Origin of the sequence: Prevotella sp. HCN-7019, from assembly GCF_037890215.1 — a bacterium.
Classification (GTDB): domain Bacteria; phylum Bacteroidota; class Bacteroidia; order Bacteroidales; family Bacteroidaceae; genus Prevotella.
Window position 1 is genome coordinate 1 of sequence record NZ_JBBKBO010000007.1, and the last position, 57,671, is coordinate 57,671.

The window sequence follows — 57,671 nt, forward strand, 5'->3', positions numbered from 1 at the left end:
TATATTTCCTTGTGATATGTTACCAACATGCTCATATAAAAACTTCCATAGTACCAATATGTCTGTTTATATTAAAAACAAAATATGCGACCCATGATGAGATGGGTCGCATATTTTTATTCCGTTGCTTAATAAGACAAATACTATATTGAATATATAGTTTAAATCGCCTTTAGCATTTATTACGCTTCAGCCGGAGTCTCTTCGGTTGAAGCTGTTGCAGCAGCTTCTGCCTCAGCCTTTGCAGCAGCCTCAGTAGCCTTCTTCTCTGCTACCTTCTTTGCAATTGCCTCATTGACTTTCTTTTCAGCTTCAAGCTCTTTTGCTGCAGCATCTTTCTTGTTCTGCTCGTCCTTCTGACGTATTGCATCATTACTCTTCTGCTTGTCAGCCTTCCATGCATCAAACTTAGCCTGTGCTGCAGCTTCATCAAAAGCACCTTTCTTAACACCACCACGAAGATGCTTCATCAAATACACACCTTCTGATTTCAAAATGTTACGTACGGTGTCTGTCGGCTGTGCTCCTACTTCTACCCAATAAAGCGCGCGATCAAAGTCAAGATCAATCGTAGCAGGATTGGTGTTAGGGTTATAAGTACCAATTTTCTCAGTAAATCTACCATCACGTGGTGCTCTTGAGTCAGCGATAACAATACGATAGAATGCATAACTCTTACGTCCGCCACGCTGCAATCTGATTTTTGTTGCCATTTTTATTATTTTTTTGGTTTGTACTAATGCTATCAACTCGTAATAGCAGCTGCAAAGTTACACCTTTTATATATAATATTTTAGGGCATCTAAAATATTTAAACATTATTAACCTTTACAATATAACAATATTATAATAAAAAAGAAAACAGCGCCTCTATAAGCCGGGTTCTGTTCCATCTTTAGAAGACGGCATCTGTCATTTATCTAGCCCATAAGTCACCTCATGAATCAAGCGTTCTACCCTCCATCGTCAATACAAAATTGTCAAGCGGGCAACCTTCAAACGACGGTATACGCGAACTTGCAGCTTCCAGGTGGCACAGCCCGATGATCACCCATCGACTGGTAGTCTCTTACACTACCTTCTCACCCTTACCTATGACAAAATAAAATCATCATATGGCGGTTTTTTTCTTCTGCCATACCCTGTTGTCACCAACAGCTTCTATTTTCAGAAGTGGAATGCCCTATGCTGCCCGGACTTTCCTCCCGCATCAAATTGATGCCGGCGACAGAACCGAAGCACTGTTTTCTGAGTACAAAATTACGAAATAAACTTTGTATTTCGTATGATTTGTCTGAATAATGTTACATCTGTTGATTCATTTCTGCCAAATTGGCATTCATACAATTGTACAAACATGTCATATGTGCAATATTGTCAGTCAGGTTTAAACATTTGTAAATTTTACTTTTCCTGCATTTAATAGCCGTTAATATGTTAAATTGTAGTGTTAAAATGGAATAAAGATGTGGTCAAAATTTCCTTTGTCACAATTTTTGCTCATATATTTGCACACAATTAAAAGAGAAATTTATAAGTTACAAATAAATTAAAGAGTAAAAAGATGAAAAAGTATTCCAAGTATTTAATGGTCGCTATGTGCGTCATTGCTGTGGCATTTTCGGCAGGCTCTTTTATAAGAGTCAATGCTGCCAGTTCATCAACTACTGCACCCGGACAGCCGGTAGATCTTACATATGCAGCTGAAAAATCTTTACCATCTGTCGTGCATATACTAAGTACGCGTAACAGCAAAGTTCAAACAGTGGAAGTAGAAAGCGATCCATTCAATGACTTCTTCTCAGATCCATTTGGTTTCTTTGGTAGTCCACAGGGACGTGGTGGCACTCAGAAGCGCCAGATTCGTACTCCCAAAAGCCAAGGAAGTGGTTCTGGTGTCATTATCTCATCTGACGGATATATAGTCACAAACAATCACGTTGTTGAAGGAGCAGATGAACTTACTGTGACTCTTAACGACAACAAAGAATATTCTGCCCGTATTATCGGAACAGATAAAAGTACCGATTTGGCTCTTATCAAAATAGAAGGAAACGGTTTCCCTGCAATAACAATAGCTAACAGCGACGACATAAAAGTCGGAGAATGGGTACTTGCAGTTGGAAATCCATTCAATCTTACAAATACAGTAACCGCCGGTATTGTAAGTGCCAAAAGTCGTTCTTTATATGTAAACACCAAAGGTGTTGAGTCGTTCATACAGACAGATGCCGCAATAAACCGTGGAAACTCAGGAGGCGCTCTTGTAAATACAAAAGGTGAACTGATAGGTATAAACGCTATGCTGTATTCAGAAACAGGTTCATATAGTGGTTATGGATTTGCCATCCCGACATCTATTATGAACAAAGTGGTAGATGACCTGAAAAAATATGGAACAGTACAACGTGCCGTTATTGGAATCAGCGGAACTGACGTAAAAAATCAAATAGACCTCCAGAAAGAAGAAGGTAAAGAGTTGGATTTGGGTACAACCGAAGGTATATACGTTGACTCAGTCGTGGACGAGAGTGCTGCTGCGGAAATTGGCCTTAAAGAAGGTGATGTCATTACTGCAATCGACGGCAAGCAAGTTAAAAAGATGGCTGAACTTCAGGAAGCACTTGCCACAAAACGTCCTGGTGATAAAGTATCCATAACCTATCTGCGTGACAAGAAGAAAAATACCAAAAATGCTACATTAAAGAATGAACAAGGCAATACGGGCGTTGTAAAGAAAATAGACCTTGATATTCTTGGTGGTAATTTCAGAGAAATTTCAACTACACAAAAACAGCAATATAACATAAGTAATGGTCTTGAAGTGATCAAAGTAAATGACGGAAAGCTGAAAGAAGAAGGAATTAGCAAAGGCTTTATTATCCAGAAAGTAAATGATGTTGCAGTTAAAACAATTGAAGATCTACAGTTGATTGTAAAAGAAGCATCAACAAGTAAAGATCCTGTATTATATATCCAAGGTATATACCCAACCGGTAAGAAAGCTTATTTTGCAGTTCCTCTGCAGGAAAATTAAAGCTATATACGGGATTTCAAGACAAAGTATGTGGTAATTTCCGAATATTACCACATACTTTTTTATTTCTTAATTAAATAAGAAATATTTGTCGGTCTAAAATATATTTGTTAAATTTGCACCATATACACATTAAAAAATCATCCTTGATGAGACAACTAAAAATCACAAAATCGATTACAAATCGGGAAAGTGCTTCACTTGATAAATATCTACAAGAAATAGGACATGAAGAACTTATCTCGGTTGAGGAAGAAGCAGAACTGTCTCGCCGAATAAAAAACGGCGACAAAAAGGCTTTAGAGAAACTTACAAAAGCTAATTTAAGATTTGTTGTTTCTGTTGCAAAACAATATCAGAATCAGGGACTAAGTTTGTCGGATCTGATAAATGAGGGCAATTTAGGATTGATTAAAGCAGCTGAAAAATTTGATGAAACCAGAGGTTTTAAATTTATATCATATGCAGTATGGTGGATACGACAGAGTATATTGCAGGCAATAGCCGAACAAAGCCGTATTGTAAGATTACCCTTGAATCAAATTGGTTCAGTAAATAAGATAAATCGTGTATTAAACAAATTCGAACAAGAAAACGAACGTCACCCCAGTATTGACGAAATTGCGGATAAGGTGGATATACCCGAAGAAAAAATTATTGACGCCATGCAAATGAGTAAACGTCAAATATCGGTAGACGCTCCACTTACGGATGGTGACAGCACAAGTTTTATAGACATATTACCGAACAACTTATCAACGAATACAGATAATAATCTGGTTCTACAATCTCTACGCGATGAAATATCATGCGCATTGAATGCATTAAACGAAAGGGAACGTAATGTTATAGAAGCTTATTTCGGCATAAACCAACCAGAGTGTACATTGGAAGAAATTGGCCATAAATATGGATTGACACGTGAACGCGTCAGACAGATCAGAGAGAAAGCCATTAGAAAGTTACGCCAAAATACAAAAAATAAAATATTAAAAACATATCTTGGACAGTAATAAAGAGAACAATATGAAAAATAAATGTATATATTTAGGAGTTTTGGTAATATTGTTTTTTGCAACAATTGCAAACGCTGCAAACAAACAAACAAAACTTTATATATATGGAGTCGTTACATCATTCAACGATTCGACAATATATTTTACGGATATTATGGAGTTGGACTCCGCTTGGGTTGACAGTAAAACCGGATTCTTATATAGCAGAGACAATTATTCATATCAATTGCGTAATTATATGAGAAAAAATGGAGTAGTATATCCAACATGTATTACTTCTTATGCGAAAAAGAGAAAAGACATTGAAAAAAAATATGCCAAAGTAAAGAAGAAATATATAGAAAAGAAAGAATTTAATATAAAATATATACCAGCCAATGAATTCAAATATATTCCAATTGTTCCGGATGATGTAGTCACAGAAGAAAAGAAAAAATAATTTTATCAAAAATAACATGGAAGGAAGTGTTCATTATTATAGTATAGCAGAATATTACATAAAAATATTGTTCAATAAATCAAACATAAATAATGAACATCTTCTTCCCTCCTTCACACCATTCCAAACTTCTTATACAGGAGAAGAACCCTTTTTCCAACTTATTATAGATGACTCTATTGCTCCATTAAATAAAGAATCATTGGAAAAAATTGGAGATTTTGATACTGGTAATGGCATCATTTCTGTGTGTAAAAGTAAAGATACAGAAGGTACATACCAATATATTATAAATAATATACATGGGCACAATTGCTGTCTACTTCAAACTTATAATAATTTCTCACATTGTAAATGTGCACTAAACGGCAATTTTAATATGAGACTTTTTGGTTTGAACAACGCTTTAATGATAATCTTTGCTTTTAAGGGAAGTTTTAACAATACCCTTTTAATACATGCTTCAGCAATATGCCATAAAAATCAAGCATATGCATTTATAGCTAAAAGCGGAACAGGTAAAAGTACCCATTCTTCATTATGGCTCAAATATATTCCTGAATGTGAACTTATAAATGATGATAATCCAATTATAAGAATCATTAATAATATACCATATTTATATGGAAGCCCTTGGAGTGGCAAAACTCCATGTTATCGGAATATAAAAATTAAACTTGGAGGAATAACAAGAATAGACAGAGCTGATGTGAACAGTATAAGTAAACTATCACCAACCGATGCTTTTGCATCACTATTACCATCTTGTTCAACAATGAAATGGGATACGATTATATTTAATAATATATGTTCAACAATCTCTACTCTCATAGAAAATACAAACATATACACGCTTCATTGTTTACCAAATAAAGATGCTGCAATAACATGCCACAAGATGATTTCGAAATAAAAGAAAAGCATTATGCGAATAATGTTTTTATTCCAGATGTTGTAAAAATACTTGAAGAAGGCCATACTGTGACCTTAAAGTTACGAGGAATCAGTATGAGGCCCTTTTTAGAAGACAATAGAGACAAAGCACTTATCACAAAAGCCCGTAATTTGAAACGTGGTGATGTTGTTCTTGCAGAAATAGCTCCTAAGGTATACGTACTTCATCGTATTATTAAGATCTATTCTAATAATGTCATTTTACGCGGTGATGGTAATCTGAATTGTGAATACTGCAAGCTTAATGACATAAAAGGCTTTGCAATAGGTTTTTATAGAAAAGGGCGTTTAAAACTTGACAAGACAAATGGTTGGAAATGGAATATCTATTCTTTTTTTTGGACAAGACTTTTCCCTATCAGACGATACCTACTAGCAATATACAGAAGATTATAAATTATGACTATAAAGTAAATTAGGCTCAGCAGAAATTAAATAGGAATTGACAGCAATAAAACAGCGGCATCAATTCCGCATAGGCGCTGTTGCCTTCAAGAGGATGTGAAACCTAAATGGTGTATGTTACAGATTTTCAGGATCCTGCGCTTTTCTCGTCTGAGTCCCCTAAATAAGAGAATATTGTAAGCTGACTTTCCGTCTGACGCAAATTCGTGAAAAATGAGAATTTTGTGCAAACGACTGTATACCAAGCAATTACATACAAGAGCGAATTTTTCATCGTATGAAATGCACCGTTTCAGCATGTGATATAGCCCGTTTCATGTACTGATATGCGCGATATCACACCTTCATACAGGCATAAACGGAGGCTGAAACAGGCAAAATCTGAACGCAAAAGCAACCGATCTGCAGTGTTGTCATAGCAACAATAAAAATGAACTGCAAATAAAAACAGGAATTATACTGAAGGCATAATTCCTGTCTATAAAAGATATATAATTTTCAACTATCTCTCTACTATCCCCGCATCAAACCATTGTTGCATTAAAGTCGTAGCATCTCTTAATGCCGTTACCTTGTCAACATCGTATTGATTTACAAGTAGTTCAGCTAAATCTTCAGCTTCAAAATCCTGATTTTGTATTTCTTTCCATAAATATGCAGAACTTTCATTCATACTAATAATATTACAAAAGTCAATATTTTCCTTGCCCTCTGCAACAATTATGTATTCTCCGCAAACTTCTCTCAAATTAAAGTCTTTCTTTATTCTCATATTTATTATATTTATTCTTTATTAAATCTAAAATGGCACGACATCCAAACTGTCAGATGGTAACGGATCCATTGAATCCATTCCACCATTTACCCTGCTTCCAATAATCTCAGCGTCCATCGGCGGATTTTCAGACTTGTTATATGATTTTTCAGGATCCTGAAATCTTGTAAACTCTCCACGGAATTTCAAAAGAACATCTCCTGTTGCACCTTTTCTGTGCTTGGCTATTATAATCTGAGCCATACCTCTTAAGTCATTTCCTTTATCATCTTCCACAATATGATAATATTCCGGCCTATGAACGAACAACACCATATCTGCATCTTGTTCTATAGCTCCAGATTCTCGTAAGTCACTAAGCTGTGGTCTTTTCCCATCTAATCCTTCACGATTCTCTACCGTTCGATTTAATTGTGAAAGAGCCAAAATTGGTATATCCAACTCTTTTGCCAACCCTTTTAAAGATTGAGATATTTTTGAAACCTCTTCCTGTCTGCTTCCAAATCTCATACCACTTGCATTCATTAACTGCAAATAGTCGATCATTATTATTTTAACACCTTTTTCTCTGACCAGTCTTCTTGCTTTTGTTCTTAATTCGAATATGGACAAGCCTGCCGTATCATCAATATATAATGGAGCTCCTTGTAACCGACGGATATTCTTATCCAATCTTTCCCATTCATCTGGAGACAATTGTCCATTAAGCATCTTGTTTCCCGGAATCTCACATACATTTGAAATCAATCTGTTTACCAATTGTACGTTATTCATTTCCAACGAGAAGAAAGCAATCGGTGTCTGATAATCTACAGCTATATTTTTTGCCAACGAAAGGGCAAAAGAAGTTTTACCCATAGCAGGACGGCCTGCAATAATTACCAGATCAGAACTTTGCCATCCGCTTGTTTTCTCATCCAATTTTGCAAATCCGGTAGGAACTCCTGTCAATCCACCACTATTTGCAGACGCCTTTTGTAGAATTTCGACAGCTTTTGTAATTACAGGATCAATTTGAACATAATCCTTTTTCATATTTCTTTGGGACAGTTCAAACAAACTACCTTCGGCCTCCTGCATCAATTCATTTACATCTACTGTTTCATCAAATGCTTTTGTTTCAATATTGCTTGCAAATGATATCAACTGGCGTGCTAAAAATTTTTGTGCTAATATACGTGCGTGGTATTCAATATGAGCAGAAGATGCAACATGTGAACTCAGCTCAATAATATAAGCAGGCCCTCCCACGTCTTCCAGGGTACCCTCTTTCTTTAATTCCTCCGTAACACTCATGATATCTACAGGATATTCATTCATGTTCAATGAACGAATTGCAGTAAATATCTTTTTGTTACGAGGCTCATAAAATGTATCAGGATTGAGAATTTCTGATATGATTGAAAAAGCATCTTTATCAATCATCAGTGCTCCCAATACAACTTTCTCAACATCTAATGCCTGTGGTTGCAAATGTCCGTATGTACTATCGAATGAAGACTTGGACTTGCTCTTACTTGTCTTGTCGTTATTTAAGTTTTTCTCGGGCATATTATAAAGCATTAACTAATGTATACGAAATACACTATTACCTTATTTTAATATGAGCAACCTATCTCATTTGATCATACTCTATTATTCTCCGGGAAAACAATTGTTGGCGAAAATGCTTTAGCTTCATTGAATTCCATTAATGCATACGAAATAATAATTATGGTATCTCCCACAATAACCTTTCTTGCTGCAGCACCATTAAGACATATACATCCAGAACCTCTTTCCCCTTTAATAATATATGTCTCAAAACGTTCGCCATTATTATTGTCGACAATCTGCACTTTCTCACCTTCTATCATATTTGCAGCATCCATAAGATCTTCGTCAATGGTTATACTGCCCATATAATTCAAATTGGCTTCCGTTACCTTAACACAATGTAATTTGGATTTCAATACTTCTATTAACATATTATTATTTCTTATATGTTATATGATCAATAAGCCTTATTGGCGTTTTTCCACAAAATACAGTTATACATCCAGAAACGGCAGAACACTCATCCCATTCATTTATCTCCTGAAGAGTTTCACTATTTACAATTGAGAAATATTCAACATTTAATTCTGAATATGCATTTATCTCATTCACGACATGCTCATGTGTTTCTTGAACACTATGTTTTGAGGCGTAAGTAACACTTTCTTCCAGTATTCGATATATATTAGACGCAACATTGCGCTCATCTGCTGTCAGAAGTGCATTTCTTGAGCTCATTGCAAGTCCACTTTTTTCTCTTATCAAATCGCATTCAACAATTCTTATTTTAAGATCGAGACTTTTTACAAGCTGCTTTATAACAGCAACCTGTTGCCAATCCTTTTCTCCAAAATAAGCTGCGTCTGGTCTCGTTATATAAAACAATCTGGATACAACCTGACATACGCCATTAAAATGCCCCGGACGATGTGCACCTTCCATAACAGTTGTTATAGGTGGGAACTCAAAATGGCGAGTATCTGGAACCGGATACATTTCGTCTACGGCAGGCGCAAAAACATAATCAGCACCACAAATCTCCAGCAGTTTACAATCAGCGTCCAAATTTTGTGGATAACGTTCAAGATCCTTTTTATCGTTAAACTGTGTCGGATTTAAAAACACAGATACTACTGTAATATCGTTTTCTGCGATACAACGTTTAACAAGTGAAAGATGTCCCTCGTGAAGTGCTCCCATCGTAGGAACCAAACCAATTGATTTTCCCTGTTTGCGAACTTCAAACAATTCATTCTGGAGTTCAACAATCTTTTTACATAACTTCATGATAATTTATGTTTTACACCCTAATGACAATATTAGTCATGCAAAATAACAACATTTTTCTTAAACAAGAAAGAATAAATCTGAAAATATAACAATTAATTGTTTAATAACAGCGTATTTTCTTAAATTGACGTTATATATGAAGTTTTTTTAGTAACTTTGCAAAGTTATGCATGAGAGCAAACTCTGATGTTTTGTATAAACTCATGTTGTATAATATTAAATTCAAGGCATGGCAAATAAAATTTTATTTATCAACCAGGAAATATATCCTTATGTTCCAAAGTCAGAGATGTCCAACATGGGACGTGACCTTTCCAATAAAATGCAAGAGGAAGGTTATGAGATACGTACATTTATGCCAAAATGGGGCAACATAAATGAGCGTAGAGGGCAATTACATGAAGTGATACGTCTTTCTGGAATGAATCTCATTATTGATGACACAGATCACCCTCTTATAATAAAAGTTGCATCAATACCTCAGACAAGACTACAGGTATATTTCATTGACAACGACGACTTTTTCATGAAACGCCAGATGGCATGTGACGAATCTGGAAAAGAATATGAAGATAATGGAGAAAGAGCCATTTTCTTTGCAAGAGGTGTATTGGAAACAGTAAAAAAATTAAGATGGGCACCAGACATAATACATTGTCAAGGATGGATGGCTGCGATTGTGCCAATATACATAAAATTGGCTTACAATAATGAGCCAACTTTTTCAAACACTAAAATTGTTACATCTGTATTCAAAGATGAGTTAAAAGATTTTCTTGGACATAACTTCAAGAAAAGTATAGAATTGCGCAATATTTCTGCAGAGACAATGAAGGAATATAAGGATGATTTTGATTTCACTGAACTCGGAAAACTCGCAATAGACTACAGTGATGCCGTTATTGAAGCCGAAGAAAACGCAAACGCAGCATTACTTCAATATGCAATAGAAAAAAATAAAGAAATATTAAGATATAGTCCAGATAATTACATAGAGAATTATAAATTATTGTATGACAAAGTTCTGCAAAATAAATAAGCAGGCATATGTCTTATCTTAATTGTCAATTATAAAATAGGTTAATTAGATCATGAAATTTGTTTATATATCCGCAATAATCATCTCTGCTTTTATGTTTGGATCATGTGATGACAATACTGACGGTATTGGTTCTTCCCTGATTGGAAACATGGACGATCTGGAGATAATTCCAGCAACATACCAGATATCTACGCGTTCAATTATAGCAGACTCAGTATATTCAAGAAATACAATCGGATATCTTGGAAAAATACGCGATCCTGAAACTGGAGCATATATTACGAGTGATTTTACAACACAATTCCATACACTTGAAAACTATGATTTCCCAGATAAGGATAGTATACGCAGCCTGATAAATGGAGAAATCGTTGCAGATTCATGTGAGTTGAGATTATATTATAATAATTATTATGGTGATTCTCTAGCGACCATGAAACTTACTGCATATGAAATGCAAACACCGATGTCTGAGGACGAAAGATATTATTCTAATTACGATCCGATGAAAGATGGACTCATTAGAAATAATGGAATTAAAGTCAATAAGTTGTATACATTGGCAGATCTTAATGTTGATGAAGACACAAGAGGAGATGAGGATTATACAGCAAATATCCGTGTAAAACTTGATCAGGAATATACAGATAAGGATGGAAAAAAATATAATAATTTCGGTACATTCCTTATGCGTAAGTATTATGAGGATCCGTCAAACTATAAAGACTCATATACATTCATACACAATCTTGTTCCTGGCTTTTATTTTAAAATGCAAAGTGGGCTTGGTTCTATGGCATATATAAATGTAAGTCAGTTGAATGTCTATTTCAGATATTTCACCAAAGACTCTATTTATGTCGGAACATCATCCTTTGCAGGCACAGAAGAAGTGTTACAATCGACAAGGATTGCCAATGATAACAACACATTACAGCGACTTGTCTCTGATAAACGTTGCACATACATTAAATCTCCTGCTGGAATCTTCACAGAAATGACAATTCCCGTGGACGATATAATGAATGGTCATCGCAATGATACGATCAACACAGCAAAGATAGTACTGCCTCGTATAAACAATGACACACAAAGTGAATACGCACTGGACATACCCCAAACCTTATTAATGATACCTGCAGAAGAGATATATTCGTTCTTCGAGGAAGGCAAAGTCATTGACTATAAAACATCATTTATAGCATCGTATGACAGTAAGAAAAACAGTTATACATTTAATAATATCAGTGCCTTAGTGAAGGCTATGGATCAAAAAGACCGCACTAATGAAAAATGGAATAAAGTGGTAATTATTCCAGTAACTGTAACTTATAATACAGAAAGTGAAATAATAAAAGTCGCGCACGATATGTCTCTGACAAGTACAAAACTTGTAGGAGGAAGTGAAAATCCATATGAACCATTAACAATAGATGTCATCTATAGTAAATTCAAATAATATAATGGCAGATAATTTTCTAGAGAAACAAAGAGCTAATTACGAGAGACGTAAGCAAGAATGGTTAAAGAAGAAAAAAAACATAGCCTTTTCCCGTAAAAAGATAATGATTTCTCGTGATCAAACCGATTGATATTTACTAGAAATAAAACATAAATAAGGGGCCGGATAAATAACATCCGGCCCCTTATTTATGTTTTATTAGAACTTATCTATATTATTAAGCTCTATTTGTTTCAACTTCTTTTTCAATATTTCAGCCTGAGATTTTCTGATAGAGAAAACCATATCACATATATTATCATTATAATCATTCGATAATATACGTGGAGATAATTCCTTGACAACTTTCATAACACTATTTGTCAATTCATAAGGGAACTTAAACTTAACACTTTCTTCTATCTGCCTTGTTACAACAGTCACTCTAGAAATAGCGTCTGCTGCTGCCGTACGGTATGCAACAATAAGACCGCTTGTACCAAGATTAACTCCTCCATAATAACGAATAACAATGACTAAGATATCCGTCAGGTCATTTTTTATAATTTGGCCAAGTATAGGCTTCCCTGCAGTACTACTCGGCTCACCATCATCATTTGCTCTGAAACGAGTCTTGTCAGAACCTAATACATATGCATAACATATGTGTCGTGCATCATAATGTGACTTATGATATCCCGCAATAATAGCTTTTATCTCATCTTCTGATGTCACATGATGAACAAAAGCATAAAACTTACTACGTTTCTCACTATAAAATCCTTCTGCTATTTCCGATGTTACTGTTTTGTACTCGTCTGAAATAATATCCATATGATAAGATTACTTAAGGGGCGAACATGTCGCCCCTTCACAAATATACAAAATATGAATTTTAAATGCTATTCTTTTAAAGTCAAAACTAAGACAGTTTGTGTATAACGAGTCCTGAACGAAGTTTGGGTTCGAACCATGTAGCCTTAGGAGGCATTATAGCTCCACTGTCAGCAATATCCATAATTTGCTTCATTGATACAGGATACAACGCAAGTGCAGCTCTCATTTCTCCACTGTCGACTCTCCTTCTAAGTTCCTCCAAACCACGCAGTCCTCCGACAAAATCAATGCGTTTATCTGATCTGAGATCCTGAATATTAAGAATTTTATTCAAAATAAGACGTGTTGAGATATCAACATCCAGTACACCTATGGGATCTGAATCATTGTATGTTCCCTCCTTGGCTGTAAGGGAATACCAACAGCCGTCTAAATAAAGTGAGAAATTATGAATATGAGACGGTTTGTATATTTTTCCCCCCTTATCTTCAATAATAAAATCTTGTTTCAAAGCTTCGATAAATTGCTCTGACGTAAGACCATTAAGATCCTTTACCACTCTATTGTAATCTAAGATTGTAAGTTGCGAAGCCTGGAAACATACAGCCATAAAGTAATTATACTCTTCACGTCCTGTATGATTCTGGTCCTTTCTTGCTAATTCTGCTCCGACCAATGCCGCAGCCGCACTACGATGATGTCCATCAGCGATATAAAGAGATGGTATTTTCGCGAATTCCTCTGTAATTGCCTTTATATCATTATCGTCACCGATAATCCAAAACTGATGTCTAAAGCCATCAATAGGTGCAATAAAATCATACTCCGGCACGGTATCAGCATACCGCGTTATTATCTCATCAAGTCTCTGATTATCCGGATATGCAAAAAATACGGGTTCCATATTAGCATTGCATACACGTACATGCTTCATACGATCCTCCTCTTTATCACATCTAGTAAGCTCATGTTTTTTAATCACACCAGACAGATAATCTTCTACAGCAGTACCGACAACAAGTCCATACTGAGTTTTACCATTCATCGTCTGAGCATACAGATAGTAGTTTTCTTTTTCATCTTGAACTAACCATCCTTTATCCATAAACTTTTTGAAATTGTCTGCGGCTTTTTGATATACCCTCGGATCATATTCGCTCACATCTTCTCCGAAATCAATTTCCGGTTTGATGATATGATAAAGACTCATCTCATTGTCACCCGCTTCTTCGCGTGCCTCTTTGCTATCCAATACATCATATGGACGCGATTCAATACGTTCCACCAAATCTTTCGGTGGTCGTATCCCTTTAAATGGTTTTATTATTGCCATTATTATTTATTTACTTGGAACTTGGTACATCCGTTCTTGAAATATGCATTTATCTGCACAGCCGCAGCAATACCAGCATTTATGTTGGCTTCTGCTGTCTGTGCGCCCATTTTTTTAGGAGTGCTGAAATAACGTCCTTCAAAAGTCTGAAATTCAGCATCAGCATCAGGTTTAATGTCTGTTATGTATTTCAAGTCAGTACGTGTCTTCATTACTTCCAACAGTCCCATCTCATCTATAACTTCTTTTCTTGCCGTATTTATTATTATGGCATTCTTTTTCATCTTACCAATCAGTTCCTGATTTATCGACCTCACAGTCTGAGGAGTAGCAGGAATATGCAGTGAAACAATATCACAACCAGCAAACAAATCGTCCTGAGAATCAACAGCAGTCACACCGTCTGCCTCAATAGCCTCTTTCGGGCAGAAAGCGTCATAAGCGTATATCTCCATACCAAAACCTTTGGCTATACGTGCTACATTACGTCCAACATTACCGTATGCAAGAATTCCGAGTTTTTTACCTTTCAGTTCGCTTCCTGTTTTTCCGTTGTAAAAACTTCTACAAGCATATACCAACAAACCAAAAACCAATTCTGCTACAGCATTAGAATTCTGACCTGGTGTATTTTCCACAATAATGTTCTTCTTTTTGGCATAATCTGTATCTATGTTGTCATATCCAGCCCCCGCACGCACTACAATACGCAAATTCTCTGCTGCGTCAAGTACAGTCGCATTGACTTTATCAGAGCGTACGATAAGTGCATCTGCGTCTTTCACTGCACTCAGGAGATCCTGAAGATCTGTATATTTTTCAAGAAGCACCAACTCATTACCTGCGCTCTCTATTTCTTTTCTTATTCCATCTACAGCAGCTGTTGCAAATGGCTTTTCTGTTGCAACTAAAACTTTCATAATGATTTAATTTTATGCGTTATTTATAAATTTATAAGAGCGGATAATACATATCCGCCCTTTTAAATTCTTGTTTATAGCCCAATCAATGTTGTGCTTCAAAATCTTTCATGCATTTTACAAGGGCTTCTACACCCTCCATTGTCTGAGCATTATAGCAACTAGCTCTGAATCCTCCTACAGACCGATGCCCTTTCACTCCTACCATTCCACAAGAAAGAGCATAATCGAGGAACGGCTTTTCCAATTCTTTGTACTCATCACTCATAACAAAACATATATTCATGAGCGAACGATCTTCTTCTTTAGCTGTCCCACGGAACAATTTGTTTCTGTCAATTTCGGCATACAATATTTCCGCACGGTCATGAGCAAGTTTATCCATTGCCTTTAAACCACCCTGAGCCTTTATCCATCTCAAAGTTTCCAAGGCTGAATATATCGGAACTACTGGAGGTGTGTTAAACATAGATCCTTTCTCTACATGCGTCCGATAATCGAGCATTGTTGGTATTGCACGGTCAACTTTACCAAGAGCATCATCCTTCACTATCACAAGAGTAACACCAGCCATTGCAAGATTTTTTTGCGCACCAGCATAGATGCAGTCATATTTTGCAACATCAACAGGACGGCTAAATATATCAGAAGACATGTCGGCTACCATTCTTACAGGCACTTGAAGTTCATGTCTTATCTCTGTTCCGTATATGGTATTGTTAGTTGTTATATGAAGATAGTCTACATCTGCAGGACATTCCCAGTTTTTTGGTATGAATGTGTAATTTGCGTCAGCAGAAGAAGCAACTTCAACAACTTCTCCGAACAATTTTGCCTCCTTCATGGCCTTTTTAGCCCATACGCCAGTATTAAGATATGCAGCCTTGTTCTTCAGGAAATTATATGGAACCATACAGAATTCAAGAGAGGCACCTCCACCTAAGAAAAGAACCGAATATCCTTCGGGTATTTCTAACAATTCCTTAATTAAAGCTACAGCTTCATCAACGACCGGTTGGAAATCTTTGGCTCTATGACTTATTTCTGCAAGAGAAAGACCAGAGCCATTGAAGTCTAAGATCTGTTTTGCCGTATTCTCAATAACTTCTCTTGGAAGCATTGACGGACCGGCATTAAAATTGTACTTCTTCATCTGTATGCGTATTTTTAGTTAGTAAATTTAATAAGCCAAATAAAACTTTGGTTTGCGAATATACATTAATATTTCGACATAAACAAATAAATCTACAAGAATTTTGCCATATCAAAATATTATAAGCCAGAGCTAGATATGGTGATATAATTTCAGCATGAATACATGAATATTTTTTCATAATAGCAAATAAAATTAACAATAATAGAATTAAACCTATTACTCACCACAACAATATAAATATAAACTTTTTATCTTGATTTATAATTAATACAATTCATTTCCTCATATATGAAAAGCGATATACAAATATCCACCTATTTTGTAATGTAAAATGTCAGCATATCATAACTCTATTAATTACAAATAAAATTTGTATTTACATAAAAACTATTTCTCTATAAAAAGTTTCAAAACACGACATGATACATATGACATAACAAAAAGTCTTTTTATATCATGAAGTATATATAATCATGTGTACAAATATTACATATTGCGTCTATTTACAATATATTAGGGAACATTAGTGTCCACTAATGAACCAAACTGAAAAACAATATGAAAGGATCATTGATGCCACTTTCAGACAAATTACTCCTCAGGAAACGAGCCATTATCGAAACCGTCAATGACGAGCTCAAAAATATTGCACAAGTGGAACATTCAAGGCATAGAGCCTTTGATAACTTTATCGTCAACCTTCTTTCCGGCATTGCTGCATATTGTTGCTTTCCAAAGAAGCCGTGTATCAATGTTTCACGAACGGTTGACACACAGCTTGCATTGTTCTGAATTCGTCGAACTCACGTTATTCTACAACAAGAAAATAATAAATAAAAACTTTCAGAATTATAAAGCAAATTATTATATATAAAAGGCTTATATACACAAACAGCATTTCATATAAGCCTAATTTTCATATTCATAAACCTAATTATAGAACGATTTGTAATCACTGAAAAAAATACTTGTAATAAGAAATTTCAACAATGTAACCTAAATGCTTCCATATTTGTAGCTCAAACTCTCAAACATCTTTAATACCCTACAAACAGAAAATTTATCGATACAATATATACGCATATACTATATCATTTTTAAAATATGATAGCTTACACAATACATCACAGAGATACGCTTATGCAAAAAATATTATTTCTAAAATAAAATATTATCATGTACTAATGATTGTTTCGTGACAATATAAAATTTGGGCATAAAGATATATGCCATATCTTTATACCCAAATTTACGACATTCTGTATGTTACTTATTTTGAATATACAGAATTTATTCGATCACTACAAGAGGAGTATCCTCCATTACGTTCTCGCCCTGTTTCACACAAATAGCAGTAACCTTGCCACTCTTTTCTGCCTGAAGATTATTTGCCATCTTCATTGCTTCAAGAACAACAACAGTATCACCTTCTTTCACTTCATCGCCAACAGCCACACAGATTTCTGTAATAACTCCTGGCAGTGGAGCCTTAAGGGCATTTGCTGTATTTACATTTCCAACAGAAGCAGACGGTTCCTGGCAACCTGCTTCAACGTTTGCAACATGCTTGAGCACAACCTTCTTTTCAGGCTTCGGCTCTTCTTCCATTTCAACGCTATAATCAACTCCGTTGACATTAACGGTAACAACATTTTCCACTACGTCACCAATCTCGACTTCGTAGTTCTTTCCGTCTATTGTATACTTATATTTTTTCATATCAAGAATATCTCTTTAAGGATGTTGTGTCATCTGAAGAATATGGGCATTCCATAAGGTTCCAGACAGATTTCTTTTTATTGTTATTATACCAGGCTCCTCATCGTGCACATTGTTTCCACGGAAATCATGCAACGCAAGAGCTATAGCTGCGAATACTGCACTATCTGATTTTGTCATAATCAATAACGTTTTAATTACATTGGCATACATCCATGTTTCTTTGCAGGCAGACTCTGACGCTTTGTTGCCAATTGAGCCAAGCCACGACAGATGCGGAAACGTGTATTACGCGGCTCTATCACATCGTCAATATATCCATACTGTGCTGCCTGATAAGGATTAGCAAACATCTCTGTATATTCATCTTCTTTTTCTGCAAGGAAAGCTTTAGGATCGTCTTTTGTCTTCGCTTCCTTTGCACAAAGTACAGCAACAGCACCGCTTGCACCCATTACTGCAATTTCTGAAGTAGGCCATGCGAAATTCAGGTCAGCGCGCAACTGCTTACATCCCATAACAATATGACTTCCTCCATAACTCTTACGAAGTGTAACTGTAATCTTTGGAACAGTAGCCTCTCCATAAGCATAAAGCAACTGAGCACCATGCAAAATAACGGCATTATATTCTTGGCCGGTACCAGGCAAGAATCCAGGTACGTCAACAAGTGATACAATCGGAATATTGAAAGCATCACAGAAACGAACAAAACGAGCGCCCTTACGACTTGCGTTCACATCAAGCACACCTGCATAACATGACGGTTGGTTTGCAACAATACCAACACTCTGACCATTGAAGCGTGCAAATCCTACAATAATATTTTTTGCAAAGTTTGCCTGAACCTCAAAGAACTCCCCATTATCAGTAATAGCATTTATAACCTTATACATGTCATATGCCATATTAGGATTATCCGGAAGAAGTTCGTTGAGCAAATCAGCCTTACGATCAATTGGATCGGTACATTCCACACGAGGAGCCTCCTCTGTATTATTTGATGGGATGTAGCTGAGAAGTTTTCTTATAAGAGCCATTGCGTCTTCTTCTGTCTTTGCAGTAAAATGAGTAACGCCACTCTTTGTCGCATGGACAGAAGCACCGCCCAAGTGCTCGGAATCAATATCTTCACCTGTTACAGTCTTTACCACTTTAGGACCAGTAAGGAACATATATGATGTGTTCTCCATCATGAGAATAAAATCAGTCAAAGCAGGTGAATAAACGGCACCTCCGGCACAAGGACCAAATATACCGGAGATCTGAGGTATGACACCACTTGCAAGAATATTGCGCTCAAATATCTCACCATAACCGGCAAGTGCACATATACCTTCCTGTATGCGCGCACCTCCTGAGTCATTCATACAAATGACAGGCGCACCCATAGTCATGGCCATATCCATAATCTTACATATTTTCTGGGACATGGTTTCAGACAAAGAACCACCGTTAACAGTAAAATCCTGAGCATAAAGATATACCAGGCGGCCGTCAATTGTTGCAGAACCAGCAACAACACCGTCACCAAGAAACTGTTTCTTCTCCATACCGAAGTTGTGACAACGGTGTAGTTTAAACATGTCATATTCCTCGAAAGATCCTTTATCAACAAGCATCTCTATACGCTCACGGGCCGTATATTTTCCACGTGCATGCTGTTTCTCAATGGCAGCTTCGCCACCTCCAAGACGGGCTTTTTCGCGTTTGGCGACCAGCTCCTTGATTTTCTCTATTTGTTTACTCATAATATAAATTTATTTCTCACTTCTTAGTGGATTGCAAATGTACTAAAAAAAATATAACCAGAGAAGCCTAAAACTAAAAAACACATATTATTACGTGTTTTTTGAAGTGTTATAAGAGTATCAGCTCATACTTGAGTCAACAAAAGACAAGGGCATGAGATCTTTAGCGCTTTCTATCACATATATCTTCTTTAATCCATATAGCAGAATGCGTATTTTCTTTCCATAACGATCTTCTATACCTAAGATAACTTGTCTGCACGCGCCACATGGTGTTATCGGATCCATAAGAAAACCGTTTTCATTTTGGGCTGCTATAGCAATTTTTATTATCGGACTATCAGGAAATTGTGATTGGGCCGCAAATATGGCAGAACGCTCAGCACATGTTCCTGAAGGAAATGCCGCATTCTCCTGATTTGCTCCAATAACAATTGCTCCGTTTTCCAACTGCAATGCAGCTCCGACAGAAAAATGACTGTATGGAGAATATGCATGTAAAGTCGCATTCTTTGCTTTTTCTATCAGCACCTGCTCATCCTCGGGCAACTCAGAGACGTCACAACTTCTGATTGCTATTTTTATCTCTATTTCTTTCATAGTAATATTTTTTATGACTACTCTTCCTTTAAAAACTCATATGCTCCCACATCCGGTTTGTCATCCCGCCTTTGACCATATCTGTCATAAAGCATTGCAGAAGCCGGATCTGCAGCGTTTACAGCCGGCGATATGCTATCAAGACGAAAATCGTATCTGAGATTTTGTGAATCAATCTTTCTAAAATGCTTCTTTCCCGTTTTAACGGTATCCTTATATTCTTCGAATACCACACTGACGAAATGTACACTGTCCTCAGTTATTATCTTCGGCGTACGGATTATACAATGATCAAACAAATAATTTGCCTTGTTTTCTCCCTCATCTGTGTTTGTCTCTATCATCATCTCATCATCCGCATAACCGGTAATGAGCGAATTAATACAAGTAAAGGAACTCTGCGGATATTTATTCATAGAAAAAAACAACGCACTACCTCTATTGGAATCAAATGGATAAAATTGTGCAAAGGTACAATTATTGATATCCGTTACGCCTCCATGAACAGCTATACAATTGTGTAAAGCATTGGTGAACTCACAATTATTTATAATTATTCTAGCATTTTCCGCAGTTAATGCATATCCCTGACAATTGTGTATTGTACTGTTTTCAATATTGAGTTTCAATTTTGACACATCAGCAGAATCAACTTTCAAACCATCAAAAGTACCATGTATATCTGTATGTCTGATTTCATTATCATATGATGTCTCACGAAGTCTTATTCCCTGCCATTGTCCGCTGACATAATCATATGGCAGATAATCGAACATATTGTCAAGGCGATCTCCTCTTAAGGTTATCTCATTTCCTGCTTCCCCAAGACACTTCAACTTACCTGAGACATCTATACCGGCATCAGCATGAAAGAATATTGTTGTACCTGGCGAAATTGTCAATGTGGCACCTTCATTTACAGTTATACCACCATAAACAACTATCGGTCTTGTCACACCGTCCAATATAGAATCCTTGTCAACAACCACATTTTTCATAATAGTAGCATCCCAGGAATACGCCATCAGATTCACCTTCTGCTGAACACCGCTTTCAAGTGTAAATACGATATTATCTTCTATCTTTAATGGCATATCACCATTGTTAACAGGAGAAGTAAGTTCAACAAAGACCCTTATACTGTCTTTATTTCTAACTTCTATATCATTCACCTGAAAACCAGAAGAAGGACTAAGATATGTTCCATCAACATTCACACGGAAACCTGCCTGATTTCCATTTTCAAGGCGGACATTAATTTTACGCAATCCATCTCCCGATTTATTATACACCCAGAATGAACGAGTTGATGATGGCACCGTGGAGAACACGGTATCAAGTTTTACGGTATCTGTAGAGAATGTAAGTATATTTGACGAAGATGTGCTGAATGAATCCTCGTCGTCACAACTATAAAAAAAACTTGATACTAGCAGTATCAGGACTATGTATATATTTTCTGTTTTCATTATATGATAAACGAAAAGAACCCTTTTATATTGCCTGAAAACAGGATAATTTATAAATTCATGAAATATTTTTTATAAAAAAAGTCCAAAATATTTGGATATTTCCACAAAAGCGAGTACCTTTGCACTCGCATTTTGGAAATGAGCAAATATAAGTAACAATTCTAATGCATCCTTAGCTCAGTTGGTAGAGCAACTGACTCTTAATCAGTGGGTCTAGGGTTCGAATCCCTAAGGATGTACAAAAGCAAATTTCCAGAATATGCATCCTTAGCTCAGTTGGTAGAGCAACTGACTCTTAATCAGTGGGTCTAGGGTTCGAATCCCTAAGGATGTACAAAGGATATGCAGTTATCATGCATATCCTTTTATTATTTATTACAACACAACCATATCAATAACTAAATATATTCTTCCTCTCCACCAAATTCCCAGTAGAGCTCAATGAGGAAAGGTTTCTATTTATAAATCACCGTAGAATAACGTAAGATGTGGTCATCCCGATATTTAGTGGAGATTGATAGTAATAAAAAACAGCAGCATCAATTCCGTATCGGCGTTGTTGCCTTCAGTATAAAGGAAATTCAAATGGGTGTGTTACATATTTTCAGTATCCTGCGTTTTTCCAGTTTGAGTTTTCAGTTCTACCCCAAAAAATAAACGAGAATTTGCAGGCAGACTCTCTTTTTGAGGAAAATAAACGAAAAATGAAAGTCTTGTACAAACGACTGGATACCAGCAACTTACATTTAAGGCTACTTTTTCATCGCACGAAAAGCACCATTTGAGCACGTGATATGGTCTGTTTCAGGACCTCAAACACGCAATATCACACCCCGATACGGGCAAAATCAGGACCTCAAACCGGCAAAATCATAATGCAAGATGAACCATTCCGGACAACACCATAGGCTATATGGAAGACAGTACGGGACTAAAGAGCCTTTATAACGCATGATTTAATATTTCCTTACATCTATTATGTGGTTTTCTTTTGTCAAAAAATAGTAAGAAAATCCGTAAGTCCATCGTCCGGGTTTTCTTTAAAAACACCAACATTAGACAAAATATACAAGAAGTATGTGTTTTTCTTGCGGAGAATATTTTTCGGTTGCCTGTTACTGTTCATCCCCCACTTCGTCCAGAAAATTCCTTCATCTCGTAATGCTTAATGAATAAAACTAATCCCTATTAAATTTCCATTGTTCCCCTTCCTCATCTCTCTTGTCTATAGGCTGACAAATAAAATTCAGAGAAAAGATGCGAAAGAATGCCCAAATCGATGTTTCCAAATCCAGTTCTCTTTGTATAGCCTTGCCATAGATCATGTAGTGTAATCCGGAAGCATCAGACAATCCGATCATGCCTGTATAAGTCCCTCACCATATTCGTTTTACCACATAATATGGTACATATGTACTCCCCCCCGTTCAGGTTCTTTCACAAACCAAAATGTGGCTTTCTGAGTTACGAAAAACATTCGATAAACTTATAACGCTGGTATCCTCCTGTATTTTGCTCAAACCCCTTTTTCCTTGCATATTTGCATCCGGAGAAGGGCCGCCCATAAATACGCTATTATTCTTTAGAGTAGAATAGAAAACTCGGACAGAAAAATATCTAGATACAGAAAATATATAACTGCTCAATATTATTTTCATTCTACCAAAAGAAAACAATGCTGACTATGGATTGAAGACACTGTCTTTTTTATTCACTGAATTCCTACAAAGCCTAAATAACTCAAATGAAACTAGCAACAAAAAGAGCAACACCCGAATTGGCGTTGCTCATCTAAATATCTCTAATTTCTTATTTTCTTTATTTTCAACTTGGGGATATTAATCTGTTCACCCTTTTCGAATTTTTTATTTTCATTGACAGCCTCAATATAACATTCCATACCTGGCCCCAGATATTTTTTACTTATAGACGATAGAGATTGATCGTCTTTTAATGTTATGACTTGTGCTATACCGACAATAGTATATGCGCCAGTTCTTATCCTTGGATCTTTATTATAAATTTCAGAATTAAATTTATTTCCATTATCGGATATAGTCTTTTTACTTATTGTCGAATCTGATTTTGCCACCTTTGCACTGTCTTCATTTATTTTCTGTTGATTATTGACAGCATAGAGTGCCTTATTTTTATTTACTTTTGTCTGGAAATTATCTATTATGATCTCCAGCTCCAAAATCCTGTCCTCTCGCAATGCTATCTGTTTTTGATAATAGAAAATACTATATGCTCCAAAGCCAGACAAAAGAACAATGAAAATTATAAGTGCTATAATAATATTATTTTTCTTTTTATTAGAAATTATGTCACTTGTGTCTGTTTGAATGTTTTCCGGAACACTGGCTTCATCTGATATATGACATTTCGGAGAGCAACTTTCCTCTCGAAGAGATTTTATTTCATCCGGATTGCAAGCTGCGTCTTGTACATTTGATTTAGATATATTGTCTTTATTTTCATCCAGAATAACAACATCACGATTTTCATCATTTATGTTAACTGAAAGATCTTCTATTATTCTTTCATCATCACGATTTTCTTCTTCAAGATCCTTATTTTCCTCCTCTAATTGTTCTTCTTCTACCTTTTTTTCATCATTATTGTTCATCTCGTCGGCGATATCATTATTCTCAAGCTCAGAAAAATCCACACCGTCGTTTATTACTACTGTTTCAAATTGGGAAAATGGCTGATTTACTCGGTTCTTAAGTGATGTTTCTGGTGTAAATGATATTTTATTGCGCCCTTCTATAATTATCCGTTCACCTGTATTCACATTAACACTCTCACGGGCATTAACGCTTTGTATCTTAAATGTGCCAAGCCCCTTAACCTTAACCTGCTTGTCATTACTCTGTAAGCCCGAGTCTATGACAGCGAACATATTTGTTACAAATAATTCAGCTTCTTTTTGAGTAAGACCATATTTTGTAACAAGAACAGAAGCCAAATCTGATATTTTATTCATTTTCTGATTTTCTTAGTTTTTCTTTTATAGATGCAATGGGCTTGAAATTTAATACAATCTTTGGAGGAACCATCATTCTTTGACCTGTTGAAGGATTGACAACAATACGCTCCATTCTATTTTTTAATTCAAAAGTACCAAAATTAGGAATAAAAACATTTTCTCCCTCATCAAATTTAGTAGCCATCTTCTCTATAATGCAACGCACATATTTTTGCGTATTGTCTTGTGTATATCCACACCTCTGAGATAATTCAAATATATATTCTTTATTATTCATACCATCAAAGCCATTATTTTATTATCTCTCCATAAAGATCATATTCGTTGCTGTCTATTATGTTAACATTATAAAATGAACCTATATGAAGTTCTTCATCCGACTTTATTAAAACCTCCGGATCAACTTCTGGAGAACAGTATTCTGAACGACCTATATAATACTCCGACTCCTTACGGTCAATTATTACACGCATGGAACTACCAACCTTCTGCGCTTCAATCTCAGCACTTATTTCCTGCTGCAAAGACATCACAGCATCAAGACGCTGTTGCTTGACCTCATAAGGTACATCATCTTTATAATGCAAAGCACTGTATGTTCCCTCTTCCTCAGAATATGCAAACACACCTAATCTTTCAAATCGTGCCCATTTTACGAATTCCATAAGTTCCTGAAAATCACACTCTGTCTCACCGGGGAAACCAACCATAAGAGTTGTTCTCAGATGTATACCTGGGACATTCTTTCTAATTTCAGAAATAAGCCTTAACGTCTCTTCTTTTGTTACATTTCTATGCATACGTGACAAAACATTGTCTGATATGTGTTGAAGAGCTATATCAAGATACTTACATACATTTTTCTTCTCTCTTATGACAGCAAGCAAATCCTTGGGGAACATATTAGGATATGCATAATGCAATCTGATCCATTCCACGCCTTCTATTTCAGAAATATCGTGAACTAGATCTGCAATATGTTGTTTTCCGTCAATATCAATGCCGTAATACGTAAGTTCCTGGGCTATTATTTGGAATTCCTTAACTCCATCTGCAACAAGAGTTCTAACTTCTTGCAAAATGTCATCCTTAGTTCGACTTATATGCCGTCCAGTTATTAAGGGTATCGCGCAATACGCACACCTTCGGTCGCATCCCTCACTTATCTTTAGGTAGGCATAATGTGACGGGGTCGTAAGATGGCGCTGTCCAGTACATGTTGTTACATCACCTTTACATAAATCTGTCAATAATTGTCTGTAATTGAACTTGCCATAATATTTATCGACCTGCGGTATCTCAACCTCCAATTCTTTCTGGTATCTCTGTGAAAGACATCCCATCACAAACAATTTGCGGATTCGGCCTTCCTCTTTTGCCTTGACTAATTCTAGAATCGTATCTATACTTTCCTGTTTGGCATCTTCTATAAATCCACAGGTATTTATTACAACGATTTCACCTTCAATATTTTCTGAATCATGAGTACAATGAAATCCATTTGCTTCAAACTGGCGCATAAGAATCTCACTATCAACAAGATTCTTTGAGCATCCCATTGTAATAAAATCAATCTGTCCTTTTCTCATTGTTTATTAAATAGAGAATCCACGAACTGACGTTTGTTAAATAACTGAAGAGCATCCATTGATTCTCCCAATCCTATATATTTAACAGGAACCTTTAACTGATCACTAATTCCTATTACGACACCACCTTTGGCCGTACCATCCAACTTTGTTATGGCAAGAGAACTGATAGGTGTTACTGAAGAAAACTGTTTTGCTTGCTCAAATGCATTTTGTCCTGTGCTACCATCCAAAACAAGCAAAACTTCGTCTGGTGCTTCTGGCAAAACTTTCTTCATTACATCCTTGATTTTCTTCAATTCGTTCATCAATCCTATTTTATTATGAAGTCGTCCTGCAGTATCTATCAAAACAACATCTGCCCCATTCGCTTTTGCAGAAGACAGTGTATCATATGCTACTGAAGCAGGATCAGAACCCATTTGTTGTTTTATAACAGGAACTCCGACACGTTCTCCCCAGATACAAATCTGCTCTACTGCCGCTGCCCTGAATGTATCTGCAGCACCAATATAAACTTTCTTACCAGCTTTCTTGAATTGATATGCTAACTTTCCAATAGTTGTTGTTTTGCCAACACCATTAACACCTACGACAAGTATTACATATGGTTTATGATCTTGCGGTAATTCCCAATCATCATTATCCCCATTGTTGTTTTCTGTCAACAACTCAGTTATTTCACTTCTTAGAATCTCATTTAATTCCGAAGTAGAAACATATTTATCACGAGCCACACGTTCTTGTATACGATGTATTATTTTCAGAGTAGTATCTACACCTATATCTGAAGTTATCAATACTTCCTCCAAATTATCCAGCACATCATCATCTATTGTTGACTTTCCCGTTATTGCTCTAGTCAACTTATTAAATACACTAAACTTGGTTTTCTCAAGGCCATCATTCAGTATATCCTTTTTTTTCTTATTAAAAAGTCCGAATATTCCCATTTGTCATTATGATATTATACCGCGGTAATCAGAATAAAATATTTTATAATGCAAAAATAATAAAAAATATTGATATTTAAGACCTCATGCGTCTGATTAAAAAGAAACAGGTAAAGATTTCTTTACCTGTTTATATTAATTATTCTGGCATTTTATATTTGCTGCCTGTTATCTTGACTAATTGCCTTGCATAGCTTTCTGGAAATCCGGGACGTTCAACCCTCTCCCCATTTCCAGTTTTTGTCCTTTTGAAAACACCGTTCTCTTCAGGCTTGATTGTCATATCATTATATTTTACAATTAAATATACAGCAAGTTTCTTCCATCTATCCAACATCTCTTGTGCCTTATTATTACTGTAATCATTAAGATATTCTATTGCTGTTTTTTTGTCTGAGTTATATAGCTCTAACGCTTTGGCTTCAATTTGTTTCTGGTTACTAAAATAATCTGTTTCCAAACTGTCACGCACTACTTTTAATGATGAGAACATCATACTATATCTTGGATAAACCATATTGCTCACCCAGTTACACACCCAAAATGCATTTTTATCAGAAAATGTAACCGCATCAGCACCTGGCGTATTATAACATTCTGGCTGGATTGTATTGCCACAATATATTGGAGTATATGCTATCATATTTGCATCGTCATTACCAAACCACAATACCCCACCAACTTCACGTGGAAGCCAAGATCTCATCTGAGAAACAAATGAAAAACCACTTTGTTGTGTACTTGTCGGACGTTCATTAAAATAAGTCTTACCATCAACCGTATATGTTAATGGCGTAGGTCTGTATGGCATTTGCCATATTCCGCCTCCAATATCAGTTGAATCAATTGCCAATGGGGTTCCTTCATAATGATCTCTCATACATTGTTCTATGTCCTGTACACTTACTTTTCTGTTCGGAACAATCCACAAAGGCATATCTACAGCATTTGGATCTTCTCCCAACGCCCAAGGTAAATATCTATCAAAATCATTATTGAAATGCCGGAAAAAACTCCATACTCGTGCTTCACAGAATCTTCTTCCTTGAAAATCAGGTTTTGCATACGCCATTTTCCACGAAAAGTCCTCATCGCGTCCAGTAAACCACCCTTGTTTTCTAGCATATTTTATAACATCCTTCGAATATAAGACATTTTCTTTATCCTTCATATTAAATTTACCAATACGACTTTGGTTTGCATGAGCACAGATTGCATTGTCCGGTACACGCAATGCTACCCAAACTGCCTTTTTTGATCCTGGCCCCATACCCATCATTTCCATTATCCATGCTTCATTAGGATCACAAATTGTAAAAGTTTCACCTTCTGAACAATATCCATATTTATTTACAAGAGTTGTCATAATATTTATAGCCTCACGTGCTGTTTTACTTCGCTGGAGTGCTATATATATAAGAGAACCATAATCAAGGATTCCTGTTGTATCAACCATTTCCTCACGTCCCCCATATGTAGTTTCTGCTATCGTAACCTGATATTCATTTATATTTCCAATAACATTATATGTTTCAGATGCTTCAGGAATCTCACCATGATATTCCTTTGTATCCCAGTCATATACTTTACGCATTTCCCCTTTTGCATGTTTAGCTGCCGGATAATGGCATAGTCCGATAAACATACCATAGTCATCAGCATTGTATGTACAAATTACAGAACCATCTACACTTGCCTTCTTTCCGACAATGAAACTTGTACAACAATATGTAATTGATGCACTTAAGAATAACATAAACAAAATTATAAACTTTCTCATATTCCTAATATTTTACTTGTACAGTATATGTTTTTTTATTATTTTTATTATCAATTGCAACAATATCCATTTTGTGATTTTTGTTGGTTTTAATGATATATTTTTTTAGATTGCATACATATAAACCTTTATTAGATACTCCATCTAATACAACAGGCTTATTATCAATATATCCATAACATTGTTTTAAACCACACCCATTGTCATAAATATGAAATCTTACAGTCTGAGTAAAGGTCCATGTTTCTTTTTTTACTGGAACTATTACAGGAGGAGTATCGTCATATTTTATTTCATAGCAATCCCCTATATCACGTATAAAACCAGTTACCCAACCATCTTTGTAGTTTCCTCCAAAATTACGCGGAATGCCATAACTATTCGAAATATACAGCTTATTTTTATCTTTTACACTTCTATTACATTTTATGGATATTCTCGCGTATCTGATAAGTGGCAATGACATTCCATTGAACGAATACCGATGAGATAGCTTTTCCGATTGCTTATATTCAATGGGAAAGATTGTTTTATTTTGAGTTAACGAATATGGTTTTAGAGTTAACTGCACATTGGAAAATTTTATATTATTGACTCTATCCCATAATATGCGACAAAATTGATTGGACGGTTGTTTCCTCAAATTTTTATAAGGCACTCCTTTTACAACGAAATTATACTTATTACTATTTCCCCAAAAATCAGTAATAATATATGATATATGATAATCACGCTTTTCTTTAAATATCACATATCCTCTATTACTATCTATGTCATATATCGGCAAATGATTTCCTGGTTCCACATAAGATTTCATATACCATATACCGGTTTTTATAAAATGTTCATAATCACCACAATAATCCATAATACGTGTCATATTCTGTGGAACCCTGTCAACATTACTTTCAAAAACCGTTTTCCCATCAACCACCAATTGAATTTTACAGACCCCATATCTATTATATGCACCATCCATATAATCATTTGCCCAAATACCAAATCCTATTTTTCCCCAAGCAGAATATTTATTTTCATTGTTTACAGAAGACAACGATATGCTTTGTTTTCTTGAAGATCCACAAAAGACCCCTTCTCCATCTTGAGGATATACCATAAAACCGTGTGCCAAAGGACTTTTTTTATCTTTTATATATTTCCCAAGAAATATCAGAGGATCTATCATATCTCCCCCTTCAGAATCATACATTTCCATATGAATATGTGGCGCACTACTTGCACCAGTATTTCCACTAACAGCAATTAACTGTCCTTTTGCAACAGGACATTCTCCTGGAGATAATACAAGATCTATATTACAATTCTTGTTCTTAAGTTGTCTTTTTCTTAAAATATTCTCTATCCTAGGACAAAATGCATTCAAATGACAGAACATACTAATATATCCTTCCGGATGCTTCACATATACAGCCTTTCCCAAACCGTACTTTCCAACAACAATTCTTGATACATATCCGGAACCTATAGATAAAACAGCCTTATTTTCTACACGGTCTGTTTTTATATCAATACCACCATGAAAATGATGTACACGTGGCTCACCAAAATTTCCCGCCAATGAAATATTATAATTCACTGGCGGGAAAAAACTTATAATTGATAATAATATACTAAAGAACATCAGCAAGCTTTAAAGCTCATATCTAAACACTTTACAGAATGAGTTAATGCGCCAACAGAAATGAAGTCAACACCACATTCTGCATAATCACGTATTGTATCATAAGTAATACCGCCACTTGATTCTGTTTCGTATCTTCCGTTAATTATTTTTACAGCTTTCCTCGTATCCTCTACCGAAAAATTATCCAACATTATTCGATCAACTCCACCATGAGAAATTACCTGTTCAAGTTCTTCAAAAGAACGAACTTCAATTTCAATTTTCAGATCAAGGCCTTTATTTTTCAGATACTCATGACAGCGATTTATCGCATTTTCTATACCACCAGCAAAATCTATATGGTTATCCTTCAACAGAATCATATCAAACAATCCTATTCTATGATTTACTCCTCCACCAATAAAAACAGCCTGTTTTTCAAGAATACGCATACCAGGCGTAGTCTTACGCGTATCAAGAATATGCGTTTTGGTACCTTCTATACGTTTCACATATTTATTTGTCATTGTTGCAATACCACTCATACGCTGCATGATATTAAGCATAAGACGTTCTGTTTGCAACAATGAACGTACCTTTCCTTTAACGACCATGGCAATATCACCAGTTTTTACCGATTCTCCATCTTTTATAAGGACTTCAACAGACATTGTTGGATCAAATCTGTTGAATACTTTCTTTGCAATCTCTACACCGGCCAATATTCCATTATCTTTTATAAGAAGATGTGACTTTCCCATTGCATCCTCCGGTATACAACACAATGTAGTATGATCTCCATCACCTATATCTTCGGCAAAGGCAAGATCAATAAGACGTTCTTCCAATTCGTTTACACTTAACATATTCTCTAAAATTAAATTTAATACTCTATACTACTTAATATTTTATTATCCTTATACGCAATAAGATTATCATCTTTACGAATCAACGTTATTGTTCCCCCGATCCATTCTGTATGCGCAAGTTCTTCAGTCAATTCATAAAAATCGACGACCTTATCTTCATCAATCTCTACAATACCATTTACAATTGTGGTATTTTCGAAAATTACTCGATTTGCTGCAAAGCGCCTTCTCTTCCTCATTATTATTTTTTCTTCAACTCTGCAGGCAAAATCCTTTCATCTATAGGACGTACAACTGTCCTATCAAATCTCTTTTGGGACGCATTCACAGGAGTATTGGACGGATGCAGTTTCGTATGTACCGCAGAATCGTTCTTAACCATCCGGATGCTATCGTTTTTATGTACCAATGGCATTATATTCTGATGCATCTTTATCAATCTTATATTATACACCACAAGCATTCTGAGAGTTGTTGAAGAAGCGGCTTTATTATCATTTACTAGAAAATATCCAGTAATCTCCTTTATACCAAGATTTCTAGTATCCTCCACCTGCAAATGATAACGCGATGTTGATGTAATATTTATAGTACGTGATGCAACACTGTCATTGTTAAATTTCAATGCCAACAACGCCACAGCACTCCTCATTCCATCCTGATATATAAATCGTGTATCAAAATCGAGAATTATCTTATCACCTTTATGAAAGGCGGTATCAGCCTTAATCTTATACAGATAAATATTTGATGCCTCATGCGGATAAAGCACCAACATTCTCCTTCTATCCCATATATCTGTAGTGTCGGAACTTGAAGCAAGATTTCCAAATTTATTCATCTCACTTACAGACGCACCTTGGGCTGCAGCTTCATTGGTAAATCTGTCTGCCAAATTCTTATATATATCATGCAGAAGCTTGGTATGTCTACTATAATACAGCAAAGAACTGTCCAATTCGGCCTGAGAGACACCATATTTGTCCAGTATATTTGCCTTAAACGATCGCATCGTCAATGTATCACCACCATTCAGCCTTACAATTTCTTCAGCCAAATGATATTCATACAATATATCCTCCATTTCATCCGGTTGTATATAATCACTGTCAACCGAAGGCTTGCACGAGAAAAGGCCAAATACGACACATATAAAACATATCAGACCTTTTGTGAAAGGAAACGAAAGACGATTTATCATACCCTTCTGTTTATTGCCAATCATTCATTAGTAATACAATCCTCTTTTTTTTCAGTATCAGCCTTTGAAGCACAGAACAAGACGTCATTTATACTTTCCAATTCTTTACGATAGAATAAGAATAATATAACAGCTCCAACACTTATACATGCATCGGCAAAATTAAATACTGGAGAAAAAAATATAAATTCATGACCACCCCAGTAAGGTACCCAATCTGGCCATGTGGTTACTATAAGTGGGAAATAGAACATATCAACCACTTTTCCATGCAAAAACGAAGCATATCCACTTCCAAACGAAACAAAACTTGACACATCAAACGGTGTTGATGCATCAAATATTAATCCGTAAAACATTGAGTCAAATATATTTCCAGCAGCCCCAGCTAGAATCATGGACAAACACACAACATATCCTGTAGAATGCTTACGTCTTACCAACTTGCCTATATAATATGCAATAATACCTATCAAAACTATCCTGAATAAACTTAATATCAGCTTATTAAAAAATGTAATGCCATAGGCCATTCCATTGTTCTCAATGAATTCTATAAAGAACCAGTCGGTAATACGTATAGATTCTCCTAAACACATGTTTGTTTTTACCGTGATTTTGATTATCTGATCGATAATCAAAATCACGATAATAAGCAACACGGATAATCGTCCATCAGAAAGATTTATCCCCTTTATTTTCATTTCTTACGCGCATTCTTTGAGGCCACGCTGAGTGTTGCATGCGGTACTGCACGCAAACGCTCTTTGGGGATCAATTCTCCTGTTATACGATCTATACCGTATGTTTTATTTTCTATTCTAACTAATGCAGCTTCAAGCCCTTGGATAAATTTCTGCTGACGATTTGCCATTTGCACCAAATCTTCCTTAGACTGAGATGCACTGCCTTCCTCAAGCGCCTTATATGTAGGTGATGTGTCATCGACATCATTACCATCGGCATTCATGAGCTGTTTCATCATAGCACTCTGATCACGACGCGCAAGACGTAGCTTCTCATTTATTATCTCGCGGAACTCTTCAAGTTCACTGTCTGTATAACGTGTTTTTTCTGCCATAAATCAATAGTTTTAAAGTTTCCGAATAGGTTGCAGTATTACTTAATATTGGCTTTCTCTATTTTGATATTCAATTTATAATCATCGAAATCAACAGTTATACCATCATTCTCGGCAATGCTTATACTATCAGCCAAAATCTGGCTTTTTATATAATCAGCATACTGAGATATGGCAGCATCAGTATTTGCACCAGGAGAAACAACCACATTTATTCTGTCTGTTATCTCGTATGAATTGTCCTTGCGCATATTCTGGATTCTGTTGACAAGTTCCCGTGCAATACCTTCTTTTCTCAACTCATCAGTAAGTTCTATCTCCAATGCGACAGTAAGATTACCTTCATTTGAAACAAGCCATCCCGGGATATCCTCACTTATTATTTCAACATCAGTCAGTTCTACCCTCACATTGTTACCTTCTACATCCAACTCAACATATTCGTTGTGTTCGAATTCTGATATCTGAGTCTGAGTAAGTCCACTTACCTGAGCAGCAATACCTTTCATCAGTTTGCCGAACTTCTTTCCCATAGTACGGAAGTTACACTTGACTTTCTTAACAAGCACATCCGAACCTTCCACAAATTTGAGACTCTTGACGTTCACTTCGTTCAATATAAGCGCCTCTACAGCTTCTATATGCCTTCTCTGTTCTACGTCAACAGCCGGTATCATAATAGCTTTCAAAGGTTGACGCACCTTAATATTAACCTTACGCCGTAAAGCAAGAATCATAGATGTGATCTTCTGCGCCATACTCATTCTTGCCTCAAGTTCCTTATCGATAAACTTCTCGTCTGCTACAGGATAATCAGAAAGATGTACAGATTCAACCTTTTCTTTTCCTGTTACATTTATCAAATCCATGAACAACTGATCAGAATAAAATGGCGCAAACGGCGCAAGCAGTTTGGAAACAACTTCCAAACATGTATACAATGTCTGATATGCGCTCAGTTTATCTGTGCTCATTTCTTTGCCCCAGAAACGTTTTCTATTAAGACGAACATACCAATTGCTCAAGTCATTATTAACAAAAGATTCTATCAAGCGTCCGGCTTTTGTCGGATTATAATCATTCATTTCAGCGTCCACATTCTTTATAAGAGAATGAAGCACGGACAGAATCCATCTGTCTATTTCTGGACGTTCTTCCATCTTAACATCCTCCCCGCTATAATCGAATCCGTCAACATTAGCATAAAGAGCAAAGAATGAATATGTGTTATACAATGTTCCGAAGAACTTACGGCGCACTTCATCCACTCCCTCCGGATTGAACTTCAGATTATCCCATGGTTCAGAGTTAGTCATCATATAGAATCTCACAGCATCAGTACCGTACTTCTCGATCATCTCAAAAGGATCGGTCACATTACCTACATGCTTACTCATCTTATTACCTTTTGCATCGAGCACAAGTCCTGTGGAAATAACATTCTTAAATGCAACACTGTCAAACACCATTGTGGCAATAGCATGAAGCGTAAAGAACCATCCACGAGTCTGGTCCACACCTTCGTTAATGAAATCTGCGGGAAATGCAGTTCTCTCATCTATCTTATCCCTATTCTCAAACGGATAATGTATCTGCGCATAAGGCATAGAACCACTATCAAACCATACGTCAATAAGGTCTGACTCACGCTTCATCGGCTTTCCACTCTTACTTACAAGTGTTATTTCGTCAACAAACGGACGATGGAGATCTATGCGGTCGTAGTTTTCCTTACTGAAGTCATCTGGGACGAATCCAAGATCTTTGAGCGTATTGGAGGGCATAAATCCGGCAGCAACACTCTTTTCTATCTCGTCATACAATTCGTGTACAGAACCAATGCATATTTCGTTTCCATCCTCATCGCGCCATATTGGTAACGGTGTGCCCCAAAAACGACTACGGGAAAGATTCCAATCGTTCAGGTTCTCAAGCCAGTTGCCGAACCGCCCTGTACCTGTAGACTCCGGCTGCCAATTAATAGTCTTATTCAATTCAACCATTCTATCCTTCTTTGCAGTAGAACGTATGAACCAGCTGTCAAGCGGATAGTACAAAATCGGTTTATCCGTACGCCAGCAATGTGGATAATTGTGCACATGTTTTTCTATTCTGAAAGCCTTATTAGCAGCTTTCAAATCCATACAGATTGATATATCAAGTGTCTCATCTTTATCTGTCAGAGTATCATCATATGCATTCTTAACATATCGCCCGGCGTATTGATTCCACAATTTCACATTGACATGATTTGCGACAAAGTCGGAATCAAGATCTTCTGTCAGGAAATATTTACCTTGTAGATCAACAACAGGACGTTCCTGTCCCTTTTTATCAACAACAACAATAGGAGGCACACCCGCTTTTTTTGCCACAAAAGCATCATCGGCACCAAAATTCGGTGCAATATGTACAATGCCTGTACCATCTTCAGTTGTGACATAATCACCAGAAATCACGCGGAAGGCACCATCCGTCAGTGGAGATATGAACGGAAGGAGCTGTTCATACTCCATACCCACAAGTTCCGGTCCTAGATAACGACCAATTATCTTCCAAGGTATTACTTTGTCGCCTTTCTTATATGATGCAAGATCCGCATCACGCCCAGCCTCATTAAAATAAGCGAGCAAACGCTCTTCAGCAAGAACAACAGTCTCAGCCTCACCGGTATATCCATTGTAAGTTTGTACTGCTACATAATGGATCTTCGGTCCAACGCAAAGAGCCGAATTCGCAGCAAGAGTCCATGGGGTTGTTGTCCATGCTAGAAAATAAGCTGTTCCCCACTCAGATAACTCAGGACGCGGATTCTTTATCTTGAATTGCGCAGTAACAGTAGTATCCTTCACATCCCTGTAACATCCCGGCTGATTCAATTCATGCGAACTTAATCCCGTTCCTGCAGCAGGGCTGTATGGCTGAATTGTATAGCCTTTATACAACAAATCTTTGTTATAGAGTTGTTTTAAAAGCCACCACAATGTTTCAATATACTTGTTATCGTATGTTATATAAGGATTATCAAGATCGACAAAGTACCCCATCTTCTCTGTGAGCAAACGCCACTCAGCCGTGAACTTCATCACATTTTCACGACATTTGTTATTATAATCACGTACAGATATATATTTCTCTGAATCCTTATTATCGATATCAGCCTTTGTGATTCCGAGTTCCTTTTCCACTCCCAGTTCAACCGGAAGACCATGGGTATCCCAACCCGCCTTACGATGAACCTGGAATCCTTTCATCGTCTTATATCTATTGAACGTGTCTTTAATACTTCTTGCAAGAACATGATGGATTCCCGGATGTCCGTTTGCCGACGGAGGACCCTCGAAGAAAACGAACTGAGGACAACCCTCACGCTCGTATATTGATTTATGAAAAATATCTTTCTTATTCCACTCTGCCAGCACCTCATTATTAGTTGCTGTCAAGTTGAGCCCTTTATGCTCGGTGAATTTCTTAACCATGTCTTATTATTTAATATTATATATGGCTGCAAAGGTAAAAAAAATATATTTTACAACCAAAAAATAGTATAGAAAGATTACAGCATGTAATATTCCGTAAATATATTATAACATTCTGACACTTTTACAGTTAGCTTGCGTGATTGAATGGCAAACATACAATATTGCGAAAAACATCTCTGTCCAGTGGTTACAAATAATCAATTATAATCCGAATCAAATAAAGCATTAAGTCTCCACAAGCCAACTATTCCATAAGCACTAAGATCAAGCGTCCCACTAAAATATTGAGCATAACACAGGCAAGGATTTCCAACACACATCTCGCATCTCCAAATGAACCTCTTAAAGTTAAAGGTGCAGACGAAAAATCAGGTATCAGAATAAATTAAAAGACACATACAACACAAACTTATAGAATCGCGACAAAGTTCCTTTCACTAATTACAATATATCCAACCGACAATCCCATAACATAACACAAAAACCACCAATACAACCACATCAATTTCTTTACTCAATATTTGTAAATGTCTAACTGGCACCACATTTAAATTAAAATTCGAAACATGCAACCCATTACACCAACAGCCTTTTCCCTAACTCATTTTCGTATACGCCCTATTTCGTAGCCACCATATTACGACATCATTATACATAATAACATATGTCATAATAAACTAATTATAAGCAGATTGCATATATCACATTAACGTATTACTTATATTTAGAAACACAACTTTCAAAACATATTATTCACATAATACAATAATTACAGCAAGTCATGCGTTATATTCAATATGAAAAAGACTGTGCTTTGTATATATATAACGCTACTTTGTGCAATTACCAGCAGCGCCCAATCATTTATTCTCCAAGGTAGAGTAACTGATGAACAGATGAATCCCATTGAACTTGCATCCGTATCTTGCCTACAGCAGGGCAAAGTAACAATGACGTCATTAAAAGGCGAATTCAACATGAACCTCTTATCCACAGACTCCGTGGTGATAAGATTCTCAATGGTCGGATATAAGACTAAGACAAGAGTCCTGCGTAACCCGCGGGGTAAACAAACGCTTCAGATTGTACTCTATAGCAACAATATGCTCTCAGACGTTGTTGTCACCGGGACAAGACAACAGACAGGACAAACCCAAGAGATAAAAAAAGAAGACATGAAAAACATGCCCTCTACCACAGGCAACACGGTTGAGGAACTTATACAGGGACAAGCAGGAGTTTCTACACACAACGAGTTGTCATCACAATACAACGTACGCGGAGGCTCTTTCGATGAAAACAGCGTATACATAAACAATATTGAGATATATCGTCCACTTTTGGTCAGAAGTGGACAACAGGAAGGCTTATCCGTCATAAATCCCGATATGGTAGAGAAAATCGGCTTTTCTACAGGTGGCTTCGAAGCAAAATACGGCGACAAAATGTCCTCTGCGCTAGATATAACATACAGACTACCAAAAAAATTTGAAACATCAGCTACAGTAAGCCTTTTGGGGGCAAGTGCATATGTTGGCTATGGTAACAAAAAATTTTCGATAAGCAACGGAATACGTTACAAAACCACACAATATCTCCTTGGAACAATGGATACAAAAGGAGAATACCGTCCAAATTTCATCGATTACCAAGCGTATCTCAACTACATGCCCAACAACAGGTGGCATATAAGTTTACTGGGCAACATATCAGAAAATCATTACAACTTTTACCCTGAAGACCGCGAGACAAGTTTCGGAACGATGCAAGACGTCAAATCTTTCAAAGTTTATTTCGATGGACAAGAGAAGGATATATTTCGCACATATTTCGGGTCACTCGATATCACACGTAATTTCGGGAAAAACACATCTCTTTCATTAATAGCCTCAGCTTTTTACACAAAAGAACAGGAAACATACGACATACAAGGCCAATATTGGCTCACACAAACCGAAACAAGTGAGAACTTAGGAGTAGGAACATATTTCCAGCACGCACGCAACTATATGAAAGCAAATGTACAGAGTGTAAAGCTGCTTTTAAAAACAAAAACAAAGAAACACGCCATAGAAACGGCATTAATATTCAAAAGCGAACATATAAAAGAAAACTCTGTAGAATACGAAATGCGTGATTCAAGCGGATACAGCATTCCACATACAGGTGAAAACCTTTATATGATATATTCCATGCGTGCACGCAACACACTGAACGCAAACCGCATCGAAGCATACGCACAGGATACATATAGATTTACAAGCCCAGGCCAACATTCCCTATTTACCCTTAACTACGGAATAAGACTAAGTCATTGGAGTTTCAACGGTGAAACCATCGTCAGTCCTAGAGTGTCACTTGGCGTGATACCGGCTTTCAACCATAATATCACAATGAGATTTGCCACCGGAGTATACTATCAAGCACCATTCTACAAGGAAATACGAGACACTACTACCGTTGACGGAGTAACATACGCATCACTCAATAAAAAAACGAAAAGTCAACGCTCCATACACTTTATTGCAGGCATGGACTATCGCTTCAACATGAACAAACGCCCGTACAAATTCACTGTAGAAGCTTACTACAAAGCTTTAAGTGATCTCGTGCCATACAGCATAAACAACGTAAAGGTTGTATATTATGGCAATAACGAATGTAGCGGACATGCTGCAGGACTGGATATGAAACTTTACGGTGAATTCGTTCCTGGATACGATTCATGGATCAGTCTGTCGCTCATGGACACAAATATGAAACTAAACGGCAGGAATATACCACTACCAACAGATCAAAGATATGCCATAAGTCTCTATTTCACTGATTTTTTCCCTGGTACCGAACGATGGAAGATGTTTCTCAAACTTGCTTATGCTGACGGACTGCCATTCTCGGCTCCCCATCAGGAACTCGAACGAAGCGTTTATAGAGCACCTGCATATAAACGAGCAGATATTGGTCTGAATTATAGATTGGTAAACAATGAAAACAGGGAGAAAAAACTACTCTTCAAAAACGTATGGTTAGGATTGGAATGTCTCAATCTGTTAGGCATAAATAACGTGAATTCTTATTATTGGATCACAGATGTTACCAATCAGCAATATGCCGTACCAAACTATCTAACCGGAAGACAAATAAACTTCCGCGTATCGGTTGAACTGTAAAAGAATAAACAATGAGCAATAAAAAAAAATACATAGCTCTCCCTGTCATCTTGTTCTCCTTATACACGATGACAACACATGCACAGAAGAACGAAATAAAATCAGACAGGATTGCAACATTGCAGGTTGTAGCCGGAGACGATTGGCTCTCACCACCGATCATGGTATTGGGAAACGAGGATCCAATAACCATATCATTCGATGATATGACACACGAATATCATAGATATGCCTACAAAATAGAGCACTGCGAAGCTGATTGGACAACTTCAGAAGCATTGTTTACGAGTGACTATTGTGAAGGTTTTACAGAAGGAAACACTATTGATGATGTAAGCAAGTCAATAAATACAAATATACTTTATACACATTACAGACTGAAAATACCAAATGAGAACTGCAATATAAAACTAAGTGGCAACTATCGTGTGACAATTTATGACGACGACACATCAGAAGAAATAGCCGTAGCATGTTTCATGGTTGTTGACCAACGTGTAGGCATACAGTTAGAAGCAACAACAAACACAGATACAGACACTAACGGAGCCCACCAACAAATAGGAATGAAAATCAATTATGCAGGCCTTAAGGTAAATAACCCCAGACAGGAAATAAAAACTGTAGTGATGCAGAACGGCAGATGGGACAATGCGGTAATAAACGCAGAACCACAATACATCATGGCAGACGGGCTACAATGGGCACACAACCGGCAACTGATATTTGACGGAGGCAATGAATATCGGAAATTCGAAACTCTTGATGTCTCACATACAACAATGGGACTTGAGTCAGTAAAATGGGACGGGAAAAACTACCATGCATACGTATGGCCAGACGAGCCACGAAACAGTTATATATACGATGAGGATGCAAACGGAGCATTCTACATCAGAAACAGTGACAATATAGAAAACGACTGCATATCAGAATACGTATATGTCCATTTTGCCCTAAAAACACCACTAACAAATAACGACATATACATAAATGGCGTATGGACAAACAATCAGTTCATACCAGAATATAGAATGACATACAATCCCGAAAATGGATTATATGAGAACATTTTATTACTGAAACAAGGATATTACTCATATAATTATCTTATAAGAAACGAAGATGACAGCTTCACACCCCTTCAAACCGAAGGAAATTTCTGTTACACCGAAAACAAATATCAATGTCTGGTATATTACAAAGCCGCAGGAGACAGAACAGATACTCTTGTCGGATATAAACAGATAAGAATAAACTAAACATGACTTTGTAGAAATTCTGTGAAGATTGGTCTTATATACATAAAGCCTTTCACGAAAGGAAGAAAAACTTCCAAACAGTGTACATCCGTATAACACTGTGATGATAGCGATCTCTCACATGACAATAAATCCCCACCATACGAAAACATTCTTCCTGTGTATATTCTCAGCTGCCATATCTGTGTTTTTCGATAAAACTCAGACTATGTACTTACAAATTTTCTTGACTTTATTTTGACAAAATAAAATCACAAAAGAGATGTGAAGGAATATTAAATTCATCATCAGAAAGGAACATTCGGCCTTTACTGCCTTATCGTATATCCTGTCACATAATCCCGAATCATCCATATTACACTCCGACAAAGCCCGTTTGAGCCGATAGTTTCGTCCATATCAGGGTGTGATATTAAGTGTTTCAGCCCCTGATATGTACTTAATCGCATACACGAATGGAACCTATTACAAATCCGAGAAATAACTCCAAAATATAAGTGTTTGATACTCAAAGTATTGAGCAAAGCTCTTATTTTTGTGAATTTACGCCCGAAGGAGAGTCCGACTGCAGATATTCGCTTATTTTTCGGGGTAGAACAGAAAACTCAAACTGGAAAAACACAATATACTGAAAATTTGAAATCCCCCCTATTGTTTTCATTTTCTACAGACACCAACGACGATATGAGATTTATATCTCCATTGTTTTATTACCACCAATCCTAACGGAATTTCCATAGAGTCCTAAAAGCTTTCTATAAAGACACAAATAAGATACGCACAATTCCGTTACAGAATTGTGCATATCTTACTGTTTTATAATTATTTACACTGTTATTCTTCAGCTATTCTTTATACGTTTCACAAGTTTACCGTCATATGAGAAAATCATCTCAATCATAAAACTACTGGGAGAATTTGGTATTCCCAATATTGCAAAATAATGAATACCCTCATCGTCAACTTTATAAAACGACATATCACTAAAAACGGACTGCTTAAGATATTGAGGTGTCACCTGAGAAGAAAAATCATTTTTAGTTATGTTACTTGAAAAAATGCGTTCTGCACCACAGAAAAGACTAAAGTGAATTATATTGTCATAATAAACACTATAAACCTCAACTCCATCATCATTGAATGTTGCTTTAGGAACTTTATATGTAGTTGGATTTACCTGTACATAGCAATGATATTTCTTGTCATTATAAAATACAACTGTATCTTTTTTTATAAGACGATTCTGATTTACGGAAACGACAGAAGTTTTATTAAACAATCCAAGATAACTTGAATCATTACTTTTAATAAGCCGCATGTGTTCACCACTTTGATTGATAAATTCAAACAAATGTTGCGTTCTTTTGACTACAGGATATTTTATTATATTTGCACCGTACAGCACAAATGAATCTTTTTCGATGCGGAAATAAACAGGCACACTGATTGTATCCGGGAAATATACGGTATCCCCTTTTATTCTAAAAACGACATCTTCATCGTCTTCATTTATCCATATGCCCTGCAACTCTTTTTTTGCACCGGTATCTTCTTTTACATATCCGCCTTCAGTCTGTTTTGCACAACCAAACTGAAGTAAAATACATATAACGAGAAGAGGGAATATATAGCGTTTCATCACACAAACTATCAATCAGTGTATTTCAATAGACTTGTTATCAATCAAACAAATCTGCATCTTGGAGAGACTTGCCTTTCAAATCTTTTTCACTAGTCTTTATGTCCGCAATATTTATCGGCCATTTTATATTGATGGTTTCATCATTCCATCTTATACTTGCCTCATATTGTGGAGCATAAATATTATCAACCTTATATGTAAATATCGCTTCATCGCTCAGAACCAAAAAGCCATGCGCGAAACCACGAGGTATAAATAGCTGCCGCTTATTTTCCTCACTTAATTCCACCATCACATATTTTCCATATGTTTTAGAAGATTTACGTATATCTACGGCAACATCAACAACACGCCCTTTTATAACGCGCACCAACTTTGCCTGCGAAAACTCCCCTTTCTGATAATGAAGACCACGCAATACGCCGTAACTGGATTTAGACTCATTATCCTGAACAAAGGTCACCGGCCCAATATGTTGTTCAAACTCATCTTTCTTCCATGCCTCAAAAAAATAGCCTCGTGCATCGTTAAACACTTTCGGTTCTATAATCCAAACTCCATCAATATCTGTTTTTATGTATTCCATATATAATATATCTGAATAAAATTCTGTAAGAGAAGTCCACCTACAAACGCAAAGATAATACAATTATATCGAATAGCAAAACAAAAAATATTATTTAATTATGTCACCCAACTTTTTAAAATATTTCGTTGGAAAAGTCACACGTTTTTTTTAATTTTGCACTCGTGATTGATTTAGAAAGACATATTACAAAGCTATTGCTCACCAATGATTGTGTGATTGTACCAGACTTTGGTGGCTTCATGACTCATCATATTGATTCTGTATATGATCATGAGGCAAAAATGTTTTATCCACCGTTAAGAACATTAGGCTTCAACTCTCAACTGAGAATAAATGACTCATTACTTGTTCAATCGTATGTTGAAGTTTATGATATAAGTTACCCGGAAGCACTCACCCGTATAGAAAACGATGTAACGCGTTTAAAAAAAATACTTGAAAAGGATGGCGAATACGAGTTATATGGTTTGGGAACAATATACATACACGAAGATGGAAGATATGATTTCGAACCTTGTGAAGCAGGCATACTGACTCCCAGCTATTATGGATTGAGCACATTTTCGGCAGAAAAAATTGACTACAAACGTAAAAATATTGCAGAGAACAACCGAAATTACGCAGGGAACAAAGTGAAAACAATGCCAATAACATTGGCATCAGGAGACAATAGCGACAAAATAGCACCAAAAGAGAAAACAATAGCACTCAATATTCCAATTTCATCTTTAAAAGAAATTGCCGTTGCGTGCATTATATTTGTTCTATTTTTCCTAATACCATCCCCTATCGGAGAGCATTCCACATCTGGCATAACCAAAAGCAGAATTGATACGAATATGCTTTTTGATATAATGCCCAAAGACATAACAACAGGAACACCCAATTTCAAGTTGACAAAAAAGCCACAAGCACACACTATAGACAAGAAAAGTAAAACAACAAATATTTCAGATTCAAACAATTCAAAACATACATATTTCAGCATTGTGCTTGCAAGTAAAGTTTCAAAAAAGAATGCTGAAGCCTATGTAAAATTATTACATAAGAAAGGATTTAAAAAAGCAGAAGTATATACAACATCCAGCGGTTCAAAAGTCATTTACGACAAATTTACCACTCAGAAAGAAGCAAATCGCGTTCTAAACATATTGAATACCGATATAGATTTTTCTGACGCATGGATCACCAGCATAACAGAATAATGAAAAGAGTACGCTGTCCTAAATGTGAAAGATATGTTATTTTTGATGAAAACAGATACAAGGAAGGACAAAATCTTGTATTTGAGTGTCCTAACTGTGGAAAACAGTTTAGTATACGAATTGGTGTATCAAAATTAAATAACATACAGCGAGAAGAAAATCTATTGGAAAAGACAGAAAATAATAAATACGGTTATATCGTAGTAATTGAGAATGTTTTTCATTACAAACAAATCATACCATTAAATTTGGGAGAAAATGTTATTGGTCGTCATATGAAAGGCAGTGGGATAAACTGCCCTATTGAAACAAATGATCCCAGCATAGACATAACCCATTGCTCGATTACTGTAAAATATGATAAAAACGGATCTTTAAAGTATATATTGAAGGATGGCCCAAGCAACACAGGCACATTCGTCGACAATGATATTCTTGGGAATAAAGAATGTAGGATTATTAAAAATGGATCTTTATTCACCATTGGAGCAACAAGTATAATTTTACATACAACCGAAGAGAATTCAAAATAGCTAAGACATTATAACTAAATGTTCATAAATAATATAATTTTATAGCTTAGCGTCGGCTTTATAAAAGAAAATTTGTAACTTTGCAAAAATAGGATCAAACCTTGGATTGTGTATCAATAATAATCAACACGATTCTTTGGGTATCATTTTCCATTGTTAAGTAATTTGTTTATTAATGAAAGTTGCAATTTTAAAATATAAAGCAGGTAACATATACTCCGTTATCAATTCATTAAGAAGATTAGGAATTGATCCCATACTTACGGATGACATACAAGAAATATCATCTGCGGATAAAGTCATATTACCAGGCCAAGGTGAGGCAAGATCCGTGATGAATTATTTGAACTCACACAATTTAAATAAAGTTATATGCGATTTACACCAACCTGTACTTGGAATATGTATAGGTATGCAATTAATGTGTCGCCATTCAGAAGAAGGTAATACCGATTGTCTTGATATATTTCACTCTGATGTCAAACGTTTTATAGCGAAATCACATTATGATAAGATTCCAGCTGTAGGATGGAATGAAATATCAAATTTTAAATCTCCATTATTTAAAAATTTCCCGGAAAAGGACTTCGTTTATTTTATACATAGCTATTATGTCCCAATATCTGATTATACAATTGCAAGTACAAATTATATCTTACCGTATTCTGCGGCATTAAATTACAAGAACTTTTATGCCGTACAATTTCATCCAGAAAAAAGTGGAAACATTGGAGAAAAAATACTTAGTAATTTTTTAAGCATATGATAAAACTGATTCCTGCAATTGATATAATAGACGGTAAATGTGTTCGCCTGACAAAAGGCGATTATAATAAGAAAACTATTTACTACGAAAATCCCGTTGATGTTGCAAAAGAATTTGAACAGTTGGGATTAACACATCTACATTTGGTCGATCTTGATGGAGCAAAATCCGATCACGTAATCAATATCCAGATATTAAAAGAAATAGCCACAAAAACAAATTTATCAATTGATTTTAGTGGCGGCATTAAATCAGATAATGATATAAAGGCTGTTTTCAATAATGGAGCAAATATGGTAACTATAGGAAGTATAGCTGTAAACAATCCCCTAATGTTCAAAAAGTGGATACGAGAATATGGTCCGCAAAGAATCATTTTAGGAGCTGATGTTAAAAACGGAAACATTACCATAAATGGATGGGAAAAAGAAACAAATGAAAATATATTTTCTTTTTTAGAGCACTATATAAATTGTGGGATAAAAAATATATTGTGTACAGATATAACTAAAGATGGAACATTATCTGGCCCTGCATATACTTTATATAAAAGTATTTTAGAAGAGTTCCATGGTATTAATTTAATTGCCAGTGGCGGTGTTTCTTCAAATGAAGATATTATACAACTTGATAGATTAGGTGTTAGTGCTGTAGTATTCGGGAAAGCATACTATGAGCATAAGATAGATATTAAAACTTTAATGTAGCATGCATAACTGTCTGGCTAAAAGAATTATACCATGCCTTGATGTAAAAGACGGGAACACGGTAAAAGGTGTTAATTTCAAAGATCTACAGCATGCTGGAGATCCTATTCAGCTTGCTAAACGCTATAATACAGAAGGAGCTGATGAATTGGTCTTCTTAGATATAACAGCAACTGTTGAAGGACGAAAGACATTCACCAAACTTGTATCTAAAATTGCAATGGAAATCAATATTCCATTTGCAGTCGGTGGTGGCATCAATTCTTTTGAAGATGTGGAAAGATTACTAGATGCCGGTGCTGATAAAATAAGTATTAATTCAGCTGCTATCAATGACCCTAAAATTATTGATAAAATAACCAATGCATTCGGATCGCAAGTATGCATTTGCGCAATTGATGCACAATTTGATGGAACAGACTGGTTTTGTTATATTAAAGGTGGAAGAGAAAAAACATCACTAAAATTAATTGATTGGGCCAAAGAAGTTGAAGGCCGCGGTGCTGGAGAAATACTTTTTACAAGTATGAATCACGATGGTATGAAAAATGGATATGCTAATGAAATCCTAGCACAAATGGCAGAACAACTCAAGATCCCTATTATCGCAAGTGGTGGAGCTGGGAAAAAAGAGGACTTCCTTAATGTATTTAATTTAGGAAAAGCTGATGCAGCACTTGCAGCAAGTGTCTTCCATTTTGGAGAAATTAAAATAAACGATTTAAAACACTATCTTTCAGACAACGGAATAAAGGTACGAATTTTAAATAATAATTGAACTTATGAAAATTGACTTTGAAAAAATGAACGGTCTAGTTCCTGCTATAATACAAGATGCCAAAACAAAGAATGTTCTAATGTTAGGATATATGAACGAAATGGCATATAAAACAACTTTAGAAACAAAACAAGTAACATTTTGGAGTAGATCAAGAAACTGTTTGTGGACTAAAGGAGAAACATCTGGTAATAAACTTGAACTTGTAAGCATAAATGTAGATTGCGACAACGATACTTTATTAGTAAAAGTTCACCCAACCGGTCCTGTATGTCATACCGGAAGCGATACATGCTGGCAAGAATCTAATAATAATATATCGTTTTTATCAGAATTACAGGATTTTATTTCAAAAAGGTATGAGGAAATGCCAGAAAAGTCCTACACGACCTCCTTATTTAAAGATGGTATTAACCGTATGGCTCAAAAAGTTGGTGAAGAAGCCGTTGAAATGGTTATAGAAGCAACAAATGGTACAAATGAACGTTTAGTTTATGAATGTTCAGATTTGATTTATCATATGATAGTCCTTTTAACAAGTAAAGGACTTACCATTAATGATGTTATTAAAGAGTTGGAAATAAGACATAATCCCTCGTGGCATAAACATTAATATATCCTCATTATGTTGATTGATTATCAAAAAGTAAATATATACCAAGGTGATGAACTGATATTGAAAGACGTTGATTTTTCAGTTAATAATGATCAGTTTATATATATTATAGGTAAAGTTGGCTCAGGAAAGAGTTCTTTACTTAAAACAATGTATTGTGAACTTGATATTTTAAACCAGGAAGCAGAAAAAGCAGAAGTATTGGGACGGGACCTATTAACATTAAAACGTCGTGATATACCTGCTTTAAGAAAGGAAATGGGAATAATATTTCAAGATTTCCAATTACTACATGATAGAACCGTATTTAAAAATTTACAGTTCATTCTACATTCAACAGGCTGGAAATCAGACAAAGAAATCAATAATAGAATAGAAAAGGTTCTTTCTGACGTTGGTATGTTAGATAAGAAAGATAAATGCCCGCATGAACTGTCTGGCGGAGAGCAACAACGTATTGCAATCGCAAGAGCAGTACTTAATACACCTAAGATAATAATCGCAGATGAACCAACAGGTAACTTAGATCCAGACACAGCGGATAATATTGTTGAATTGTTAAGACAGATTACAGAATCAGGAACATCTGTGATCATGTCAACACATAATATATCTATGCTAAAGAAATATCCCGGAATTATTTATAAATGTGAAAATAAATCTCTGTTAAATATAACAAGGACATACTATAATGATTAAAGCGTATTAATATATACGTTAACAAAACAATATCATATATAAGAATTAAATCTAAAAAATACAAATATGAAAGTAATGAAATTTGGCGGAACTTCAGTTGGTTCCCCGGAAAGAATGAAAGCCGTTGCATCAATGGTTGCAGCCGATACAGAGCATCCAGTATTTGTAGTTCTCTCTGCAATGTCAGGAACAACAAATTCACTTATTGAAATATCTAATTATTTATATAAAAAAAATACGGACGGTGCCAATGAGGTCATAAATAATCTTGAAAAAAAATATAAACAACACGTAGAAGATTTGTACACTACGGATGAATACAAGACCAAAACGCTCGAATTTCTACGTAATGAATTCAATTATCTACGTTCATTTACCAAAGATCTTTTCACAAGTTTTGAGGAAAAAAACATTACAGCTCAAGGTGAAATAATAAGTACCAATATGATGACTAATTATTTATTGGAAAAAGGCATCAAGACGGTATTATTATCAGCACTAGACTTTATGCGCACTGATAAAAACGCAGAACCAGATTTACACTACCTTAAAGACAAGCTTTCTGTTGTTATGAAAGATAACGAAGGATATAATGTATACATCACACAAGGTTTTATCTGTAGAAATGCATACGGAGAAGTGGATAATCTACAAAGAGGTGGCAGTGATTTTACAGCATCATTAATTGGCGCAGCACTTCCTGCTGATGAAATACAGATATGGACAGATATTGATGGCATGCACAATAATGACCCTCGCTTTGTTGAGAAAACAGACGCAATACATCAATTAAACTTTGAAGAGGCTGCAGAATTAGCATATTTCGGTGCAAAGATATTACATCCCACTTGTGTTCAACCTGCCAAATATGCAGGAATCCCTGTACGTTTAAAAAACACCATGGATCCTGCTGCAGAAGGTACAATTATTGATAATGTACTGATAAAAGGTAAAATCAAAGCTGTTGCAGCAAAAGATAGTATTACAGCAATTAAAATAAAATCCAGTAGGATGTTATTTGCTACAGGTTTCCTACGTAAGATATTCGAAATCTTTGAAAGTTATCAAACACCCATAGACATGATCACAACAAGCGAGGTTGGTGTGTCCATGAGTATTGATAATTGTACACATCTAAATGAGATTGTCGATGAACTAAAAAAATACGGAACAGTCACAGTAGACACAGATATGTGTATTGTTTGTGTTGTTGGAGACTTGGATTGGAGCAATATTGGCTTTGAGACTTTAGTTCTTGATGCAATGAAAAATATTCCTATCCGTATGATATCATATGGAGGCTCAAATTACAATATATCATTTTTGATTAAAGCCTCTGATAAAAAAAGAGCACTTCAAAATTTAAGCGATATGTTATTCAAATAATACATAATAAAATGAATACCAATTTTCCTATTAATAAAATTCATAATATTAAAACACCATTTTATTATTATGACAGTGGATTATTGCGTAATACACTAAACATAATAGATAAAGAAAGAAATAAATATAATAACTACTGTTTGCATTATGCAATAAAGGCTAATTCAAATCCTAAGATACTCAAAATAATCAGCCAATATGGATTTGGTGCAGATTGTGTAAGTGGTGGAGAAATCCAAGCAGCTATTGATGCAGGCTTCCCGGTTTCAAAAATTGTTTATGCAGGTGTTGGTAAGAGCGATTGGGAAATAAACCTAGGATTGGATAATGATATTTCTTGTTTTAATGTAGAAAGTCTTGCAGAACTAGAAGTTATTAATAACTTAGCATCAAAACATAATAAAATAGCAAATATCGCATTTCGTATAAATCCCAACATCGGAGCTCATACCCATGCAAATATTACAACCGGGCTTGCGGAAAACAAGTTTGGCATAGCGATGGATGATCTTGAGGCCATAATAGAAAAAGCCAAGAGATTAAAAAACATATCCATTATAGGATTACATTTTCACATTGGTTCACAGATTCTTGATATGTCTGATTTTAAAGCATTATGCAACAGAGTCAATGATATTCAAGATAAATTAGAACAACTCGGAATAATATTGAAGAATATAAATGTCGGAGGAGGTCTTGGCATTAATTATGAACATCCTGACGAAGAACCAATACCAAACTTTGCCGAATATTTTTCCACATATGCCAAACATTTACGGTTACGTACTGGACAGAAAGTCCATTTTGAATTAGGACGATCTGTCGTAGGACAATGTGGTACGCTTATTACACGTCTACTATATGTTAAGGAAGGATCCTTTAAGAAATTTGCAATTGTAGATGCAGGAATGACAGACCTAATCAGACCTGCACTATATCACGCATATCATAAAATAGAAAATATCAGCAGTAGTCAAGAAACCGAAGTCTACGATGTCGTTGGACCAATATGTGAATCAAGTGATGTGTTTGCTAAATCTGTAGAAATCAATAAATGTCATCGAGGAGATATTATAGCAATACGTTCAGCAGGAGCATATGGTGAAGTCATGGCAAGCCAATACAATTGTAGAGAACTTCCTAAAGGTTATATAACAGAAGAATTATGATTATTGATACCTTTTCTATAATAACAAGCACATTATTAATTTTGTTTTCACTGATTACCCCTCTTCTGAATCCGTTTTTCAGAAAAATAAGAAGTAGTGAAATAAAAGACAATAATAATGGCAATAACAACAATACGACAGTCAAAATATCTGTTCTATTGTTAGCATATGATTATACTCAAGAACTGCAGAGTTGTATCTCTGCGGTTCTTGGGCAGAATTACAATCAGGAAGATTTTGAAATAATCGTAATTATAGAAAAAGGAGACATTTGTGCAGAAACTGTACTAAATAATTTTCATGATGACAAACGTATACACGTAACATTCATACCTTCCAAAACCTTATTTATGAGTAGGCAGAAACTTGCAATTTCATTAGGTGTTAAAGCTGCTCATAATGAATGGATAACTATAATAAAATCAACAGATACTGTTTCACAAAATTGGCTATCTACACTCTCTCAACATTTTAATAACAAGACATCTCTTGTTATCGGATATGCAAATTATGAACAAGAAACAAATGCTTATTATCGTTTCTTGCGCCTTAGGACCTCATTATATTTATTATACAAAGCTCAACATAATACTGCATACCGTTCCGGAAGCTCCAACATAGCTTTCCGAAAAACTCTTTTTATAGAAGGTGATGGCTATCGTGACAACCTTCAACTTACACATGGCGAATTTGACTTTATAATTAACAAATATGCCCAAAAGGGAAATACTGCAATAGAAATATCTCCAAATGCCTTTATTAGAGAAAAGAAACCAACAAAAAAGGAATGGAATAATAACAATATAGCCTTATATTATATGAATAACATACTTCATAGAAAATTATCCTATCAGGCCTGCTATATTGTTGATCTCCTTATGATGTTTATTAATTATATAGCTTCTATAGCAATATTAATTACTTCAATTATTAGTAAGGATTATCTTCTTGTATTCGTTTCTGCATTTACACTTATACTAACTTGCATACTACGAACAATTATTGCAAAAAAAGCATTCAAACAATATGGAGAAAAAATAGCATGGATACGTGTCATACCATATGAAATATCGCTCTTATCCCATGATTTAAGTTTCCTCTTCAGATATTGGAGTTCCAACAAGAATGACTTTATAACTCATAAAATATGAGAATACAATATCTTGTAGCAAATGTGTGTAATACTACTGATAATACCAATGTTCATTTTATTACATTGCTAAAAAAAAGTATCTGTAAATATGACAACGTTGAGATTGTCAACCAATTCCCAGACATCATTCATATATGCGGAGATTGGAGTATACACACTATAAGGCAGATAAATAAAATTATTCATCATGAAATACCTGTGATATTTACATGTAACAATGGGCTTAATGTTTTTTCTAAAAAAAAACAACATTATCAAACATACATAATGAGAAATATTATCTCAAAAGTATCTGCGATACAAGTATGTGGACCTCTAGAAAAAGAAAAGATACAGGTAATATCACCTAGTTCCAACATATATGTCATCCCCAATCCAATTATCTCAAACACTATTAATACAAATGAGATAATAGCCCAAATGATTAAAACATACAAAACCATTATAAATAATCATGATACTGATAAAAAAGAAATTATAAAAAATAAAATACATACAATATACACTCCCAATGATGAAATATCCATAATATGTTCAAGATTTTTATATATCAAGTATCTCTTGCATAAAGGATATATTCCAAAACAAATTCTTACAGAAACGTCAAATATGCTGAAATCTAAACAATATGACGAAGATGAAATGAAAAAACTAATAAAAAAATTAGAAATATATGATTTTATTTCTTCATTGTTATACGTGATGAATGAGAAGTCCGAACTCACTGAAGGCTTTATGCCAATAGAAAGTTCAAACGATAAACTATCTGATATAATAGCCGACAGAATAAAAGAATTTTGAATAATATGGAAGCAAAAAAATATATGCACTCATATGATATGAAATATTTGCAATTGCTATCACAGTCATTTCCAAATATTTCAGAAGCAAGTACTGAAATTATCAACCTGCAAGCCATACTTCATCTCCCCAAAGGTACGGAACACTTTCTTGCGGACATACATGGTGAACATGAAGCATTCCTTCATGTATTAAAAAACGCATCAGGAAATATACAACGTAAGGTAAATGAAATTTTTGGAAACACAATGCGTGAATCAGACAAGCGCGAATTGTGCACCTTAATATATTATCCTGATCAGAAACTTGAACTTATAAAAGCATCAGAAAGAGATATAAATGACTGGTATCATATAACTATACACCAGCTTGTTTCTATATGCCGTCTTGTATCAAGCAAATACACACGCTCAAAAGTACGCAAAGCCCTACCTGCAGACTTCAGCTATATTATTCAGGAATTACTACATGAACGTACAGACGATGCAGACAAGGCTGCATACGTAAACGTAATCATTGATACAATTATATCAACAGGACGGGCTGACGACTTTATAATTGCAATATCTAACGTCATACAAAGGTTAGCCATAGACCAATTACATATACTTGGCGATATTTATGACCGAGGCCCAGGAGCCCATATCATTATGGACAATCTCTCAGCCTATCATAGCTGGGACATACAATGGGGCAATCATGATGTTCTTTGGATGGGAGCACTTGCCGGAAACAAAGCATGCATCTGTAATGTCATCAGACTATCACTACGTTACGCAAACATGGCAACCTTGGAAGATGGTTACGGAATAAATCTGCTTCCATTAGCCACATTTGCAATGGATACATATAAAGATGATCCATGCAAAGAATTTATACCAAAACTACTATATGGAGACGCAAAAGACATTGATGAAAAATCACAACGTCTTACAGCTCTGATGCATAAAGCCATAACCATAATACAGTTTAAGGAGGAAGCAGCCATATATCAGCGTCATACAGAATGGAACATGACAGACAGAATCCTTCTTTCAAATATTGATTATAAAAAAGGAACCATAAATATAGATGATAGAGAGTATAAATTAAGAAGTAACAGTTTCCCGACAATAGACCCGTCATGTCCATATAAGCTTACTGATGACGAAGCTTCACTGATGGAGAAACTTTGCCATTCTTTTCAAGTCAGCGAAAAACTACATAAACATATACGTCTTCTGCTACAGCACGGCTGCATGTATTCTGTATATAATAATAATCTTCTGTTCCATGCTTCCATTCCTCTCAATGACGATGGTACCCTAAAGCAGGTCGAGATAAAACCCGGATACAAATTCTCCGGCCGTGATCTGTTCAATAATATCGGAATGATGATTAGAACTGCATTCCAAGAAGATTCTCTGCCTGAAGACAAAGCATATGCCACAGATTATTTCCTTTACCTTTGGTGTGGCCCAAACAGCCCACTTTTCGACAAATCAAAAATGGCAACATTCGAAAGATACTTCATCGAAGAGAAAGAAACACATTATGAAGAAAAAGGAAATTACTTCAAGTATCGTGATAATGAAGAAATTGTTGACAGCATAATGGATGCTTTCAATATAAAAGGAAACAATCGACATATCATAAACGGCCATGTGCCAGTACATGTAAGAAGCGGTGAGACACCGATAAAAGCTAATGGAAAACTCATGGTTATTGATGGTGGATTTGCACAAGCCTATCACAAAGAAACCGGTATTGCCGGATACACGCTGATATATCATAGCCGAGGCTTTCAGCTTGTACAACATGAACCGTTCACAAGCACAACAGATGCAATACAACAGTGCACGGATATCAAAAGCACCACACAGATTGTTGAAATGTCATCCCATCGTATGTTGGTAGCAGATACGGATATTGGAATTGAACTGAACAAGCAAATATGCGATCTTGAGAAGCTCCTCTATGCATATAGGCATGGCCTGATAAAAGAAAACATAAGGAATAAATAAAGAAACAAGGATTGGACGAAATTCTGAAGGGATTGGTTGCCGAGAATCCACGGCACCAATCCCTTATAGGCATCGGTTATTTCTGCATGAGATGAGCAATCCGGCCCATTTACATATTTTCTGCATCCAATGAATTTTTCGTTTTAGTTTTCAATTCTACCCCCAAAAATAAGTGCGTATTTGCTATCAGACTCTCTTTGGACGCAAATACGAGAGAAATGACGGATTTAGCAAAGCGTTGACTATCAAAAGCTTACACCCGACAACATTTTCCTGCCATGTAAAAGGCACCATTTGAGCATCCGATACAGTCCGTTTCATGGGCTCAAACGCACAATATCCCACCCTGATATGGGCATAAACGGAGGCCGAAACAGGCGTAAACAGAATGCAGGACAGATCATCCGGAATCATGAGACAGGATATACGACATGGCTGTATGGCCGGAACAGGCCTCCCGATGATTCTCTTAACATTTCTTCACACTGCGTGAGAATACATACAATAAGCATGCATCCTTATTGCAATAAGAATTTATAAAATTGTGACAACATAAATTTATTTTACATAAGCATATGAGCTTCACAGTTCATAACTATCCGGAATATCCATCCTCATCCCATGCAAACAAATAGACACCAAATTTATATACGGCCCAAAACAGCATACCTATCAAATCGGTATGCTGTTTTATATTTCTGTATTCATCATTATTCTATAACATTCCTTTGGTGCTGGGCAGTTCATAGTGAAATATATCACGATGAACAGCCATTCTTATTGCTCTAGCCATAGCCTTGAATACACCTTCTATTTTGTGATGTTCATTCTCCCCTTCTGCCCTGATATCAAGATTCATCCTAGCGGAGTCACTGAGACTTTTGAAGAAATGGAAAAACATCTCTGTAGGAACATCACCGATTTTTTCACGATGAAAATCAACGTGCCAATTAATCCACGGCCGACCTCCGAAATCTAAAGTAACAAGACACGTGCAATCATCCATTGGCAGACAATAACCATACCTTTCTATACCACGTTTGTCACCTAATGCATTCGCAAGACATTCCCCAATGGCAATTGCTGTATCTTCTATCGTATGATGTTCATCTACATTCAGATCACCATCTGTATGTACTGTCAGATCCATCATGCCGTGTCTTCCAATTTGCTCAAGCATATGGTCGAAGAATCCCAAACCTGTTGAGATATCGCATTTACCGGTTCCGTCAATATTCAATTTTACGTAAATATCTGTCTCATTTGTCTTACGACTAAACTCAGCTATTCTTTCACCGGCAAATAAGATCTCTGCAATTTTATCCCATGTAACACCATCATGGCCCAATATTAGAGCTTTACATCCCAGATTCTCCGCCAACTGTCTGTCTGTATCACGATCTCCTATTACATAACTATTGGCTAAATCATACTCCGGATTATTAATATATTCCATCAACATTCCTATTCCCGGCTTCCGCATCGGAGAATTGTCTTCCGGAAAGTGTCTGTCAATAAGTTGGTCATCAAATACAATCCCCTCTCCTTCCAATGTTCTCAAAACAAAGTTATGTACAGGCCAAAAAGTTTCTTCCGGAAAAGAATCTGTTCCCAAGCCGTCCTGATTACTAACCATAACCAGTCTGAAATCAAGCTTATTACATATAAACGAAAGATTTCTCAAGACTCCTTTGACAAACCTCAGTTTGTCAAAAGAATCAATCTGCTCATCTGCAGGTTCTTCTATCAATGTGCCATCACGATCGATAAACAGTAGTCTTTGCAGTTTCATTCAAATCAAGGCTTTTCTGTTTTGTTTTTATTCTGGTTTCAATACGTCCATATACATAATACATTACAAAAAACATCCACACATTAATATAGCAGACGAAGAATGT

Annotated in this window: 51 protein-coding genes, 2 tRNA genes, 1 other RNA gene and 1 pseudogene (1 of these 55 running past the window's edge); 24 read left to right on the top strand and 31 right to left on the bottom strand. The window is 35.8% G+C overall.

The genetic code is table 11. The annotated features are described in order from the left end of the window. Positions 1 to 182 precede the first annotated feature (182 nt). Both WKT13_RS09660 and rnpB read right to left on the bottom strand, forming a co-directional pair. Entirely contained in the window at positions 183 to 713 is a 531-nt protein-coding gene (locus WKT13_RS09660; protein WP_340323718.1) for a 30S ribosomal protein S16, read from the bottom strand. A 144-nt stretch (positions 714 to 857) separates the two neighbouring features. Beyond that, an RNA gene (gene rnpB / locus WKT13_RS09665) (RNase P RNA component class A) lies at positions 858 to 1,245 on the bottom strand. A gap of 319 nt (positions 1,246 to 1,564) precedes the next feature. Here rnpB and WKT13_RS09670 point away from each other — a divergent pair. The 5 genes from WKT13_RS09670 to WKT13_RS09690 all read left to right on the top strand — a co-directional run bounded on the left by WKT13_RS09670 (position 1,565) and on the right by WKT13_RS09690 (position 5,842). Further along, positions 1,565 to 3,037 carry a Do family serine endopeptidase gene (locus WKT13_RS09670; protein WP_340323719.1) on the top strand — a complete coding sequence of 491 codons (1,473 nt, stop codon included), beginning with the start codon at positions 1,565 to 1,567 and terminating at the stop codon, positions 3,035 to 3,037. A gap of 149 nt (positions 3,038 to 3,186) precedes the next feature. Continuing rightward, entirely contained in the window at positions 3,187 to 4,050 is an 864-nt protein-coding gene (locus WKT13_RS09675; protein WP_340323720.1) for a sigma-70 family RNA polymerase sigma factor, read from the top strand. Between the two features lie 13 nt (positions 4,051 to 4,063). Then, the gene (locus tag WKT13_RS09680) at positions 4,064 to 4,492 is read left to right on the top strand and encodes a hypothetical protein (protein WP_340323721.1); all 429 of its coding nucleotides are present in this window, start codon (positions 4,064 to 4,066) and stop codon (positions 4,490 to 4,492) included. Between the two features lie 16 nt (positions 4,493 to 4,508). Continuing rightward, entirely contained in the window at positions 4,509 to 5,405 is an 897-nt protein-coding gene (locus WKT13_RS09685; protein WP_340323722.1) for a hypothetical protein, read from the top strand. Next, a complete protein-coding gene (locus WKT13_RS09690) occupies positions 5,381 to 5,842 on the top strand; it encodes a S24/S26 family peptidase (RefSeq protein ID WP_340323723.1) in 462 nt (153 codons plus the stop codon). The genes WKT13_RS09685 and WKT13_RS09690 overlap by 25 nt, the downstream gene beginning before the upstream one ends. Before the next feature lie 511 nt (positions 5,843 to 6,353). On the opposite strand, the gene WKT13_RS09695 is transcribed toward WKT13_RS09690, so the two are convergent. The 4 genes from WKT13_RS09695 to panC all read right to left on the bottom strand — a co-directional run bounded on the left by WKT13_RS09695 (position 6,354) and on the right by panC (position 9,449). Beyond that, positions 6,354 to 6,623 (bottom strand): PqqD family protein, encoded by a 270-nt coding sequence (locus WKT13_RS09695; RefSeq protein ID WP_340323724.1) that lies wholly within the window; start codon positions 6,621 to 6,623, stop codon positions 6,354 to 6,356. A 27-nt stretch (positions 6,624 to 6,650) separates the two neighbouring features. Continuing rightward, positions 6,651 to 8,177 carry a replicative DNA helicase gene (dnaB, locus tag WKT13_RS09700; RefSeq protein ID WP_298620800.1) on the bottom strand — a complete coding sequence of 509 codons (1,527 nt, stop codon included), beginning with the start codon at positions 8,175 to 8,177 and terminating at the stop codon, positions 6,651 to 6,653. Positions 8,178 to 8,251: 74 nt separating this feature from the next. Continuing rightward, positions 8,252 to 8,593 carry an aspartate 1-decarboxylase gene (panD, locus tag WKT13_RS09705; RefSeq protein ID WP_340323725.1) on the bottom strand — a complete coding sequence of 114 codons (342 nt, stop codon included), beginning with the start codon at positions 8,591 to 8,593 and terminating at the stop codon, positions 8,252 to 8,254. A gap of 4 nt (positions 8,594 to 8,597) precedes the next feature. After that, positions 8,598 to 9,449, bottom strand: coding sequence for a pantoate--beta-alanine ligase (panC, locus tag WKT13_RS09710; RefSeq protein WP_340323726.1), 852 nt, complete (start codon positions 9,447 to 9,449; stop codon positions 8,598 to 8,600). 232 nt (positions 9,450 to 9,681) lie between these two features. On the opposite strand from panC, the gene WKT13_RS09715 reads away from it, so the two are divergent. Together WKT13_RS09715 and WKT13_RS09720 are read left to right on the top strand one after the other, a co-directional pair. Then, positions 9,682 to 10,491: a glycogen/starch synthase gene (locus tag WKT13_RS09715; protein ID WP_340323727.1), complete on the top strand. Its 810-nt coding sequence runs from the start codon at positions 9,682 to 9,684 to the stop codon at positions 10,489 to 10,491. Between the two features lie 52 nt (positions 10,492 to 10,543). Next, entirely contained in the window at positions 10,544 to 11,953 is a 1,410-nt protein-coding gene (locus tag WKT13_RS09720) for a DUF4270 domain-containing protein (protein ID WP_340323728.1), read from the top strand. Positions 11,954 to 12,154: 201 nt separating this feature from the next. Here WKT13_RS09720 and WKT13_RS09730 read toward each other — a convergent pair whose 3' ends face one another. The 4 genes from WKT13_RS09730 to serC all read right to left on the bottom strand — a co-directional run bounded on the left by WKT13_RS09730 (position 12,155) and on the right by serC (position 16,178). Continuing rightward, complete coding sequence (locus tag WKT13_RS09730; protein WP_340323729.1) at positions 12,155 to 12,769, bottom strand: IMPACT family protein; 615 nt, start codon at positions 12,767 to 12,769, stop codon at positions 12,155 to 12,157. An 88-nt stretch (positions 12,770 to 12,857) separates the two neighbouring features. Next, the gene (locus tag WKT13_RS09735) at positions 12,858 to 14,105 is read right to left on the bottom strand and encodes a DUF1015 domain-containing protein (protein WP_340323730.1); all 1,248 of its coding nucleotides are present in this window, start codon (positions 14,103 to 14,105) and stop codon (positions 12,858 to 12,860) included. A 2-nt stretch (positions 14,106 to 14,107) separates the two neighbouring features. Beyond that, positions 14,108 to 15,025, bottom strand: coding sequence for an NAD(P)-dependent oxidoreductase (locus WKT13_RS09740; protein ID WP_340323731.1), 918 nt, complete (start codon positions 15,023 to 15,025; stop codon positions 14,108 to 14,110). 85 nt (positions 15,026 to 15,110) lie between these two features. After that, positions 15,111 to 16,178, bottom strand: a complete 1,068-nt coding sequence (serC, locus tag WKT13_RS09745) for a 3-phosphoserine/phosphohydroxythreonine transaminase (protein ID WP_298620783.1) — start codon at positions 16,176 to 16,178, stop codon at positions 15,111 to 15,113. A gap of 543 nt (positions 16,179 to 16,721) precedes the next feature. On the opposite strand from serC, the pseudogene WKT13_RS09750 reads away from it, so the two are divergent. Next, a pseudogene (locus WKT13_RS09750) lies at positions 16,722 to 16,973 on the top strand (transposase); the annotation flags it as partial. 498 nt (positions 16,974 to 17,471) lie between these two features. Here WKT13_RS09750 and WKT13_RS09755 read toward each other — a convergent pair. The 5 genes from WKT13_RS09755 to WKT13_RS09775 all read right to left on the bottom strand — a co-directional run bounded on the left by WKT13_RS09755 (position 17,472) and on the right by WKT13_RS09775 (position 21,720). Beyond that, the gene (locus WKT13_RS09755) at positions 17,472 to 17,900 is read right to left on the bottom strand and encodes a biotin/lipoyl-containing protein (protein WP_340323732.1); all 429 of its coding nucleotides are present in this window, start codon (positions 17,898 to 17,900) and stop codon (positions 17,472 to 17,474) included. A 15-nt stretch (positions 17,901 to 17,915) separates the two neighbouring features. Then, positions 17,916 to 18,080, bottom strand: coding sequence for a hypothetical protein (locus WKT13_RS09760; protein ID WP_340323733.1), 165 nt, complete (start codon positions 18,078 to 18,080; stop codon positions 17,916 to 17,918). A gap of 17 nt (positions 18,081 to 18,097) precedes the next feature. Continuing rightward, positions 18,098 to 19,651: an acyl-CoA carboxylase subunit beta gene (locus WKT13_RS09765; RefSeq protein WP_298620777.1), complete on the bottom strand. Its 1,554-nt coding sequence runs from the start codon at positions 19,649 to 19,651 to the stop codon at positions 18,098 to 18,100. Between the two features lie 120 nt (positions 19,652 to 19,771). Continuing rightward, a complete protein-coding gene (locus tag WKT13_RS09770) occupies positions 19,772 to 20,251 on the bottom strand; it encodes a cytidine deaminase (protein WP_298620775.1) in 480 nt (159 codons plus the stop codon). A gap of 17 nt (positions 20,252 to 20,268) precedes the next feature. Continuing rightward, a complete protein-coding gene (locus WKT13_RS09775) occupies positions 20,269 to 21,720 on the bottom strand; it encodes a right-handed parallel beta-helix repeat-containing protein (protein WP_298620773.1) in 1,452 nt (483 codons plus the stop codon). 169 nt (positions 21,721 to 21,889) lie between these two features. Here WKT13_RS09775 and WKT13_RS09780 point away from each other — a divergent pair. Together WKT13_RS09780 and WKT13_RS09785 are read left to right on the top strand one after the other, a co-directional pair. Next, positions 21,890 to 21,962 (top strand) — tRNA-Lys (locus tag WKT13_RS09780). Between the two features lie 22 nt (positions 21,963 to 21,984). Then, positions 21,985 to 22,057 (top strand) — tRNA-Lys (locus tag WKT13_RS09785). Between the two features lie 1,467 nt (positions 22,058 to 23,524). On the opposite strand, the gene WKT13_RS09790 is transcribed toward WKT13_RS09785, so the two are convergent. The 12 genes from WKT13_RS09790 to ileS all read right to left on the bottom strand — a co-directional run bounded on the left by WKT13_RS09790 (position 23,525) and on the right by ileS (position 37,291). After that, on the bottom strand, positions 23,525 to 24,712 hold the full coding sequence (locus WKT13_RS09790; RefSeq protein WP_340323734.1) for an HU family DNA-binding protein: 1,188 nt from the start codon (positions 24,710 to 24,712) through the stop codon (positions 23,525 to 23,527). After that, the gene (locus tag WKT13_RS09795) at positions 24,705 to 24,992 is read right to left on the bottom strand and encodes an HU family DNA-binding protein (protein ID WP_298620770.1); all 288 of its coding nucleotides are present in this window, start codon (positions 24,990 to 24,992) and stop codon (positions 24,705 to 24,707) included. Before WKT13_RS09795 ends, WKT13_RS09790 begins: the two co-directional genes overlap by 8 nt. A 13-nt stretch (positions 24,993 to 25,005) precedes the next feature. Then, entirely contained in the window at positions 25,006 to 26,304 is a 1,299-nt protein-coding gene (rimO, locus tag WKT13_RS09800) for a 30S ribosomal protein S12 methylthiotransferase RimO (protein ID WP_340323735.1), read from the bottom strand. Next, complete coding sequence (gene ftsY / locus WKT13_RS09805; protein WP_298620766.1) at positions 26,301 to 27,257, bottom strand: signal recognition particle-docking protein FtsY; 957 nt, start codon at positions 27,255 to 27,257, stop codon at positions 26,301 to 26,303. The genes rimO and ftsY overlap by 4 nt, the downstream gene beginning before the upstream one ends. A gap of 139 nt (positions 27,258 to 27,396) precedes the next feature. Then, complete coding sequence (locus WKT13_RS09810) at positions 27,397 to 29,037, bottom strand: dipeptidase (RefSeq protein ID WP_340323736.1); 1,641 nt, start codon at positions 29,035 to 29,037, stop codon at positions 27,397 to 27,399. Between the two features lie 4 nt (positions 29,038 to 29,041). Further along, complete coding sequence (locus WKT13_RS09815) at positions 29,042 to 30,679, bottom strand: M23 family metallopeptidase (RefSeq protein ID WP_340323737.1); 1,638 nt, start codon at positions 30,677 to 30,679, stop codon at positions 29,042 to 29,044. Next, the gene (nadC, locus tag WKT13_RS09820) at positions 30,679 to 31,527 is read right to left on the bottom strand and encodes a carboxylating nicotinate-nucleotide diphosphorylase (protein ID WP_340323738.1); all 849 of its coding nucleotides are present in this window, start codon (positions 31,525 to 31,527) and stop codon (positions 30,679 to 30,681) included. The genes WKT13_RS09815 and nadC overlap by 1 nt, the downstream gene beginning before the upstream one ends. Positions 31,528 to 31,544: 17 nt before the next feature. Beyond that, a complete protein-coding gene (locus WKT13_RS09825) occupies positions 31,545 to 31,769 on the bottom strand; it encodes a hypothetical protein (protein WP_298620758.1) in 225 nt (74 codons plus the stop codon). A 2-nt stretch (positions 31,770 to 31,771) separates the two neighbouring features. Next, on the bottom strand, positions 31,772 to 32,731 hold the full coding sequence (locus tag WKT13_RS09830) for a DUF4296 domain-containing protein (protein WP_340323739.1): 960 nt from the start codon (positions 32,729 to 32,731) through the stop codon (positions 31,772 to 31,774). A gap of 20 nt (positions 32,732 to 32,751) precedes the next feature. Then, positions 32,752 to 33,435 (bottom strand): lipoprotein signal peptidase, encoded by a 684-nt coding sequence (locus WKT13_RS09835; protein ID WP_298620755.1) that lies wholly within the window; start codon positions 33,433 to 33,435, stop codon positions 32,752 to 32,754. Then, positions 33,432 to 33,812, bottom strand: a complete 381-nt coding sequence (locus tag WKT13_RS09840; RefSeq protein ID WP_298620754.1) for a TraR/DksA family transcriptional regulator — start codon at positions 33,810 to 33,812, stop codon at positions 33,432 to 33,434. The genes WKT13_RS09835 and WKT13_RS09840 overlap by 4 nt, the downstream gene beginning before the upstream one ends. Positions 33,813 to 33,850: 38 nt before the next feature. Then, positions 33,851 to 37,291: an isoleucine--tRNA ligase gene (gene ileS, locus WKT13_RS09845; RefSeq protein ID WP_340323740.1), complete on the bottom strand. Its 3,441-nt coding sequence runs from the start codon at positions 37,289 to 37,291 to the stop codon at positions 33,851 to 33,853. 800 nt (positions 37,292 to 38,091) lie between these two features. Between ileS and WKT13_RS09850 the strand changes: the two genes are divergently transcribed. Next, complete coding sequence (locus tag WKT13_RS09850) at positions 38,092 to 40,464, top strand: TonB-dependent receptor (protein ID WP_340323741.1); 2,373 nt, start codon at positions 38,092 to 38,094, stop codon at positions 40,462 to 40,464. 11 nt (positions 40,465 to 40,475) lie between these two features. Next, entirely contained in the window at positions 40,476 to 41,726 is a 1,251-nt protein-coding gene (locus tag WKT13_RS09855; RefSeq protein WP_445323596.1) for a type IX secretion system plug protein, read from the top strand. 841 nt (positions 41,727 to 42,567) lie between these two features. Here WKT13_RS09855 and WKT13_RS09860 read toward each other — a convergent pair. Both WKT13_RS09860 and rfbC read right to left on the bottom strand, forming a co-directional pair. Beyond that, positions 42,568 to 43,365, bottom strand: coding sequence for a DUF4738 domain-containing protein (locus tag WKT13_RS09860; RefSeq protein WP_340323742.1), 798 nt, complete (start codon positions 43,363 to 43,365; stop codon positions 42,568 to 42,570). 40 nt (positions 43,366 to 43,405) lie between these two features. Further along, positions 43,406 to 43,954: a dTDP-4-dehydrorhamnose 3,5-epimerase gene (rfbC, locus tag WKT13_RS09865; protein WP_340323743.1), complete on the bottom strand. Its 549-nt coding sequence runs from the start codon at positions 43,952 to 43,954 to the stop codon at positions 43,406 to 43,408. Positions 43,955 to 44,082: 128 nt separating this feature from the next. On the opposite strand from rfbC, the gene WKT13_RS09870 reads away from it, so the two are divergent. The 12 genes from WKT13_RS09870 to WKT13_RS09925 all read left to right on the top strand — a co-directional run bounded on the left by WKT13_RS09870 (position 44,083) and on the right by WKT13_RS09925 (position 55,773). Continuing rightward, positions 44,083 to 45,162, top strand: coding sequence for an HU domain-containing protein (locus WKT13_RS09870; protein ID WP_340323744.1), 1,080 nt, complete (start codon positions 44,083 to 44,085; stop codon positions 45,160 to 45,162). Beyond that, entirely contained in the window at positions 45,162 to 45,695 is a 534-nt protein-coding gene (locus WKT13_RS09875; protein WP_298620743.1) for an FHA domain-containing protein, read from the top strand. The genes WKT13_RS09870 and WKT13_RS09875 overlap by 1 nt, the downstream gene beginning before the upstream one ends. A 175-nt stretch (positions 45,696 to 45,870) precedes the next feature. Further along, positions 45,871 to 46,461, top strand: coding sequence for an imidazole glycerol phosphate synthase subunit HisH (gene hisH, locus WKT13_RS09880; RefSeq protein ID WP_298620741.1), 591 nt, complete (start codon positions 45,871 to 45,873; stop codon positions 46,459 to 46,461). Continuing rightward, positions 46,458 to 47,168 carry a 1-(5-phosphoribosyl)-5-[(5-phosphoribosylamino)methylideneamino]imidazole-4-carboxamide isomerase gene (hisA, locus tag WKT13_RS09885; RefSeq protein WP_340323745.1) on the top strand — a complete coding sequence of 237 codons (711 nt, stop codon included), beginning with the start codon at positions 46,458 to 46,460 and terminating at the stop codon, positions 47,166 to 47,168. Before hisH ends, hisA begins: the two co-directional genes overlap by 4 nt. 1 nt (position 47,169) lies before the next feature. After that, positions 47,170 to 47,946, top strand: a complete 777-nt coding sequence (gene hisF / locus WKT13_RS09890; RefSeq protein WP_340323746.1) for an imidazole glycerol phosphate synthase subunit HisF — start codon at positions 47,170 to 47,172, stop codon at positions 47,944 to 47,946. A 4-nt stretch (positions 47,947 to 47,950) separates the two neighbouring features. Further along, entirely contained in the window at positions 47,951 to 48,559 is a 609-nt protein-coding gene (gene hisIE, locus WKT13_RS09895) for a bifunctional phosphoribosyl-AMP cyclohydrolase/phosphoribosyl-ATP diphosphatase HisIE (protein ID WP_298620735.1), read from the top strand. 12 nt (positions 48,560 to 48,571) lie between these two features. Then, positions 48,572 to 49,261, top strand: a complete 690-nt coding sequence (locus WKT13_RS09900) for a cell division ATP-binding protein FtsE (protein ID WP_340323747.1) — start codon at positions 48,572 to 48,574, stop codon at positions 49,259 to 49,261. Between the two features lie 66 nt (positions 49,262 to 49,327). Continuing rightward, positions 49,328 to 50,647 carry an aspartate kinase gene (locus tag WKT13_RS09905; protein ID WP_340323748.1) on the top strand — a complete coding sequence of 440 codons (1,320 nt, stop codon included), beginning with the start codon at positions 49,328 to 49,330 and terminating at the stop codon, positions 50,645 to 50,647. A gap of 11 nt (positions 50,648 to 50,658) precedes the next feature. Next, a complete protein-coding gene (lysA, locus tag WKT13_RS09910) occupies positions 50,659 to 51,816 on the top strand; it encodes a diaminopimelate decarboxylase (RefSeq protein WP_340323749.1) in 1,158 nt (385 codons plus the stop codon). Next, positions 51,813 to 52,967, top strand: coding sequence for a glycosyltransferase (locus WKT13_RS09915; RefSeq protein ID WP_340323750.1), 1,155 nt, complete (start codon positions 51,813 to 51,815; stop codon positions 52,965 to 52,967). The genes lysA and WKT13_RS09915 overlap by 4 nt, the downstream gene beginning before the upstream one ends. Next, positions 52,964 to 53,770 (top strand): hypothetical protein, encoded by an 807-nt coding sequence (locus tag WKT13_RS09920; RefSeq protein ID WP_340323751.1) that lies wholly within the window; start codon positions 52,964 to 52,966, stop codon positions 53,768 to 53,770. Before WKT13_RS09915 ends, WKT13_RS09920 begins: the two co-directional genes overlap by 4 nt. Before the next feature lie 5 nt (positions 53,771 to 53,775). Beyond that, positions 53,776 to 55,773 (top strand): fructose-1,6-bisphosphatase, encoded by a 1,998-nt coding sequence (locus WKT13_RS09925; RefSeq protein WP_340323752.1) that lies wholly within the window; start codon positions 53,776 to 53,778, stop codon positions 55,771 to 55,773. Between the two features lie 715 nt (positions 55,774 to 56,488). Here WKT13_RS09925 and hisB read toward each other — a convergent pair. Together hisB and WKT13_RS09935 are read right to left on the bottom strand one after the other, a co-directional pair. After that, the gene (gene hisB, locus WKT13_RS09930; protein ID WP_340323753.1) at positions 56,489 to 57,565 is read right to left on the bottom strand and encodes a bifunctional histidinol-phosphatase/imidazoleglycerol-phosphate dehydratase HisB; all 1,077 of its coding nucleotides are present in this window, start codon (positions 57,563 to 57,565) and stop codon (positions 56,489 to 56,491) included. Continuing rightward, positions 57,531 to 57,671, bottom strand: partial view of a hypothetical protein gene (locus WKT13_RS09935; RefSeq protein ID WP_340323754.1) — the final stretch only. It continues 732 nt past the right edge of the window; the window shows 141 of its 873 coding nt (coding positions 733-873); its start codon lies off the right edge, out of view; its stop codon occupies positions 57,531 to 57,533. The genes hisB and WKT13_RS09935 overlap by 35 nt, the downstream gene beginning before the upstream one ends.

Bases quoted from the DNA above. Each gene is read 5' to 3' on its own strand.
- WKT13_RS09660 (WP_340323718.1), bottom strand. From the start codon at position 713: ATGGCAACAAAAATCAGATTGCAGCGTGGCGGACGTAAGAGTTATGCA.
- WKT13_RS09670 (WP_340323719.1), top strand. From the start codon at position 1,565: ATGAAAAAGTATTCCAAGTATTTAATGGTCGCTATGTGCGTCATTGCT.
- WKT13_RS09675 (WP_340323720.1), top strand. From the start codon at position 3,187: ATGAGACAACTAAAAATCACAAAATCGATTACAAATCGGGAAAGTGCT.
- WKT13_RS09680 (WP_340323721.1), top strand. From the start codon at position 4,064: ATGAAAAATAAATGTATATATTTAGGAGTTTTGGTAATATTGTTTTTT.
- WKT13_RS09685 (WP_340323722.1), top strand. From the start codon at position 4,509: ATGGAAGGAAGTGTTCATTATTATAGTATAGCAGAATATTACATAAAA.
- WKT13_RS09690 (WP_340323723.1), top strand. From the start codon at position 5,381: ATGCCACAAGATGATTTCGAAATAAAAGAAAAGCATTATGCGAATAAT.
- WKT13_RS09695 (WP_340323724.1), bottom strand. From the start codon at position 6,623: ATGAGAATAAAGAAAGACTTTAATTTGAGAGAAGTTTGCGGAGAATAC.
- dnaB (WP_298620800.1), bottom strand. From the start codon at position 8,177: ATGCCCGAGAAAAACTTAAATAACGACAAGACAAGTAAGAGCAAGTCC.
- panD (WP_340323725.1), bottom strand. From the start codon at position 8,593: ATGTTAATAGAAGTATTGAAATCCAAATTACATTGTGTTAAGGTAACG.
- panC (WP_340323726.1), bottom strand. From the start codon at position 9,449: ATGAAGTTATGTAAAAAGATTGTTGAACTCCAGAATGAATTGTTTGAA.
- WKT13_RS09715 (WP_340323727.1), top strand. From the start codon at position 9,682: ATGGCAAATAAAATTTTATTTATCAACCAGGAAATATATCCTTATGTT.
- WKT13_RS09720 (WP_340323728.1), top strand. From the start codon at position 10,544: ATGAAATTTGTTTATATATCCGCAATAATCATCTCTGCTTTTATGTTT.
- WKT13_RS09730 (WP_340323729.1), bottom strand. From the start codon at position 12,769: ATGGATATTATTTCAGACGAGTACAAAACAGTAACATCGGAAATAGCA.
- WKT13_RS09735 (WP_340323730.1), bottom strand. From the start codon at position 14,105: ATGGCAATAATAAAACCATTTAAAGGGATACGACCACCGAAAGATTTG.
- WKT13_RS09740 (WP_340323731.1), bottom strand. From the start codon at position 15,025: ATGAAAGTTTTAGTTGCAACAGAAAAGCCATTTGCAACAGCTGCTGTA.
- serC (WP_298620783.1), bottom strand. From the start codon at position 16,178: ATGAAGAAGTACAATTTTAATGCCGGTCCGTCAATGCTTCCAAGAGAA.
- WKT13_RS09755 (WP_340323732.1), bottom strand. From the start codon at position 17,900: ATGAAAAAATATAAGTATACAATAGACGGAAAGAACTACGAAGTCGAG.
- WKT13_RS09760 (WP_340323733.1), bottom strand. From the start codon at position 18,080: ATGACAAAATCAGATAGTGCAGTATTCGCAGCTATAGCTCTTGCGTTG.
- WKT13_RS09765 (WP_298620777.1), bottom strand. From the start codon at position 19,651: ATGAGTAAACAAATAGAGAAAATCAAGGAGCTGGTCGCCAAACGCGAA.
- WKT13_RS09770 (WP_298620775.1), bottom strand. From the start codon at position 20,251: ATGAAAGAAATAGAGATAAAAATAGCAATCAGAAGTTGTGACGTCTCT.
- WKT13_RS09775 (WP_298620773.1), bottom strand. From the start codon at position 21,720: ATGAAAACAGAAAATATATACATAGTCCTGATACTGCTAGTATCAAGT.
- WKT13_RS09790 (WP_340323734.1), bottom strand. From the start codon at position 24,712: ATGAATAAAATATCAGATTTGGCTTCTGTTCTTGTTACAAAATATGGT.
- WKT13_RS09795 (WP_298620770.1), bottom strand. From the start codon at position 24,992: ATGAATAATAAAGAATATATATTTGAATTATCTCAGAGGTGTGGATAT.
- rimO (WP_340323735.1), bottom strand. From the start codon at position 26,304: ATGAGAAAAGGACAGATTGATTTTATTACAATGGGATGCTCAAAGAAT.
- ftsY (WP_298620766.1), bottom strand. From the start codon at position 27,257: ATGGGAATATTCGGACTTTTTAATAAGAAAAAAAAGGATATACTGAAT.
- WKT13_RS09810 (WP_340323736.1), bottom strand. From the start codon at position 29,037: ATGAGAAAGTTTATAATTTTGTTTATGTTATTCTTAAGTGCATCAATT.
- WKT13_RS09815 (WP_340323737.1), bottom strand. From the start codon at position 30,679: ATGTTCTTTAGTATATTATTATCAATTATAAGTTTTTTCCCGCCAGTG.
- nadC (WP_340323738.1), bottom strand. From the start codon at position 31,527: ATGTTAAGTGTAAACGAATTGGAAGAACGTCTTATTGATCTTGCCTTT.
- WKT13_RS09825 (WP_298620758.1), bottom strand. From the start codon at position 31,769: ATGAGGAAGAGAAGGCGCTTTGCAGCAAATCGAGTAATTTTCGAAAAT.
- WKT13_RS09830 (WP_340323739.1), bottom strand. From the start codon at position 32,731: ATGATAAATCGTCTTTCGTTTCCTTTCACAAAAGGTCTGATATGTTTT.
- WKT13_RS09835 (WP_298620755.1), bottom strand. From the start codon at position 33,435: ATGAAAATAAAGGGGATAAATCTTTCTGATGGACGATTATCCGTGTTG.
- WKT13_RS09840 (WP_298620754.1), bottom strand. From the start codon at position 33,812: ATGGCAGAAAAAACACGTTATACAGACAGTGAACTTGAAGAGTTCCGC.
- ileS (WP_340323740.1), bottom strand. From the start codon at position 37,291: ATGGTTAAGAAATTCACCGAGCATAAAGGGCTCAACTTGACAGCAACT.
- WKT13_RS09850 (WP_340323741.1), top strand. From the start codon at position 38,092: ATGAAAAAGACTGTGCTTTGTATATATATAACGCTACTTTGTGCAATT.
- WKT13_RS09855 (WP_445323596.1), top strand. From the start codon at position 40,476: ATGAGCAATAAAAAAAAATACATAGCTCTCCCTGTCATCTTGTTCTCC.
- WKT13_RS09860 (WP_340323742.1), bottom strand. From the start codon at position 43,365: ATGAAACGCTATATATTCCCTCTTCTCGTTATATGTATTTTACTTCAG.
- rfbC (WP_340323743.1), bottom strand. From the start codon at position 43,954: ATGGAATACATAAAAACAGATATTGATGGAGTTTGGATTATAGAACCG.
- WKT13_RS09875 (WP_298620743.1), top strand. From the start codon at position 45,162: ATGAAAAGAGTACGCTGTCCTAAATGTGAAAGATATGTTATTTTTGAT.
- hisH (WP_298620741.1), top strand. From the start codon at position 45,871: ATGAAAGTTGCAATTTTAAAATATAAAGCAGGTAACATATACTCCGTT.
- hisA (WP_340323745.1), top strand. From the start codon at position 46,458: ATGATAAAACTGATTCCTGCAATTGATATAATAGACGGTAAATGTGTT.
- hisF (WP_340323746.1), top strand. From the start codon at position 47,170: ATGCATAACTGTCTGGCTAAAAGAATTATACCATGCCTTGATGTAAAA.
- hisIE (WP_298620735.1), top strand. From the start codon at position 47,951: ATGAAAATTGACTTTGAAAAAATGAACGGTCTAGTTCCTGCTATAATA.
- WKT13_RS09900 (WP_340323747.1), top strand. From the start codon at position 48,572: ATGTTGATTGATTATCAAAAAGTAAATATATACCAAGGTGATGAACTG.
- WKT13_RS09905 (WP_340323748.1), top strand. From the start codon at position 49,328: ATGAAAGTAATGAAATTTGGCGGAACTTCAGTTGGTTCCCCGGAAAGA.
- lysA (WP_340323749.1), top strand. From the start codon at position 50,659: ATGAATACCAATTTTCCTATTAATAAAATTCATAATATTAAAACACCA.
- WKT13_RS09915 (WP_340323750.1), top strand. From the start codon at position 51,813: ATGATTATTGATACCTTTTCTATAATAACAAGCACATTATTAATTTTG.
- WKT13_RS09920 (WP_340323751.1), top strand. From the start codon at position 52,964: ATGAGAATACAATATCTTGTAGCAAATGTGTGTAATACTACTGATAAT.
- WKT13_RS09925 (WP_340323752.1), top strand. From the start codon at position 53,776: ATGGAAGCAAAAAAATATATGCACTCATATGATATGAAATATTTGCAA.
- hisB (WP_340323753.1), bottom strand. From the start codon at position 57,565: ATGAAACTGCAAAGACTACTGTTTATCGATCGTGATGGCACATTGATA.